Here is a 56,901-nt window from a genome sequence, read left to right on the forward strand (position 1 = left end):
GCGCGATGACGCCTTCGGCCAGCGTGCGGAATTTGGCGATGTACTGTTCGCGGGCGAACGGCCGCGCGCCGAGCGGATGCGCGTCGGCCACGGCGAGTTCGTCGACGATCACCTCGCCGCTCTTCAGCGTGACCTCGGCCCGCGCGCCGAATGCCCGCTCGCTCGGATCCGTCGAGTGGTAGCGGCGGGTCCACTCCGGATCCTCGGCGGTGGAGATCTTGCGCCACAGCTCGACGGTGTCGGGCCGCCGGGCGCGCTCGGGCGCGTATGAGCGTTCGTGATGCCAGACGCCGTCCTGCAGGGCGACGGCGAAGATGTACATGACCGAGTGGTCCAGGGTTTCCCGCGATGCGTGTGGATCGAACTTCTGCGGATCGCCCGAGCCGGTCCCGATCACCACGTGGGTGTGCTGGCTGGTATACAGCACGATCGACGCTATCTGGTCCAAATCGCCTATGCGCCCGCGCATTCGGCGCGCCAGATCGATCGGGGCCTGGCTCTGGTATTCGGCCGAATGCTCCTTGGTGTAGGAGTCCAGAATGGCGCGCTTGGGTTCGCCGGGGCCGGGCAGCGGCACGGTGTACTCCCGGTCCGGACCGCCGAGCAACCAGGCGATCACGCCGTCCTCGCCCTCCCAGATCGGCGACGGCGCGCCCTCGCCGCGCATCGCCCGATCGACGGCCTCGACCGCCATCTTCCCGGCGAACGCGGGCGCATATGCCTTCCAGCTGGAGATCTCGCCTTTGCGTGACTGACGGGTGGCGGTGGTGGTGTGCAGCGCCTGACCGATGGCCTGGTAGATGGTCTCGGTATCGAGGCCGAGCAGCGTGCCGATACCGGCCGCCGCCGACGGGCCGAGATGTGCGACGTGATCGATCTTGTACTCGTGCAAGCAGATTCCACGCACCAGGTCGATCTGGATTTCGTAACCCGTTGCCAGGCCGCGGATCAGGTCGCGACCCGAGCGGCCCGCGTGCTGGGCGACCGCCAGAATCGGCGGGATATTGTCGCCCGGATGCGAGTATTCCGCGGCCAGGAAGGTGTCGTGAAAGTCCAACTCGCGCACCGCGACTCCGTTGGCCCACGCGGCCCACTCCGGTGAATACCCGCCGCCGACGCCGAAGACGGCCGCACCCGGCTCATACGGATGGGCCAGTGCCTGGGCACGGGCATTGGCGACGGGACGGCGGGTGAGCGCGGCGGCGGCGACCGCGGCGTTATCGATGATCCGGTTGACGATCATCTCCTCGGTCTCCGGCGCCACCGCGACGGGATCGGCGGCGACCTCGGCGATCCGCCATGCGAGGTGCTCCTCGCGCGGGAATTCCGCGGCGGATCGATGGGTGCGGACGAGATGATCCTTCATGGGCGACGACCTTTCGACTTCGCATTTCCACCGGTACGTTTCGCACGCTACACAACTCGAATACCTGCGAAAATGGCTCGCAAATGCCTACTTTTGCGTAATGCGACCGGTGAAATTGTGAAAGTTGTGTAAATGGCCACTGCTAGATTTCCCACATGCAGAAGATGTATGCGGGCGGCAGGTTGCGTGCGCTGCGGGAGCAACGCGGGCTATCCCAATCCGCGCTCGCCAAGACGCTGGGAATCTCGGTCAGCTACGTCAACCAGTTGGAGCACGATCAGCGGCCGTTGACGGTGCAGGTGCTGTTGCGGCTCAATGCCGGATTCGATCTCGATATGGGCTTTTTCGCCGCCGACACCGACGCCAGGCTGATCGCCGACCTGCACGATGTATTCGCCGAGGAACCCGACGGCGCGGATATCACGACCGCCGAAATCGACGATCTGGTCGCCAGGGTGCCCGCCGCGGCCCGGATACTCGTCGGCCTGCATCGCCGGTTGCGCGGCGCCACCGAGCAACTCGAGCGGATGTCTGCCGGAATAGACAGCGGCGCAGCGGATTCCACGATCGCGCGACCGTATGAGGATGTGCAGGACTACTTCTACGACCGGCGCAACCACATCGCCCAGCTCGATACCGCCGCCGAGGAGCTGTTCGCCGGTAACGGCCTGACGCTCGGCGGCCTCGACCTGCAGCTCAGCCGAATCCTGCGGGAACAGCATCACATCGCGGTGGTGATCCGCACCGACGATCCGCACGCGCCCGGCCCGAAGCGGCTCTACGATCCCGAGGCCAGGGTGCTCACCCTCGCGCGCCGCCTCTCGCCGGGGCAGCGGGCCTTCCAATTGGCTACGCAGCTGGCATTTCTCACTCAGTCGGCAACCCTGGAGGAGCTGATAGCCGGCGCCGAATCGGTGCCGGAACGCTCCCGCGGCGTGCTCCGGATCGGGCTGGCGAACTATTTCGCGGGGGCACTCATCCTGCCCTACACGCAATTCCGTGCCGCCGCGGAGACGTTGCGCTACGACATCGAGCTGCTTGCCGCGAAATTCGAGGTCGGCTTCGAGACCGTGTGCCATCGTCTTTCGACGTTGCAGCGGCCGGGCGCGCGCGGAGTCCCGTTCTTCCTGGTGCGCACCGATCGGGCGGGGAACATTTCGAAACGTCAGTCCGCCACCGCATTTCACTTCTCCCGCGTCGGGGGAAGCTGTCCGCTGTGGGTGGTGTACGAGGCGTTCTCCACCCCGGGCCGCATCCGCACTCAGATCGCCAGAATGCCCGACGGCCGCAACTATCTGTGGCTGGCGCGCACCACTGGCGATAAGACGCCCGGATACCTTTCCCCCAAGCGGGATTTCGCGATCGGCCTAGGCTGCGACCTCGCCTATGCGGCCAAACTCGTTTATTCGCAAGGTTTGCCGATCGATGATCCCGGCACGGCCGTCCCGATCGGCGCGGGCTGCAAGGTTTGTGACCGACTCGATTGCGCCCAACGCGCCTTCCCGCAGCTCGGCAGGCGGATCGAGGTCGACGACAACCGGGCGCCTACCGTGCCGTACGCTCCGATGCCGCTGCGGTGACCGTGCGCCAGGCGAACCAGCCTGGAAATTCGGCGATTAGACCGGGATCGCCTGCGACACAGCACTTTCCGCTTCGAATGGCCGCGTCGATGGTCGAGGCCCCGGCCACCAACCGGTGCAGCTCGGCCGGTTCGATGGTGACCCAGATGTCGGTGTCGTAGCCGGGGTGCCGGTGGCAGGCGCTGGTCTCCTCGGGCGCGAGCACGAGCCACGCGAGTTCGTCGACCGCGTCGCGGATGATGAATTCGACGATCACCCGCCGGGCCGGCAGCCGGTCGCGGCGCACATACTGCCGCAACCGCCACAGCGCCAGCGCGGTATCGAATTGTTCGCGTTGCGGTTCGCCGAAGCACCAGCGGCGCGCCCAATTCCCGAGCTGCCACACTAGCGGTTCCAGCGCGGCGCCCGCGGGGGTGAGCCGATATTCGGGTCTGCCCTCGGTGTCGAGTTCGCGCGCGACCAGCCCGCCCGCGCACAGTCGGCGCAGCCGCCCGGACAGCAGGGTCCGGCTGATACCGGGTAGGCCGCGATGGATGTCGTTGAACCGGCGCGAGCCGAGCAACAGTTCGCGCACCAGCAGCAGGGTCCAGCGATCGCCGATCGCCTCGGCACCCATCGCGACCGGGCAGTATTCGATTCCTTGTGGCATGCGCACCCCAGTCCAGTTCTTGTACCGGCCATCGACGTTACTGCTTCGGCAGGCTGACCCGGACGATTCGGATCCGGCGAAGGATGTGCGAAACCATGACCGCAGCAGACCATTACGAGCGCCTGCTCGCCGAGCATTACACCTGGATGCTCGGCGGGGATGTCGAGGCCGTCGCGGCCGGGCAGGCCGAATTGCTCCGCGGTCTCGGACTCGGCGCCGAATCCGGCGCGACCGCTTTCGATCTCGGAAGTGGTTGCGGCCCACAGACTTTGGCACTGGCCGAGCTGGGTTACACGGTGACGGCGGTCGATACCAGCGCCGCGCTGCTCGATGAGCTCACCGAACTCGCCGAGCGGCGTGGGATCGCGGCCGATATCCGTCCGGTGCACCGGGATATCCGCGGCGCGCTGCCGGAGCTCGCGGCCGCGGGTTCGGTCGCGGCCGTCGTCTGCATGGGCGATACCCTGCCGCACCTGCCCGAACGTGCCGATGTGCCGGAATTGATCGCCAATGTGGCCGAGGCGCTGCGACCCGGCGGCAGCTTCGTGGTGACCTACCGCGACCTGACCGCCGAACTCGACGGCGCGAACCGATTCATTCCGGTCCGCGGCACCGCCGACCGGGTCCTGACCTGCTTCCTCGACTACGTCGACGAGGACACGGTCATGGTGCACGACCTGCTGCACACTCGCGACGGTGACGGCTGGCGGTTCGCGGCAGGCAGCTATCCCAAACTCCGGCTGTCGCCGCGCTGGTTGGCCGAGCAATGCCGGGAGGCCGGACTGGACATCCGGCACGACGAGGTCGGTCCCGGCGGCATGCGAATCCTGCATGCGGTGTGCCGCAGGCCACATTGATCCTAATTGAATTAGTTTTAACCTACTATCTATAGGAAGAAGGTCGTTCAGTAAGGAATAGCGATGAGATCCGAGACCCTGCCCGTACCCGGCGCGACCATCTATTACGAGGTGCGCGGCAGCGGCCCGCTGCTGCTGATGCTGCCCGGCGGTGGCGGCGATGCCGGAGTTTTCGACGGAATGGCCGAGGTGCTCGCGCGGCATTTCACCGTCGCGGCACTCGACCCGCGCGGCTATTCGCGCAGCGCCATCGACCCCGGCGAACCCGCCGCTCAGCACGTGGCCGTCCAGAGCGATGACGCCTACCGGCTGCTCGAACACCTGACCGATGAACCGGCCTTCGTCTTCGGTACCAGCAGCGGCGCCATCGTCGGACTCGACCTGCTGGCCCGCCACCCCGATCGGGTGCGGCTGCTCGTCGCGCACGAACCGCCGAGTTTCGCCGTGCTGCCCGATGCCGCCGAACATCGCGCGATGGTCGACGAGGTCTACGCGCTGCTGCGCAGCGAGGGTGTCGCCGCGGCGGGGGCGCGGTTCCTCGCCGGAATCGGGCCCGCCATGAAACCGGCGCCCGAGGTCGGGGAACTATCGCCGCGCGCCGCCGAGATGTGGGCCAGGCTGGCGGCCAACGGGCCGCTCATGATCGAGCACGAGTTGCGCGAATTCACCTCCTACATACCGGATTACCCGGCGCTGGCGGCCGTGCCGGGCCGGTTGGTGCTTGCCGTCGGCCGGGAGACCCGCGGCTGCCTGCCGTATCGCCCCGCCGCCGAAATCGCGCGCCGGACGGGTGCCGATCTCGTCGAGTTCCCCGGTGCGCACAACGGGATACGCACCGAGGCACCCGAATTCGCTCGGCAGCTGCTCCAGGTCCTGACGGTCGCCGCGGAGTGACCATCCTGGATCCGGTCAGCCCGCCGGGCAGGTGAGGTCATCGGCGGGCAGGGTGCCGTCGCGGAAGTATGCGTCCACTATCCGACGGGCGCATGAGCTCTTGGGCGATACGCCGTGCGTCACCACATCGGGCATGGTGATCAACCGAGAACCGGTCATCGCCCGGTGCAGGCCGATGCCCTCCTGATAGGCGGTGCGTGGGTCGCCGGTGGCCTGCAAGATCAGCGCCGGCACCGAATTATGCACGGCCGTAGGCGCTTCCACCGGCGGAAGCCAGAACGCGCACGGGGTGAGGTTGTTGGCGAACGCCCCGAACATCGGCTCGGTCGCCCGGCTGGCCTCGATATTGCGCCAGTACCAGGAAGGGTCGCGCGGTGCGGGTGCGTCGCCGCAGAGGATCATCGCCTGCGCGGGACCGGATTCGGGCGCATCCGGTCCCGGGCGGAAGTATTCGTCCAGCGCGCTTTTCAGCTCCTTGCCGGGTTGCACCGGCAGACCGGTTGCGGCATCGGCGATTTGGCGCAGCTCATCGGCCAGCACCGGATACATCTTGGCGTCGACGATCCCTTCGAATACCAGCATGGGTAGCACGTGGACGCTCACCGCGTCGCCGCCGATCCGGATCGGCTGACGCGCCGACCGCCCGATCAGCTCGGTGATCGTCGCGCGAACCGCGGAACCCGTTGTGCCGAAATGATATTGATCGTCGCGGTCGGCGGCCCATGCGGCCCAGGCGTCGAAGGCCGCCTCGTTCGGCGCACCCATATCCTGAATCATGGCGACGTGGTAGCGCTCGGGATCGACGGCGCTGTCCAGCACGACGCGCTCGACGCGTTCCGGGAACATCTGGGTGAATACCGAACCCAGATAGGTGCCATAGGAAAGTCCGAAGTAGTTGATCCGCTCCTCGCCGAGCGCCGCGCGGATCACATCCATATCCCGGGCGGTGTTGCGGGTGGTGATGTAGGAGACCTTGTCGCCTTGGGTGGCGAGGCAGCGTGCGGCCAGATCCGCCGCTGTCGCAACGGATTCGCCGAAGCTCAGCAGATCCGGTCCGGCCGATTGGAGCGGGGAGCCGATGGGCCAACCACACGAAACCGGCGTCGAGCGGCCGATGCCGCGCGGATCCATGCCGATCAGGTCGTAGCTGTCGCGCACATCCGGCGCGAGCACCTTTTCCCCGAGCCGCACGGTCACGTCGAGCCCCGAACCGCCGGGGCCACCCGGATTGGATAGCAGCACCCCGCGCCGATGGGCCGGGTCGGCGGCCGGTACCCGTGAGATCGCGACGGTGATCGTAGGGCCCTGCGGCTCACCGTAATTCAGCGGAACGGTGACATCGGCGCAGCGCGCACCGGCCCGATCCAACGCCTCGTCGTCGCATGCGCGCCAATCCAGCCGCTGCTGATAGAAACGGTCCATGCCGGAATCCGCATGGGAAATCCCGGCTCCCGCAAACGTTCCCGCGATGATCGCGGCACAGGCCGCCGCGACGCCGCGACCGCCGGTGCGAATCGCCGTCTTGCGTCGAAACAGGTTGATATACAAGGAACCCCCTCGCCGTCGCGCCACCGCACTCGTCGCGATCAGCGTAGAGATACGGCTCGTCGGGATCATCGGGAGCAACCCTGATTTCAACCCTGAGATCAAATTGGGACTTCGACTGTCTGGGAAGGCATCCGTCGACGCACCGGTACGTTTGATCTCGTAAACCGAGCAAGACGATGGGAAGGGAACGGCCGCATGGCATTACTATCGAGAACCTCGGCGGCTTAGTTGTTCACCTGGTGGGGTCGCATAGTCTATCGGTTGCGTTTCGGGGTGATCGGTGTCGCGGTGGCGGGTCTGCTCGCCTTGGGCGGCTACGGTTTCGGTCTGCAGGACCATCTGTCCTCCGGCGGGCTCTACGACCCCGGCTCGGAGTCGGCGCAGGCCTCGCGGCTGGCCGATGAGGCGTTCGGCCGCGATCACAGCGTCGATGTCGCGGTGCTGTATACCGCGCCCGATGGCAAAACGGTCGACGATCCCGAGTTCGCGGGCAAGATCATCGACAATCTCAAAAGCCTGCCGCGCGAGCATCCCGACCAGATCATCGGGATCAACGCCGCTTACTGGCCCGCCGCGGGCGGTATGGCCAGTGCCTCGGCGGCCGCGACGCCGGACAAGAAACATGCGATCGCGCTGATCGGGATCCGCGGCGATGACGACACCACGATGGTGCGCAACTATCGCAAGGTCAAGGACGTTTTCTTCATACCGGGCGTCGACGTCCAAGTCAGTGGGCTGCAACCGATTACCGGTACCCTCAACGACACCATGGACGAGGATCTGCACCGGGTGGAGATACTGGCCATCCCCGTGGTCGGGGTGCTGCTGTTCTTCATCTTCGGCGGAATCGTCGCCGCCGCACTGCCTTTGGTCATCGGCGGCCTGACCATGCTCGGCGCGCTCGGTATCGTGCGGGTGCTCACCAACTTCACCGAGGTGAATTCCTTCGTCTCCTCGGTGGTTACGATGATCGGGCTCGGGCTGGCGATCGACTACGGACTGTTCATCGTCAGCCGGTTCCGCGAGGAGATCGCCGAGGGTTACGACACCGCCGCCGCAGTGCGGCGCACGGTGATGACGGCTGGGCGCACCGTGGTGTTCTCGGCGACGATGATCATCGCCAGCCTCGGCGGGATGCTGCTCTTCCCGCAGGGTTTCCTCAAATCCATGGCATACGGCGCGATTACGACCGTCTCGCTGGCCGCACTCACCGCGATCACGATCCTGCCCGCCACGCTCGGCATCCTCGGCAAGCGCGTCGACGCGTTGGGGCTCAAAAGGTTTCGCACCACCAAAACCACGGAGCAGATCGAGAACGGCTTCTGGGGACGGATGACGGTGTGGGTGATGAAACACCCACTGAAGATCAGTGTTTCGCTGTGCATCGGGCTGCTGCTGTTGATCCTGCCAGTGCAGCACCTCGTCTTCGGCGGTTTCAGCGAAAAGTACCTACCGCCGGACAATCGGGTGCGGTTGGCGAAAGAGCAGATCGGCGCCTTATTTCCGGAACGCCGTTCCGATCCGATCGAGTTGGTCTTCGTCTCCGACGACTCGCTCGCGGTCGGTCAGGTGGTGAAGCAGGCCCAGCAGGCGCCCGGGTTGGTGAGCGCGTTCGAGGTGCCGAATTCCAGGAATCGCCCCGATGTCTTCCGCACCACGGCCAACGTCGCCGATATCAACAACGCGGGCGCGACGATCGAATACCTGCGCGCCATGGAACTTCCCGACGGCGTGACGATGCTGGTCGGCGGGATTCCGGCGCTGCAGAAGGACAGTATCGACGCCCTGCTGTTCCGGATCCCGATCATGGTGGTGCTGGTCCTGCTGCTAACCACGATCCTGATGTTCCTCACCTTCGGATCGCTGGTCCTGCCGATCAAGGCGGCGCTGATGAGCGCGCTCGGCCTCGGCTCCACGCTCGGCATCCTGACCTGGATCTTCATCGTCGGCCACGGTTCGGGGCTGCTGAATTTCACGCCGCAACCGATCGTGGCGCCGGTGCTGGTGTTGATAATCGCGATCATCTACGGCCTGTCCACCGACTACGAGGTCTTCCTGATATCCCGGATGGTCGAAGCGCGCGCGAAAGGGGCGTCGACCACCGAGGCCGTCCGGGTCGGCACCGCGCACACCGGTCGCATCATCACCGCCGCCGCCCTGATCCTGCTCGTGGTGACCGGTGCGTTCGCCTTCTCGAAACTGGTGATGATGCAGTACATCGCCTACGGCATGATCGCGGCGCTGTTCATCGATGCCACCGTGCTGCGCATGCTGCTGGTGCCCGCCACCATGCGGCTGCTCGGCGACGACTGCTGGTGGGCGCCGCAGTGGCTGAAGCGAATTCAGCGCCGGGCCGGGCTCGGCGAACCGGTCCTCGAACACGAGCATCCGGGCGGCGTCATCGATCTGGTGAAAACCACGCCCATCACCGATCCGGTGACCGAGCGGATGGCGGTCGTCACGGGTGTCGGGTCGCCGCGTCGCGGACGAGAAGTCCCGCGGCCGCGCACAATTCGCGACGTCGATGTCGAGGCCCCGACAACTCCCATCGAGCGTTAGGGCAGCACCCGCACGCCGAGGGCGGTGGCGAGGACGACCGCCTGATCCGGGTCGATGATGGCGCGGGCGATCGCGGTGATGAGTGGGTCGAGTGCGGTGAGATCGCTGCCGCGCAGGTCGGATTCGGTGAAATCGGCCTTGCTGAGCCAGGCGCCGGACAGGTCGACATCGCGGAAGGTGGCCTTCTGGCAGCGGGCGAAGGTGAGGTCGGCCTCGCGCATGCGCAGGTCGGTGAACGTGGTGCCGCGCAGGTCGGCGCCGGGCAGGCCGACGAAAGACCAATCCCCGCCGGTCGCTTCGAACAAGGTGAAGGTGCAGCGATCGAACATGCTGCCGGTGAGTTTGCAGGTGGTGAATTCGGTTTCGAAGAACTTGCATGCGGTGAAGGTGCAGTTCAGAAAGGCCGTGCTGTGGTGGGCGGATTGGGCGAAGCTCACGTTGCGGAAGGTGCATTCGGTGAAAACAGTGTTCCGCGTTGCGGTTTCGCTCATATCGACATCGAGGAACTCGACCCTGGTGTGCCGTTCGTCGACCAATTCCCTGCCGTACCAGTCCTCGCCGCGAATCGTGCGCTCGGTCGGCGGTGGTTGCTCGCCGTTTCTACGGTCTGCCAAGGGGTTTCCCGTCCATCGTGCGGTCCCCGTCGACCTTCATGAGCCCGGCCAGCAGCACCGAATGGGCCAGCCGACGCTGTTCGGGGGTTGGCGCCGAGAAGGCCATCCGCATGAATGCGGCGATGTCGTCGGCGGTGACGTCGGTGCGCAGCACACCGGCGCGCTGTGCCCGCTCGGTAACCGTCGCGATGAGATCCGCGGTGGCCCGATGACCCTGTTCGGCCGCTGCGGGACCGGTGCGGCACAGCGTGTCGAACAGGAGCACTTCGCCGGGCTCCAGCACGCAGCCCTCGGTGAAGACGATGGTGAATGCCTGCCAGTCGTCGGGTGTTTCGGCGGCCCGGACCACGACCTCGCGCGACCTGTCGATCAACTCGGTGAGCAACTGTTCGACGAGCGCCTCCTTGGTCGGGAAGTGCCGGTAGAAGGTCGTGGTCCCGACACCGGCCCGGCGGGCGATGGCATCGATGCCGATATCGGGGCCGTGCTCGGCGAAGGCGATGCGCGCGGCGTCGAGCAGTTTGCGGCGATTGCGCAGCTGATCCTTGCGCGGCGCGCGGTGGGCCTCGGTCATCACACCTCCGGTTTGAAACGGTAGCGGCACTACCGTTTTATGCTACGTTGATCCGGTAGTGATACTACCGTTTCATGGAGGACGCATGCGTGCGCTTGTTTCGGACGCCGATTCCGGCGAATTGACGATCGGTGAGGTCGATGCCCCGACGCCGCGCGCGGGTGAGGCCCTGGTCCGCGTCGCCGAATTCGGTTTGAATCGGGCGGATTACCTGTACCTGCGCAGCGGAGTCGCCGGATTCCGGCCCGGCGTCGACGCGGCGGGCGTGGTGCTGGCCGCCGCGGCCGACGGCAGCGGACCGGAGCCGGGCGCCGCGGTGGCATTCCACCTGCCGTCCGGAGGTGCGGCGGCGGAACTCGTCGCGGTGCCGTCGGAGCGGCTCGCGCGCGTTCCGGACGGGGTGCCTGCGGCGGTGGCTGCGGCATTGCCGTTGGCGGGTCTGGTCGCGGTGCGGCTGCTCGAACTGGCCGGTCCGCTCGCCGGTGCGACCATACTGGGGACCGGAATGGGCGGCGGCGTAGGACAACTCGTGATCCGGCTGGCCGTCGCGGGTGGCGCGCGGATGCTCGCGGTCGCCGAATCGGGGCAGCCGGTCGACCACCTCGTCGCGGCGGGCGCCGAGGTCGTGACCGATATCGCGGCGGTGCCGGACGGCTCGGTCGACGTGGTGCTGGAATCGGTCGGCGGAGCGCTGGGCTCGGCGGCCGCGCACAAGTTGCGCACCGCGGGTCTGCTGCTGTGGTTCGGGCAGGCGAGCGGCCAACCGCTGAGCCTGGATTTCTTCGACATCTTGCGCGCCGGGCAGTCGTTGACGCTGCGACAGTTCGTCTACGGCGACAACGGCAGACCCGATCGCGACGCGCGCGAGTTGGAGCGGCTGCTCGTCTTGGTCGCGGGCGGCGAATTGACGGTGCCGATAGGGCACCATCGAGACTGGAGTCATACCGCGCGGCTGCTCGACGACATGGCCGGGGGACGCCTGCGCGGCAAGGCCGTTCTGACGGTGTCCTAGACGTTGAATATCAGGTCACCACAATCGAATTCAGTGAGGAATCATGCGAACCTTCCACACCGTCGACGAACTGCGCGCCCACATCGGCCAGGTGCTCGGCGTCAGCGACTGGCTGATCGTCGACCAGGCCAGGATCGATGGATTCGCGGCGGCGAGCGAGGACCGGCAGTGGATCCATGTCGACCCCGCTCGCGCGGCGACCGGCCCGTTCGGCGCGACCATCGCGCATGGCTACCTGACCCTCTCGCTGCTGGCCCACTTCTCCTGGAACCAGTTCGCGATACCCGGCGCGACGGCCGCGGTGAACTACGGCCTCAACAAGGTTCGCTTTCCGGCGCCCGTTCCGGCCGGTTCGCGGTTGCGCGCCACCGGAACACTGGACGACGTACGCCAATTGTCAAGCGGCTGGACCGAATTGACGATCACTCAGACCGTCGAGATCGACGGCGGGACCAAACCAGCCTGTGTCGCCGAAACTCTCACCCGGGTGCTCTGGTCCTGATCGCGTGTCATTGCATGATGATTCCGCCCCGAACGCCCTGATGGTCGCTGTAGAGCGAGAAGGAGTGACCTTTGGAGCTGCAGCTCAGGCCGGGGCCGGAGTAGTGGCCGCCGGTCGACACGCAGGTCGCTCCGGCGTGGTCTACCCGAATGCTCGCGTAGCCCTCGCCGGTCTTGACATCGGACATGGCCGGGTTTCCGCCCGGCAGGGTGAAGGCGCCGGGCGCCTCGCCCGGATGGGCGGGCAGCCAGGGTTGGTCGATGACCACCTGGGCGACCGGAATGAATGGCAGTGGCAGGAAGGTGTTGCCGACCGGGACGCTCGGATACCTGCTCGGGGTCACGTCGCAGCCGACCGTGCCGTCGCCGGTGATGGCGCAATTGACCTCGGGGCCGTAGCTGAAATAGACGGTGTCGGGGGCCGCGTCGGCGGCGTTGGTGGCAATCGTGAACGCGATCGGAGCGGCGGCGACGATGGTCAGAACTCGTGCACACGCGCGGGTGGTGGTGCTCATCGGCTCTCCCTCTCACATAGTCGGGACTCCAACTGCTCGATGCATGGTTCGCCTGCATCTCGATATCGGCCTTATCGGTAGCTGAGTATTAGCCGTTACGAATACATAGCGCACGTGGTGTGTAACCTACATCACACATTGGGCGGCCGACGCGCCGATGATTCGGAAGTCTCCGACGCCGATAAGGCGGACGCCGGAGATTTGGTGCCCGCCTTGTGGTTTCGGAACGGTATGGATGAATCTCCAGTTCGCGGCGGCACTTTCGGACAGGTGCTCAGGCGGTCAAGGTGAACGCGGCGGTTCGCACCACGTCGCCGTGCCGGAAATCCAGGAACAGCCGGTAGGTTCCGGGGCCGGGTACGGCGGTGTGGAAGGTGATGTCCGGGCCCGCGGCAGTGATCCCGTCGCCGGGTTCGCCGTTCGGGTGGACATGGACGTAGGCCAGATCGCCCGCGCGCAGGACCACCAGATGTCCGTATGCGGCCAGATAGGGCTGTCGGTCGGTGACCGGCGCGCCGTCCTTGTGCACGGTCAGCGTGAGCATGCGGCCGGTGCCGGGTACGAGATCGCCGTCGAGGGTCACCTCGTAGCCGTCCACGGTCGCGGTGCGGGTGACCGTCGGAACCGGTTGTGGCGCATAGTCACCCGCGACGGCGAGGTCGGCGCCGAGGGTGATGGTCCGGCCGAGGGCGCGCGGGGCGATATCGGTGAAGACCCGGTAGGCGCCCGCATCGGGAAGATTCAGCCGGACGGCCCAGGTGCCGTCGGCGGTGAGTTCGGGATGGACGTGCCAGAACCCGGTCAGCTCGCGCCGCGCCACGATCAGATGCAGTTCGCGATCGTGCAGCGGTGCGTAATCGGTGACCGGCTCGCCGTCGGGTCCGAGAATCCGGAACCGGAAGTCGATCTCGCCGGGACGGGCGATGGGCTCCGCCAGCGCCAAAGTGTATCCGTCCTGGGTGATCTGGAGTCCGCCCGGCAGTGCGCCGCTGTGTGTCCCGGGTGCGCCATGGTGATTGGTGTGGGTCTGGGTGGTCATCACTGGGGCCTTTCCGATCTTGCGATGCTTCGACACACACGAAACTAATACCCCGTAGGGGTATGTACAAGTAGGTGGCCTATGAAGCGCGTCACGCGCTCGGAAGGGCCGGGACCTCCCGGCCCTTCGGTGCTCAGCGCACGTATGAGACGACGCTCATCATGCCCGCTTCGCCGTGATATGCGTTGTGGCAGTGCACCATCCATTGACCCGGATTGACGGCGTCGAAGTCGGCCTCCAGGGTCTGCATGGGTAGGACGATCGAGGTGTCCTTGCGGGGGCCGTCGCCGGTCGGGTTCACCACCTGGAAGGTGTGGCCGTGCAGGTGCATCGGGTGGAACATCATCGTGTTATTGCGCAAGCGCAGCCGGATTCGCTGTCCCGCAACCACATCCAACGGAGCGTGGTCAGGGTAGGCCTGTCCGTTGATGGTCCAGATGTATTTGGTCGAATCCGCGCCGAGGGCGATGTCCAGTGTCTTGTCGGGTTTGCGGCCGGGCAGGCGGACGGAGTCGGCGGCCCTGAGTCCGGCCCCGGTCAGCGGCGGCGCGGTGAGCTCGGCCGGTCGGATATCGGCGGGGGGAGTGGTGCCGCCGCCGGTTCGGATCAACGAGAAACCTTGTCCCGCTTTGCCTTCGGCCGATGCGACGAGGGGGAAGACGCCGTCGGCGAGCTCGACGATCGCGTCGTAGCGTTCGCCCATGGCGATCAACAGGCTCGATGTGGTGATGGGTTGGACGGGATAGCCGTCGCCGTGGGTCACGCGCAGCCGGTGGCCGCCGATGGCGACGCGGAAGACGGTGTCGGCGGCGGCGTTGATGATCCGCAGTCGCATGCGCTGGCCGGGCCGGGCGGTGAAAGTCGTTGGGTCGGTGCCGATTCGGCCGTTGATCAGGTAGTAGGGGTAGTCTCCGACATCGCCGGTGTCCGAGCCCAGCGGTGCGTCCGGGTCGGTGGGCATCGGCATTGTCATTGTGCCCATATTCATGCCCGACATACCCTTGGCGCGCAATAGCTCCAGCTGTTGGTCGGGATCGCGCCCGTTGACACCGTCGAGCCAATCATCCAGCACGACAACGGCTTCCAGATCGTAGTCGTTGCCATCCGCGGGGTCTTCGACGATCAGCGGCGCGTACAGACCTCGGTCGAGTTGAACCCCGACGTGGGGGTGAAAGAAATAGGTGCCCGCGTCGGGGACGGTGAATTCGTATCGGAAAGTGCCGCCGGGTGCGATCTCTGGTTGCGTGACGCCGGGCGCGCCGTCCATATCATTGCGCAGCGCGACCCCGTGCCAGTGGATGGTCGATGGCGCCGGCAGCGAATTGGTGAAGTCGGCGCGCAGCACCTCGCCGCGCGTCAGCCGAATTTCCCTGCCGGGCAACGCGCCATCGAACGTCCAGGTCGGCACCTGGACGCCGCCGAGGTCGACCGTGGTCGGTTGGGCCCGCAGCGCTACCGTACGGACCTTGGCGTCGGCGGCGCGGCGGGCCTGCTCGGCCGCGCGAACCGGGTCGGAGTCGGGTTGGACGAGCGTGCGGGTGGATTTGTCACCGCATGCGGTGAGACCGAGGGCCGCGGCGGATGCGCCGAGGGCGAGGAAGCCGCGGCGGGTGAGCTGGAATGGAAACTGGTTGGCGGACATGGGTTCTCCCTGGTCGATGCCGATTCTGGGTGTCGTGAAATGCCGCCGCCACAGCAGGTGGCGACGGGATCCGTCAGATCCGCAGAATCGACAATTCGGCGAGGGAAGGCGCGGTCCGGGGCGGTGGCCGTTCGGCGTGCGGCGACCAGCGGGGGATCGGTGGCAAATGGCCGTCGCCGACGGCGGTGAGCCGATAGAGCAGCATCAATCCGATCGCGAACACCAGCGCGGTGAGGATGAACACACACGGATGCGTCGCTTCGTGGTGCACGGTCTTGCCATCCGGCTGTGCGTGATCGCTGTGCTCGGGTACCGACGCGACCATGGCAGTGCCCCGATGCTCGGCCTGATTCGAGCCGGATCCGAGCGAGAGCAGGCCGATATGCATCACGGCCACCGCGCTCAACAGCACCAGCAAACCCAGCATCCGGATGGGTCCGGACACTCGATGGGGGCGATGCTGATCGACCACGCCGCCAGCATAGCCTAAAACCCCTAGGGGGTATGCAGTGCTTCGCTGAGCGGTTGCTCCATATGGAAACCTGCCGCGGGCACCGCCTCCTCGATGAGGTCGGCGGCGCGCCGGGTGCCGCCCTCGGCCAGTGCTTCGGCGCGCAGCAGGGCCGAGCGGCGGGCAACCTCCGGGTCCGTGGTGAGTTCGGTCAGCGCCGTCCGGAGGGCTGCGGCGGTGGCCGCCCCGGTATCGATTCGACGGGCCACGCCGAGCTCTACCAGGCGGTCGGCGTTGATGAACTGTTCGGCGGCCTGCGGCACGGCGATCATCGGGACGCCCGCGAGCAGGCCTTCGGCGCTGCCGCCCATGCCCGCGTGCGTGACGAAGGCATCGGCCACGGCCAGGATCGCCCGCTGCGGAACCCAGGAGTGCACTTCGACATTGGGCGGTATCGCGCCGAGTTCCGCAGGGTCGGTGTGCTTTCCGATCTGGAGGACGACGTGCCAGCCCGGCAGGTCGCCGTAGGCGCGCAGGCACTGGCGGTAGAACTCCGGTTGGCGGGTGTATGCCGAACCGAGCGAGATCAGCAGAACCTTTTCCGCGTCGGCGGGGCGGGTCCAAACTTGCGCGCCCGCACCGATTTCGAAGCACGGGCCGACGAATGTCACTGTGCCGGTGTCGACTTGATCGGCATGCGGTTGCATCGCTCGGGGAATCATGGCCAGTGCTCGGCCGGGTGGTCCGGAGAAGGCGTCCACATCGGTGGTGGACGTGCCGTTTTCGGTGAGCCATCGAGCGAACCTCGCCCGGTAGGCGTCGGCTCCCGGGAGCAGACGCAGCGGTGCCGCTACCTCCTCGTCATAACCCTTCCACGCCACGAAGGTCGGGGACAGCTGGATGAGCGGCCGGTCCTGAATTTCGGCGATGGCGCGGGCAGCACATGGCTGACGATCGGGATGCCGACCATCGCGATATGGATTGGGCGCGAGGGCATCAGTTCTCCACTCGATTCGTAAGGGGCGCGGTAACTTCGGGAGCGACGGCCGCCAGCTCGTCGATGCTGCCGGACATGATGATTCGGATGTGCTCGGTGATGTGTTCGAGCGGCCAATCCCACCAGGCCAGCGCCAGCAGCCGGGCGACGCCCTCGGCGGGATAGCGAGTCCGGATGAGGCGGGCCGGATTTCCGCCGACGATGCCGTAATCGGGTACATCGCCGGTGACCACCGAACCGGTGCTGACGATGGCGCCGTTGCCGATTCGCACACCGGGCATCACCGTCACGCCGTTGCCGAGCCAGACATCGTTGCCGACTACGGTGTCGCCGCGGTTCGGCAAGTCGGTGACCAGGTCGACGTGCCGTGACCACGAACCGCCCATGATCGGGAAAGGGAAGGTGGACGGGCCGTCCATGCGGTGATTGGCGCTGTTCATGATGAACCGCACGCCGGTGGCCAGCGCGCAGAACTTGCCGATGATCAGTTTCTCGGGACCGTAGTGGTACAGCACATTTCGGGTTTCGAACGCGGTCGGCTCGTCCGGGTCGTCGTAGTAGGAGAATTCGCCGACCTCGATCAGGGGCGAGGTGACAAGCGGTTTCAGCAGCACCACTCGCGGCTGGCCCGCCATGGGATGTAGCACGGTAGGGTCTGGCATCGCGAAACTCCTTGGGTGAGTTGATATTCGGACTGTCAGGCCGCGGCCCGGGCCGGTGCCCGCAAGGCGAGGTGCGCGCCTTGCCAGCGCTGCCGCAGCCGCCGGTCGTGGCTGACCACGATGAGCGCGCCCCGGTATTCGGCCAGGGCGGCCTCCAAATCCTCGACCAGGCCGGGTGAGAGGTGATTGGTCGGCTCGTCCAGCAGCAGGATCTCCGACGGCTCGGTGACCAGTCGCGCGAGCGCCAGCCGCTGCCGCTGACCCGTCGAGAGGTCGGCGACGAGCGTGGTGAGCTGGTCGCGGCGGAACAGGCCGAGCGAGAGCAACTGTTCGGCGGCGTCGCCCGAGCGTCCGCGGGCGAAGGCGGCCAGCAGCGTCTGTCCGGCCACGGCGGGCCCTGGCTCCTGCGCGAGATAGCCGATCCGGCCGCGGCGGGTGACCGTGCCGCCATCCGGTGCGAGTGCACCGGCGAGCACCCGCAGCATGGTGGACTTGCCCGCGCCGTTCGGACCGGTGAGCAGCAGGCGATCGCCCGCGGCGACCGTGATGCTCGTCCGGTCGAGCCGCCCGTGCACGGTGATGTCGGTGGCGTCGATGACGACACCGTCCGCCCGTTCTGCCCGAACCGCCGCGGTGAAACGCAACGGTTCCGGTGGCGGCGGCACCGGGTCGGCGAGCAGGCGGCGCAACCGCTCCTCGGCATTGCGGACCCGGCTGGCCAGCGACTGCTGCACCCGCCCGCCCGCGCGGTCGTAGGCCATCTTGTTGTTGTCCCGCATCGCACGTCCCGGGGCGACCTGACGCGCGGTGGTGGCGGCGGACTCCCGCAGTCGAGCGATATCGGCCTGCCACTGGGCATACGACTGCGCCCACCGCGCCCGTGCCGCCGCCTTCTCGCCGAGATAACCGCCATATCCGTTGCCGTAGCGGACAACTCGGTGGGTGTCCGCGTCGACCTCCAGCAGGCTGGTCGCGATCCGCTCCAGGAAAACCCGGTCGTGCGAGACCGTCACTGTGGTGCCGGGACGGGTGCGCAGGTGGTCTTCGAGCCAGGTCATGGCGTCGTCGTCGAGATGGTTGGTCGGCTCGTCGAGCAGCAGCACCTCGGTGCCCGCCGCGAGCAGGGCGGCCAGGCGCAGGCGAACCTGCTCGCCGCCGGACAGTCCGCCGACGGTGCGATCGCGGTCGACCAGGCCCAAACCCAGTCCGTGCAGGGCACGTTCGACGCGCGCGTCGGCGTCGTAGCCGCCGCGTAGTTCGAAAACCGTTGCGATCTCGCCATATTCGGCCATCGCGGATTGGTCGCCCTCGGTCATCGCCAGCTCGAGGCGGCGCATCCGGCGTTCGAGCGTGCGCAGCTCGCCGAGTGACCGGTCGATCACCTGCCGCACCGTCAAATGCGGTGCGAGCCGTTCATCCTGTGCGAGATATCCGATGCCGCCGTCGGTTTGGACGACGACCTCGCCCCGGTCGGGTCGCACCCGACCCGCGAGGATGCGTAGCAGGGTGGTCTTACCGGACCCGTTCTCGCCGATGATTCCGGTGCGCTCACCCGCGGCGAGCGAGCAGCTCACCTCGTCGAGGACGAGACGACCGTTGAAGGATTTGCCGACCGCGTGCGCGGTGATCTGTGTTGGCATGTGCACTCTCCGAAGCATTCGAATACGACGCGGCCGTCATGGACCGCATGGCCGGGCGAACACCTCGGAAGAACATCGGCAAACCTCACTAGTGCGACGACTGTTGCATTAAGATGGTGCCATATCCCTGTCCGATCAAGCAACCGGGAATATGGACTATGAGTTCTCCACCCAGTGAGTCACCCGCGCCGCGGCCCCGGCCGGGCGGCCGGACCGCTCGCATCCGCGCCCAGGTACTCGACGCCGTCAGCGCCGAATTGACCGAACACGGCTACGACGCGCTCACCATCGACGGCGTCGCCGCTCGCGCCGGAGTGCATCGCGCGACGGTGTATCGCCGCTGGCGCGATGTCGCCGGCCTGATCACCGACGTCTTCGCCGCCGCGAGCGACCTGGACTGGCATCCGCGCGATACCGGTTCCCTGCGTGGCGATCTGGCGGCGCTCAATCAGGAGATCCAGGATTCGCTGACCGAGAGGTCATCGATCGCGACGGCATTGATCGCGGTCTCGTTCCGTTCCGAGGAGGCCGCCCGCGCGCTGCGGCAATTGTGGGAGGACCGGTATACGCAGTGCGAGATCGTCGTCGAGCGAGCAGTGGAGCGCGGTGAAATCCCGGCCGGTACCGATGCGCGCGCCCTGTTGATAGCCGCTACCGCACCGCTTTATCACCGGCTGGTTCTGCTGCGGGACCCGGCGGATCCGCGCCTGCCCGACCATGCCGCGGCCAGCGCGACCCTCGCGGCACGGGCCGGTGCGTTCGGGTGATGTGAATCGTCCCGTTTCAACATATAGGGCACTGGTGGGCTTGCGGCAAGGCCCGGTACGTATTGCAGAATCGCTGGCCTGAGTCGGTGTGGAAGTAATGAGGTGTGCGTGGGTACCAGTGGGGAAGCGGTAAGCGGGGTATTCGAGGCCGACGTGATCATCGTGGGCGCGGGTCCGACCGGTTTGATGCTGGCGGCCGAGCTGCGTTCGGCCGGGGTGCGGCCGCTGGTGCTGGAGCGCCAGCCCCGGCCGCGCGACACCCCGAAGGCCGGTGGGCTCGGCGGCCAGATTCTGGAACTGTTGCGCTATCGAGGTTTACTCGATCGCTTCGCCGCGGCATGCACCGAACCCGTTCCGGCGCCGCGGTTTCCGTTCGGCGGCGTGCACGTCGACCTGACGTCGCTGACGGATTCGCCGTTGCACGCGTTGCCGCTGCCGCAGCAGTTGCTCGAACGACTGCTCGGTGAGCGTGCCGCCGAACTCGAGGTCGATATCCGCCGCGGGCACGAGGTGGTCGGCGTGCGTCAGGACGCCGATATGGTCACCGCTCAGGTGCGCGGGCCTGCGGGCGAATATCAAGTGACCGCACGCTATCTCGTCGGCTGCGACGGTGCGCGCAGCCGGATTCGCGATCTTGCCGCGATTCCGTTCCCCGGCAACACCTACCCTGAGGTCAACCGGCTGGCGCAGGTCACGCTGCCCGAATCGGTGACCCGGTTGGACAACGGCGATCTCGAGGTTCCCGGATTCGGAACTGTCCGTGCGGGTTTCACCCGCACCGAAAACGGCCTGTTCGGACTGGGCGGTTCGCCCGATTCGGCGGTGGTTTCGGTGTACACGACCGAGGAGGAGACCGCCGAATACGACGATGACATCCCGCTGACCATTGCCGAGTTGCAGGACAGTATCCGTCGGGTGCTCGGTGTGAATCTGCCTGTGGTGCAAGCGCTTCGCCTGTCACGCTTCACCTTCAAGGCGCGGCAGGCCGAACGTTACCGCGACGGTAGGATCCTGCTCGCCGGTGACGCGGCCCACCTGTTCCCGGCCACCGGCGTCGCGATCAACGCGGGCATGCTCGACGCGGTCAACCTGGCCTGGAAGCTGGCCGCCGAGGTGCAAGGCTGGGCACCCGAGGGCCTGCTGGACAGCTATCACGACGAACGCCATTACGCGGGCGAGCGCACCATGCTGCACACTCGGGCGCAGGTCGCGCTGCGGCGCGGCACCGATCCGGCCGCCGAGGCGCTGCGAGAAGTGTTCCAGGAACTGCTCATCGACGAACCAGCCCTGCGGCGGATGGGTGCGCTCATCGCGGGCGCCGATATCCGCTACCGGCTGCCGAACCCGAATGGGCACCCGTTGACCGGCACATTCGTACCCGATCTCGCCCTGCGCACGGAAGCGGGTGCGAGCAGCGTCGCCGAACTCATGCACAGCGCACGGCCCGTGCTGCTCGACCTCGCCGACCGCGCGGAACTGCGCGCCATCGCCCGGGATTGGCAGGATCGAGTCGAAATCCGCAGCGCAACAACAGAAAACCGACCGGCGGACGCTCTGCTGATCCGCCCCGACGGTCACATCGCTTGGGCCGCAACCATCGACGAACCCGGCGATACGGGTCTGCGGGAGGCGCTGACGACCTGGTTCGGAGTACCGGCCACGGCGTCGCTCGGCGCTCGGCAGTTCTGACCGCTCGGTAGCAAACCATTCGGAGCGTCGACACATGTCGTCGGCACGTGCGGCGTCGGATATCCGTTCGCAGCATCGGATTTCGTGGTTCGTCGATATCGTCGCGGCCGGATCGGCAGCAATCGATTTCGCAGTATCGACCGATGTCGAGGATCGGCCGCATGCCCATCCGGCGTATGGAACAACAGACAGGATTTTGATGAGACATCAAGTCATTCAGGAGTACTCGGTGTCCGCCACCGAGGCGGGACCCTATGGGATCACCGCGGGCGCCGATGGCGCGCTGTGGCTGACGTTGGTGCACAGCGGCGAGATCGCCCGGCTGTCCGTTGATGGTGCCGTGCAACGGTATTCGGCGGGAGACACAGGATCTCGGCCGAGTGTCATCGCCGCGGGTGCAGACGGCGCCCTGTGGTTCACCCGGTCCGGTGACGATCGCATCGCGCGCAGCACCACCGACGGCGACCTGACGGCGTTCGAATTACCCTCGGGCAGTGGACCGTTCGGGATATGCGCGGGTCCCGACGAGGCCATGTGGTTCACCGAGATGAACGCCGACCGCATCGGCCGGATCGCCGCCGACGGTGCGGTCACCCACTTCGATCTGCCGGTTCGGGGCGCGTTCGCGTCCATGATCACCGCGGGTCCGGATGATGCGCTGTGGTTCACGCTCAACCAGGCCAAGGCGATCGGACGCATCGACCTCGGCGGCGAGATCAGCATCTACCCACTGCCCGATCATGGTGCCCCGGTAGGTATTACCCGAGGTGCTGATGACGCGCTTTGGTTCGTCGACATCGCCGGGGGCCGGATCGGCCGCATCGACCGCAGTGGCGTTTTCCGCATGTTCCCGCTGCCCGATCCCGCGGCCAGACCGCATGCCATCGCGGCACTGCCGTCCGGCGACTGCTGGTTCACCGAGTGGGGCGCCAACCGGCTCGGGCGGATCGACTCCACCGGCGCCGTCACCGAATTCGACCTGCCGACACCGGCATCCGAGCCGCACGGCATCACGGTCGGCCCGGACGGCGCGGTGTGGGCGGCGTTGGAGATCGGTGCGGTCGCCCGCATAGTGCCTTGAATTGCGTTTGGCTGCAACGCATTACTTCCCGGCATGCGCGGACGATCGCGGTGGAATAGGCACCGGAATCGACCGCGCATGCCGGACGTGGGCTCACCCGAAGAACGACATCAGTTGCTCGACTACGAATTCGGGCTGCTCCTCGGCGATGTAGTGCCCGCTGCCGGGGACGGCGACGACCCGCACGTCGGTGCCCTTGTCGGCCATCTGTTCCCGCAGGGCTGGGTAGTTCTCCATACCGGCAAGGGCCAGGATCGGGGTGGTCACCGGCTCGTATGTCGCCAGGTCGGCGACGTCTTCGCGCATGGTCTGATACCAACGGTTACCCGCGCGGATGGCCTCGGGCGAGTCGTAGGCGGCGGCGTATACCCGCCGGGCTTGTTCGTCGACCGAGGCCTGATCAGCGAGCATGTGGCCGTACAGCCAATCGATCAACAGCCGGAATCGCCCGTCCAACAGTCGTTCCGGCAGTTCCCGAAGTTGATTGAGCGCGAACCACCACGGATATGCGCCGCGGCCCTCGGCGATCGCGGCGGCTTGTTCGTCGGAGGCCGGGAGCATCGGGATGGCCAGCCATGCCGCGTCGGCTATGCCCATGTCCATGGTGACCAACCGCCGCACGGCGGCCGGGACGTTGGCGGTCAGGTGATAGCCGACGCCGGCGCCGATATCGTGTCCGGCAACGAAGGCCGATTCGTAGCCGAGATGGCCGATCAGCGCATGGATGTCGACCGCCATGGATTTCTTGTCGTAGCCGGTCTCGGGTTTGGCCGATCCGCCCATTCCGCGCAGGTCGACCGCGATCACCCGGAAGCGCCGGGCCAACGCGGGCATGATCTTCCGGAACTGCCACCAGGTTTGCGGCCAGCCGCCGAGCAGGATCAGCGGGTCGCCTTCGCCGCCGCTCACATAGTGCAGCCGTATCCCGTTGACCTCGGCGTACGCACTGGTGAACGCGCCGTCCAGCGAGGCGGCCAGTTCGGCGTCGGTGGGGGTGGAAGCCATGATGATCAACCCTTTATTTGAATGTTCGGTCAAGAAAATGGGCATGAAGGAGCCCCTTCCGGGAAGGGGTTGAGTCAGGCGAGCAGTGCGAGGGCCTGTTCGACCGTGGCGTCGAGGAACCGTTGGCGCAGAGCGGTTTTGCCGACCACCCGCATGCCCTGTAGCAGGGTCACCAGGAAGCGCGCAAGCGCCACCGGGTCGCGATCGGCGGGTAGCTCGCCCTCGGAGCGCGCCCGCATCAGCGTGGCCGTGATGGCGGTCTCCATGATCTCCAACCCGGATGTCACGATGCGGCCCGCGCCCTCGTCGCCGGGCAATTCCACTGCGGTATTGGTCATCAGACACCCTTTGTGCTGGTCATCGGTCAGCGACATTTCCGCGTACCACCGCACCAAGTCGCGCACCGCGTCGAGCGAGGATCCGGGCGCGCTCAGCCGATCGAGCAGTCCGGCGCGCGAATCATCGACATACCGTTCGACCGCGGCCAGGAACAGATCCCGTTTACCGCCGAACGCCAGATAGATGCTCCCGCGCCCTAAGCCCAAGTGCGACACCAGATCCTGCATGGAGGTCGCCTCATATCCCTGACGCCAGAACAGCTCCATCGCCGCCCGCAATGCCGTGTCCTGATCGAACTCCTTTACCCTGCCCACGGAGTAGACCCTACATTTACTGGACCAAACGTTCAAATAAATTTCGGCCATGGCACCGGTGGTCGGCATCTTCATCTCGGCTTCATGAACGGCCGATATACCTTGCCCCGCAGCCCGTCTCGCCTCGGTCGGGCCGCCTACTCCGACGACAAGGAATCCTCATGCGCGTTTCAGCCGGTCGATCCGTCCGACGTGTGGCGATCCTGACCGCACTGCTCGCCGTCACGGTGGCGGCGGGGTGCTCCAGCAATAGCGGCACCTCCAGCACTTCGACCACGGATATGCCGATGGGCGGCTCGCACAAGCCGGTCGCCACCACCGGCGCCGATTGGCAACCGGTCACCGACGCGCTCGGGCGGACCGGGAAATTCGGCGACAACAACACCGTCTACCGGATCCCGCTGGTCCGTTCGGACCTGCACGTGCAGTCCCAGGGCGTGGACATCAAACCGGGCCTGTCGCTCGGCGGCTACGCCGCGTTCGGCAAATACGACGACGGCGCCATGGTGATGGGCGATCTGGTTGTCACCGAGGAGGAATTGCCGAAGGTCACCGATGCGCTGCATGCCAACGGCCTGCGGCAGACCGCCCTGCACAAGCATCTGCTCGGACACTCCCCACAGGTCTGGTGGACCCATATCGAGGGCATGGGCGACCCGGCGCAACTGGGCAAGGCCATGAAGGCCGTCCTCGACGCCACCTCCATCGCCCCCGCCGCCGCACCGCCCGCCCAGCAGCCGCCGGTCGATATCGACACCGCCGGTGTGGACGCGGCGTTGGGCCGCAAGGGAACCGCCGACGGCGGCCTGTTCAAATACAACCTCGCCCGCGCCGAAACCATCAGCGACAGCGGACATGTGCTGCCCCCGACCTTCGGCGTCACCACCGTGATCAACTTCCAGCCGACCGGTGCCGGAAAGGCCGCCGTCAACGGCGATTTCGCGCTCATCGCAACGGAAGTCGACAAGGTGATCGAAGCACTGCGCAGGGGCGGCATCGATGTCGTGGAACTGCACAACCACATGCTCACCGACGACCCGCACATCTTCTTCCTGCACTACTGGGCCGTCGACGACGCGGTCACCATCGCCAAGACCCTCCGCGCGGCTCTGGACGCGACAAACCTCGCGAAATAGCTAGATTTCCAACAGGTTTCGACGATTCAGAAATTATGAGCAGGTGACCACCGGGATGGTTGACGTCATCATCCGAGTCGGCCGCTACGGCGGCGCCGACAGCGTCACGGTGACCAGGAACCCGCCGCCGGGGTGGTTGGCGGCGGTAATGGTCGCCGCATTGCGCTGTGCGAGCGCGGCGACGATGGCCAAACCGAGCCCACTGCCACCCCGGGTTCGCGCGGCGTCCGCCCGAGCGAACCGCTCGAACGCATGCGGCAGAAACTCCGCATCGATGCCGGGGCCGTGGTCGCGGACGGTGACGATCACCGCCGCGCCGCCGGTGTCCACCCGGATGTCGACCGGCGGGCCGCCGTGCTCGATGGCATTGTCGACCAGGTTGGTCATGATGCGATCCAGATCCGCCGAGTCCGCGGCGGCCCGCGCCCCGGGTGGACAATCGACGGTGATATCGCGAGCCGCCATGCCGTGCCGCGCCACCACCGCGTCCAGCAGCGGCGGCAGATCGATCACCGGCAGCGGTGATCCGGGATCGCGAGGCTGGTCCGCGGTGGCCGACAACATATTTCGGGCCAGCCGTGACAGCCGTTCGGTCTCCTCCAGCGCCGAGCGCAAGGCCTCGGTGAGTTCGGCATTGCCGCGCGGCCTGCGCAGCGCGAGTTCGAGTTCGGTGGTGAGCAGCCCGAGCGGAGTGCGCAATTCGTGACCGGCGTCGGCGACGAATCGTCGCTCCCGGTCGACCGCCTCATACAACCGTGCCAGCAGTTCGTTGAAAGTGGTTCCGAGCCGGGAGATTTCATCGTTCGCCGCCGGAATCGGCAGGCGCGCGGCCGGATCGGTATGCGTGATACCCGCGGCTCGCGCCCGCATCCGTTCCACCGGACGCAGGGCCGCCACCGCCAGCGCATACGCCCCCACCGCCGCCGCCACGAGCACCAGCGGAAATGCGATGACGAGTTCCCGTGCCAGATCCGCGACCGCCGCGTCACGATCGGCGAGGCTGACCACGACCACCACGATCCGATCCTGGGGCGCGCTCGTTGCGGCCAATCGAACCGGCCCCGACAGGTCTCCGGCGGACGGGTGATCGGCGATCACGGTGCCACGCCGAGCGGCGGCCAACTCGGCGTCCGAAAGAACCGACGGCCCAGGAAGTTCCGCCGTCGCCGCGACCACATGTCCATCGGCCGTGAGGACCTGCGCCGCGGTGTCCTGACTCGGCCCCGGCAGTGTCGGCTCCACGGCCGCGGCGACCGGCCGGAGCTCGGTGAGTTGGTAGATCAGCGACTCGGTGACCGACGTGTCCAGGAATGAGCGCATGTGCGCGACGGTCGCGTAGCCGATCACGGTCAACACCGCGGCCATCATGATCGTGAACGCGGCGGTGAGGCGGATCCGGATCGGCCAGCGGCGGATCATCGTGCTCGCCCGCCGTCCTTACGCAACCGATATCCGACACCGCGCACCGTCTCCAGCGACGTCACCCCGTACGGCCGGTCGATCTTGTCCCGCAACCCCCGCATATGCACGTCGACGACATTGGACCTCGACTCGAATGCGAAATCCCAGCAGTGCTCGGTCAGCGCCTCCCGCGTCAACACCGTTCCCGGCTGCGTCAGGAACATCTCGAGCAGGGCGTATTCCTTTGCAGTCAAAAGAATTTCGTCATCGCCACGCCAGCAGCGCCGCTCGGTGGTGTCCATCCGCAGATCCCCGGCCGCCAGCATCGTCGGCCGCGGCACCGGGCCACGCCGGATCAGTGCGCGCAGCCGGGCGAACAACTCGTCCAGATGGAACGGCTTGGTCAGATAGTCGTCCGCCCCGCCATCCAACCCGCTCACCCGGTCGCGCACCGCGCCGCGCGCCGTCAACAACAGCACGGGCACCCAAATCCCTTCCGCCCGTAGCTGTTCGCATATCTCGAACCCGCTTCGGCCGGGCAGCATCACATCCAACACGATCGCGTCGTACAGGCGGCTGGCCGCCACCCCGTACCCGTCGAGCCCATCGACCGCCACATCGACGGCATACCCCTCTTCGGCCAAGCTCCGCCGCAGCAACTCGGCCATCTTGGGCTCATCCTCGACAACCAGCACACGCATGGGCGGCACGCTCCCATCTTCATCTCGGCTTCATCGCCAGACCGATACACCAGGTGCGTGCGGACGCGTCCTCGTCTCGGATACAACTAGACCACAAGATGTCAGCCGAGTGCCCAACGTCTCGGTCGTGTAACAGCCTTGTCGCGGCGAAAGACATAGCAGCTTGGGGGATGTGGCGGTCCGCAGGCCGGAATCACCCCGACGACAAGCGACTGCGACCTACGGATCGGAACCGACTGCTCGATGAAACTCTCAGCTCTACGGAGTGTTGCCCTTGCCGTAACACTCACTGCCGCACTGTCTTTGGTAACGCTCGGTGCCACCGCGTCGGCAGGTCCGGAGAAGCCCTCCGCGGTCACCTCCGTCATCAAGGACGGTCGAACCTGGCATTTGAAGGTGTACTCGGCGGCGATGGGCAAAGATATCTCCGTCGATGTCCAGCGTCCGGCCGACGAATCCACACCCGCCCCGAACCTGTACATGCTCAATGGTCTCGACGGCGGTGAGGGCACCGCGAACTGGAAGGCGCGAACCGATGCGTTCGCCTGGCTGGCCGATAAGCAGGTCAACGTGATTCAGCCGATCGGTGGTTTCGGCAGCTACTACGCCGACTGGCTGCGACCCGATCCCCAACTGGGCGTGAACAAGTGGAAGACGTTCTTCACCGAGGAACTGCCCCCGCTGTTGGACGCGACCCTGCACTCGACGGGCCGCAACGCCATGACCGGTCTGTCGACCTCCGGCACATCGGTGCTGGCGTTGGCCGAGGCCAAACCGGGCCTGTGGAAGAGTGTCGCCGCCTATAGCGGGTGCGCGCAGATCGCCGACCCGATGGGACAGCAGTTCGTCAAACTCTCCGTTGAAACCTGGGGCGGCGGCAACACTCTGAATATGTTCGGCCCGGCCGACAGCCCGTTGTGGGCCGCCAACGACCCGGTCGTCAACGCCGAGAAACTGCGCGGCACCCAGCTCTACATCTCCAGTGGCAGCGGCATCCCGATGGCCGACGACGTCAACTACTACCTGAACAATGGCGGCCCGACGACCCTCGCACTCGGCGTGATCATCGAAGGCGCCGTGAACGGCTGCACTCACAATTTGAAGACCCGCCTCGACGCGTTGAACATCCCGGCCACCTATCAATTCGACCCGGTCGGAACGCATTACTGGCCGTACTGGGAAAAGGCGCTGCACGATTCGTGGCCGATGCTGGCACAGGGCATGGGCCTGACGATCTGAACGACGCAGGACAGATGCGAGTGCCCGGAACGGGCTTGCTGATTCGAGCGTGATGCCGCTGCGGCGAGCAGAAATCTAGCAACGCTAGACAAGTTAGCGGAGCAATGTTACCGTTGCTCCAGCTTCTAGCGATGCTAGATTTTGGGAAGGGAAGCCGAAATGCTCATTGTCACCGGCCAGATCATCGCCGCCGTCGCCGTTCTCGCCAATGCGGTGGTCTATGGCACCGATGCGTCCGTGGCCCTGATCACCCGGTCGGTATACCGCAAGCTCGATGACGCGACCGTGACCATCAGCGCGGGATGGGGTCACTACTACGGCGATAAGCGCATGCCGGTGTTCGGTGCGGGCGGTGCGGTCGCCGCGGTGCTCACGCTGCTGATCGCGTTGTGGGCCGGGCAGATCGGAGCCGCTGTCGCGGCGGGGATCACGGTGGCGGCGCTGTTCACCTGGCTCGCCTTCTACGTCCGCGTCGCGAAACCGATCAATACTCAGCAGACCGCCGCCGCGCAAAGCGGCATCATTCCGCCCAATGCCCGTGCGCTGCAGGACAAGTGGGACAGCATCCTGAAGTACCGGGTCACCCTGCAGTTCATCGCCATCGCCGGACTGTGTGCCGCGCTCATCCTGTTCTGATCTCGAAGCGCCCGAATCGAATTCACCGAGGAGTACCGATATGACCTTCACCAGCAACGAACAGCGGTTCCTGTCCGAGGCCGGGATCGGCCGGCTGGCAACGGTATCGCCCGACGGCGTCGTGCAGAACAACCCGACCGGCTATCGAGTGAACGCCGACGGCACGATCGACATCGGTGGCATGCGGATGCGTACCAGCCGGAAGTACCGCAACGTCGAGGCGGGCAGCCGGGTGTCGTTCGTCGTCGACCAACAGGTTTCGTTGGAGCCGTACGTGATTCGCGGCATCGAGGTACGCGGCACGGCCGAGGCGCTCGATGACGAGGAGCCGCCGTTCCCGCCCCAGGAACGCGCGGTCATCCGGATTCACCCCGAACGAATCATCTCCTGGGGCATCGACGGCGGACCATTCGAATTCACCAGCCGCGTCATCGAACCATGAGACCTGCCTGACCGCAGCCGGTTTCACCGCGAAAGGGGAGTCCTCGGCAGCACGGCGGGCTCAGTCGGCCACCCAGCTGCCGTGGAATCCCAGCGATACCGGTTTCGGAAGGTGGATGCGGGCCAAGGGATTTCCGGTGAAGTCCTGTGCGGAGAGGATCACCAGGTCCGAGGCATTGCGCTCCGGATTGTTCACGTAGGCGAGTGCGTAGCCGTCGTCCTCGGTCTTGCTCTGCGCCGCCGGCACGAACACCGCTTCACTGGCGGCCGCGTTCGGGCCGAACCGGTGAACTTGCGAATTCCCTTCGGACAAGTCGTGTTTGATCAATGCGTTGCCGAAGGAGTTGGCCGGCTTGTCGAGGTAGGTGTCGAACAGGTCACCGGGCGAGGCCGAGTAGCCGTACCGGTGCCTGCGTGACACCAGACTTTCCTTGACGCGCGGGAACTCCTGCGGCCGATCGTCCAGCACGCGCCGCCGCGCCTGGCCGAGCGCCAAATCGATTGTCCAGCGCTCCAATACGGGCGTGCCCGAGGCCGACGGTCCGCCGAAGCCCTGCTTGCCCGCTACCTCGAAAGGCGCCGGGAACGTTGTCAAATCCACTGTCACCGTGGAGCCTTCGTCGTAGGCGTTGAGCGTGTGGGAGTAGAACACCGGATCCACGGCGAACCAGTTGACCGGGCCGCCTGCCCGATCCATGACGCCCACCCTGGCCGCGTGGTCGACGTTCCATTTGTAGGGCACCACCTTGCCCGGTTGGGGGTCGAATGTGACCGGTACATCGAAGATCACCACATAACGCTCGGTGAGCGCGAAGTCGTGCATCATCGGATGGTCGGCGACCTCGATCCGGGTGGTCCGCACCACGCGGCCGGTCCGGTCGACGACCAGGTGCCGCACGTGATCCCAGGTCGGGTGGTAGGTCACCGCGTGCAGTTCATCGGCCTGCTCATCGAATTTGGTGTGCGCGGTGTAGGAACCCGTCAGCGATCCGCCGAAATCATAGGGCCCCAACGTATTCAACTCTCTGTCGAGTTCGTACGGCGGCGGCCCGCTCTCCTGCAGCGTGAGTATCCGGCCATGATGGTCGATGACGTGCGTGTTGGGCGCGAAGTCTTCCGCGGGCACCGGCCACCGGTACGGCTCACCCAGCTTTGCCGCGACCCCGGACGAACGCACCCAACGGTTGCGGTACCACTCGGCCCGGCCGTCACGCAGCCGGACGCCGTGCACCATGCCCTCGCCCGACATCCAGTGGTGCGCGCGCGGATCCTCCAGGCCGAGCACGTTGGGCCCGGTGCGTAGATAACACCCGTTGAGCTCGCTCGGGATGCGGCCGGTGACCGGCAGCGCGAACGCGGTCACTTCCTCTCGCGCCGGCGCGAAGGCGCCCTCGAGGAATGGGTACCGCTCTTGGCCGGCGCCGGCGGGCGGCGCGTCGAGGTTGGCCGCGGTCACTCCGAGAACGGTCAACGCGGCCGCGCCCCGAAGGATGTCGCGCCTGCTCGATTCCGCCATGGTCGATCCTCCGAATCAATTTTAATAGTGTGTGCCATGAACAGTTTATGGCTTTACCTGTTTTGGATGCAAGGATGTCCAGGTGGACGAGGACAGGATCGAGTTGCTGCCGCCCGGCACCGCATTGGCCTGGGGGCATGCCACGACGCCACGGCGGGGGCCGAAACCGGCTTACAGCGTCGCGCAGATCGTCGCGGCGGCCCTCGCTCAGGCCGACGCCGAGGGCTATGCGGCGCTGTCCATGCCGTCGATCGCCATGCGTCTCGGCATCACGGCCAATGCGCTCTATCGGTACTTGCGCTCCAAGGAGGAACTTCTCGTCCTGACCGCGGACGCCGGTTGGGGCCTGCCGCCGGAACCGCTGCCCGAAGGCTGGCGTACCGCGGTCACCGCCTGGGCGCGCGCTCAGCTCGAGCGCATCCGCGTACACCCCTGGCTGATCGAACTCCCGGTGCGCGGCGGACCCACCACACCCAACCAACTGCGCTGGCTGGAAGTCTTTCTGGACGCGATGGCCGACACCGGGCTGGACAACGAGGACCTGCTGGGCTGCGCCGTGCTGGTCGACGGCTGGGTGCGCAGCACCGCATCCCTACTTCGCGACGTGCGCGCGAGCGTGCCCGACGAAAACACCCGTGCGCTGGCCGAATTCCTGCGGCCACGACTGCTCGAACGCGGCTACCCGCGGGTCGCGGCCATCCTCACCGACAGCCGCTACCGCAAAGGCGGTATGGACGACACCGATGTGGAATTCGGCCTCGGGCGGATCCTGGACGGCATCGAGGCGCTCATCAATCGCCGCGGCGGGCACTGAGCCCGAAGCAACGTGCCGCACCCCAGCCGTCAGGTGCTCGAAAGGCGTTGATCTCCCATACGTTGTCGATACCGCTTAACCTCGCTGGTGCACAACCGTTTGACTGAGAAGGTGGCACGAGGCGTGATCGGTACGCGGGCGAAGCTCGATGAATTGGCAAAGATCCTGGAGATCGCCGCGGAACCGGCGGGTGAGGCCGGTGCGGCCAAGCGGGCGAAGAAGGGCGTTCCAAGCGTTCGGGAGCGGGTGAACATGCTGCTCGACCCCGGAACGTTCATCGAGACAGGTGCGCTGGCCCGGCAACCCGGTCAATCGGATGCGCTCTACGGCGATGGACTGGTTACCGGTCGCGGGTCGATCGGGGGACGTCCGGTGGTGGTGATCTCACACGATCAGACCGTGTACGGCGGGTCGGTCGGCGTCACCTCCGCCCAAAAGTTCATGCGGGCACTGCAATTCGCGTTCGACAATGCATGCCCGGTGGTGACGATCAACGATTCGGGCGGTGCGCGCATCCAGGACGCGGTGGGTTCCATCGCCTCGTTCGGTGACATTTCGCGGGTGCTGGAGAAATTGTCCGGCTACGTGCCGCAGGTGTCGATCATTCTCGGCAAATGTGCCGCGGGTTCGGTGTACGGGCCGATCAACACCGACGTGCTCATCGGCACCAAGGACTCCTACATGTTCGTCACCGGGCCGGAGGTGATCAAGGCCGTCAACGGTGAGGAGGTGACCGCCGAGGAGCTCGGCGGCGCCCAGGTACAGGCCGAACGCGGGACGTTGCACCATGTGGCCGACACCGAGCAGGAGGCCTACGCCTGGGCCCGCGATTACCTGAGCTACATGCCGACCAGCTGCCTCGAGCAGCCGCCGATCGTGAATCCCGGCCTGGAACCGGAGATCACGGCTTCCGACCGGGAGCTCGACACGATCATCCCGGATTCCGATCGCGCCGGTTACGACATGCACGAGATCCTGCTGCGGATCTTCGACGACGGCGGATTCCACGAGATCCGCGCCGCGTTCGCGCCGAATCTGATCACCGGATTCGCCAGGGTGGACGGATATCCGGTCGGTGTCATCGCCAACCAGCCGCTGGTGCTCGGCGGTTCCATCGACGCCGCCTGCTCGGACAAGTCGACCTATTTCATCCGGCTGTGCGATGCGTTCAACATTCCGCTGGTGTTCGTCGCCGACACCCCGGGCGTGCTGCCCGGCCTCGCGGAGGAAGCCAGCGGTGTGATCATCCGCGGCGGCCGTGTCCCGCGCGCGATCATCGAGGCGACGGTGCCGATCATCAACCTGGTGGTGCGCAAGTCCTACGGCGGTGCGTACGGCATGATGGCCGCCCGGCAGGTCGGCGCGGATATCAGTTTCGCGTGGCCGACCGCCCGAATCGCGGTGATCGGCGCGGAAAGCGCGGTCGACCTACTCGGTAAACGCCAGTTGGCGGCGATGCCGGAGGAACAACGCAGCGCGGCACGCGAATTCATGATCAACCATTACAACGAGACGATCGCCACCCCGTGGGTGGCCGCCGAACGCGGCTACATCGACGCGGTCATCGAACCGTCACGGACCCGCCTGGAAATACGCCACGCCCTACGCCTGTTGCGCGACAAGCCGACGGTCAAACCGGAATTCAATCCGCGCAAGCATCCGGTGTACCCGATGTGAGTCGCGAAAGGCGTTGCGCCCTCGGCGGGATTCGCGCTTAGAGGTTACGCGTCAGATAGCGGGCGACCAGCCGTCCGAGCCCCCACAGGGCAGCGCTGACGCTCAGCAGGATCAGCAGCCAGGTGAGGTATGGCTCCGGGCGATGGCCGTAGCCGAGCGGATGCGGATCTCCGGACTGCCGACTGTGGGTATCCGGTGCCGACGGTTGCTCGGCCATATTCGAAACCTGTATCGGCGCAGGCTGTTCCGGTGTGGCGACGGGGTCGGGAGTGGGCGGGTTCGGCGCGGTTGGCGCGAGGCCGACCGGTGTGGGTGCGGCGCGGGGGATCCGGTGCCCGGCCAGGTCACGGGCCACCGCGGTGAACCAGTCGGTGACGAACCGGACGGCGGGATCGCCACCGGTGGTGAAGGCCGCGACCGCGTAGGCGCCATGCCTGCGGACGGTGTCGAGGTATTTTGACCAGATCTCCGGATCGAGCAGTTGGCCGCCCTCGGCGATCACTTGACCCACCGCGTCGAAGATCTCGCTGAGCAACCGATGGGCAGCCGGGCGGGGCGGCGGATTATGCGCTGCCGCAAGGATTTTCTGGGCCAGGCAAGCCAGGCCCGCCAGCGGGTCCGTCGCGCCGACGGTCATGACCTCGGCGAGATCACCCATCGGCAATGCGGTGCCGGTAAGGGCGAGGGTGACCGAATTGAACGCGCTCGCAGCGATTTTCGATAACGCCTGTCGGACGTCCGGGGTTTCCCTGGGATCGGAGGCCTCGGCCAGCCGCCTGCTCAACGGCAGGCCGGGAGCCAGTGCGAGGGTGCCGAGGGAATAGCCGAGGACATCCTGATTCACCACGGCGGTCGCGGTTTTGGCCGCGGTTTCCCGCGCGACCTCGGCGATCGAGGCCAGCGCCGCGAGCGGATCGGCCGGATCCAGCTCGGACTGCCCGGCGATATTGACCAGCATCCGCAACAGCGGTATACCGGTCGGCGCGTCGCAGGACAGATCGCCGGGGATGCAGAACGAGGCCACCCGGCCGGTGAGCGCGCCGAAATCAGTGGCGATATCGCGCTCGGGTCCGATACCGCCGCCCGACGCGGTCTCCTGCGCGGCCACCGACAACCCGGATACATTCGCCCCCGTGGTTCCCGGCGCCGGATCCGGGCCGGAACTGCCTGGCGCGCCGGGGAACAGCGGTGCGGCGGGCCCCCGCGTCGGATCAGCCAACAACGCCACCGCGGCCACCCGATCCGCGGGCACCACACCGGCGCCCTGGCCCACCTCCTGGGCGAACATCGAAACGATATGCGCCCCTTGGGAATAACCCACCATACCGAGTTCGGTCGCCGGACAGTGCCGCACCACCTCGGCGGCCATCTCCCGCAGCTTGTCCAGTCCACCGGACACCGATGCCGAATACGGCAACGGCCCACCCGGTACCGCGCCCCCGAATCCCGCCGCATAGGGCACGTAGGCGCGGGCGACCAACGCGTGCCCCATTCCGGTCAACGGCCCCAAAATCGTTGCCAGCAGTCCTGAATCGCTTGTGAGATCGGCATCCGGGGCGGACTGGCCGGTGCCCTGCACCCCGAGCACGTACAGCGGTGGACAACCCTGGTCGGGTACCGCGGACGGGTCCTCCGATTCCGCTCGCGCGGTGCCCGCGCCCATCACGGCAAGGCAGACCACTAACGCCGCGCCCGCTGCCCGGCACCGGACCGAAGGCAATAATCTTCCGTACAACATCCCACCTTGTCGACAGGAAAATCTCAGTGGCACAGCACAATTCGGTCGGACCGTGGCTCGCGGTCTCGGGTGAGACCGGGAAGGCCGGTCTCACCCGAGACCGGTGTGCTAGGGAGCGAGCAGAACGCGAACCACGTCGAGCAAACCGACGATCAGATGGCCGACTATTCCGAGGATCATATGTCTCCTAAATTCGTGTGAACTGGGCATTTGACGCTTCTCTGCACGGATGTCGAATGGCGCTGTTCCGTGCTGCAGGCACATCCTCGGCCAACGCGTAGCTACCAGGAAGGGCTAGTGCCGCAACGTCATTCGGTACGGCCCAGCCGCCGGATGGGTGCCACCGCGAAAGTTGTTCCGGGACATCAGTTCGGATCGGTGTCGGCATCGGACCTGGCCGGATGGCCATGCCGGAGCTTTGATATCCCTTGTCGCCCAGCCGATGTCGGAGATCGCCGTCGAGCGCGCCTGCCATCCGCGTCGTCCGTGGCAACGAAGATATGTCGGTGCCTGCTTCGGCCTGATTGCGTGTAGAAGACCGGGCGGCAGAGCTGCTGATCCTGGACAGCAATACGGGCTGGGGACTTACCGGAAATTCTTTTCTTTAACCGAGATATGGAGGTTGTGGCAATGATCGAGAAAGTGTTGGGGCCGGGCATTCGTGCGAACCGCGGTATCGGTGCATTTCTCCGGGTGCCGGTTATCGTAGCAGGATTTATTGCGGTGATGTTGTCCGCGGTGCCCGCTCACGGTCAGATCGACGAAGATACCGAGGACGAGAATATTATGAAGATCGCCTACGACATGGGCCTTTGTGAGGGGGTGCATGAGAATCGGTGGTACAAAGAGATGGCTGTATGGCTCGACCTGGAACCGTACGAAACCGTGGGCAACCAAGGTATTCAATCGGAGGCCCGCAACAGTCTGTACGGTGACGATGGCTTCAACAAGAATACGCGCGAGAAAATGTGCACTAATAGGAAAATTTACAACGATAAGGTCAAGGAAAAGGCGTCCAACCTCAAGCTGGAACTCAAACCTGGCTGTGAAATAGCGACAAATCTCCAGAAATTCTACGACGAAAAGGAGCACTTGTTGGCGTGGATCATGGATGGCGAGAAGCTGAATTGGCCGGAGGCTTCGAGGCCACAGATGCCCTCCTGTGAGCACTGATGTCACCGGGCAATCCACAGGTCGCCGAAGGCCGGACTGATGACCTCCTGCGCCAGCTGATCGCCTGTCTGACAAGGTAACTCGATCATCGGTTGGACGTCGGATAGTGCCGATTCCGGGCGTACCAACGGGTGCGGTCGTTGGCGCACAGTCGATCTCGTGCGTCCGGTGCGCCGGGAGTCGGTCCCTTACCTCAGCGTCGAGCGGCGCGCAGGTCGATGAGCCATGCTCACTGCGCTGGCCTTCGGGCTGGTCGACGCGGGCACGGGAGGGTGGCTGCGCCCGGGCCCCGCAGTCGTATTGCTGGTGGCCGTGCTGGCCGGTGGCGTGCTGGCGGCGGTGGAACGGCGCGCTCTGGTGCCGGTGCTACCTCCGAAACTGTTGCGGCTGAGTCGGATTCGAGTGGACCTGACGGTCGCGGTGCTGGCCCAGCTCATCTACTACGGTCTGCTCTTCGCGCTGTCCCAATGGATGGTGTCCGGGCACGACATGACACCACTGCAAGCCGGTATGGCCTTTCTACCGATGACAGTCCCAATCGTGGTGGTGCCCATGCTCACCGGACGGCTGCTGCCCCGCCTCGGCACCCGGCCGCTGATGGGCGCCGTCGCCCAGATAGATTGGCCAACAAGGGTTTTGACCTAGCGATTTGCCGCTAGACGGTGCTACCGGATGGGACGGCGTGTCACCGGTTCACTCCCCGCTCACTCCCCGCGCCTCTGACTGTCCATACTTGCCGCCCTTCGGTCGGGCGGGGAGTCGGGCCCTTCCGGGCGTACCATCCGATCGTATGGGTGAGCCCACCGATGAACTGACGTTGGAGATCATGCGATCGCTTGAGATGAATCTCGAATGGCGAAGATCCTTTGATCCGACCGACGTTGACGGCATCGCCGAGGCGCGCAGATCATGCCGACGAGCCGGTCGTGCCCTCGGCTTCAGGATTGCAACGCACCAAAGCGACCCTGCGCTGCGGGAGGACGGTCGGGTCGTTGTGTCCGTCGTCGTGACTCAGGGGATGGACCCGGAGACTATGGCGCGGTTGGAGAAGCGGGCGCTCTTGCTGATGAATGACTTTCATCGCCGTCACTTTGAGCAGCCCCACGATCCGGGTTCGTGACCGCTGATTGCGGGGTACCGCTGTCGGCGTGTCGGGACTGGTTGTCCGGCAGGGGGTTTGGGTTCACCATCCAGAGATGAGTGAATCCCGTCAGCAGCGTCGTGCTCGTGAGCGTGCCGAGCAGAAGGCCGCTTCCCGTCCTGGGCCGAATGTTCCTCCGTCTTCACCACCGCGGGCACGTGGCTCCGAGGTTGTCGAAGTTGAGTTGACAAGGCATTACGAACCGCACGACCCGGATATCAACTTCTGGGCGGCGACGTGGGGTCTACGCGACTCGGACTTCGGCATCAACGAGCAGTTGGACGGTGCGCGGGAGTTGGTGGAGCTCATCGTTGACGATATTCGTGATCGTTGGGGTAATGATTACGACCTGACCATCGAGTGGACGGTCGACGGATGGCATGCGGATGAGGAACTGGCAGCACAGGGGATTGTGCTACCTGAGCGGGCCTGATCGGTAGGCATCCGCCCAATCGTCCGATACGACTCGTATATGCGTGACCAGCAGATGTGGGCATCGGCTGCGAAGGTGAGCTGATGGGATCTCGTCGGCGAGCTGGCGTGGGCTGCGACGGCCGACGCTCCGGTGAGGGGCGGAGCGCAGCGGAGCCCCGTCTCGCCGCTGTGGGTCGCAGCGCGCCGCTCTTGAAGGCGCTGGTGGCCGAAACCGGCGAGATCGGCGACGTGAAGACACATCAGGCGCGGACGGTGCCGCTCCCGGAATTCCTCGTAGAAGATCTCGGCCGGTACCTCGATGGAAAGAAGGCGGACGAGCTGGCTTTCCCGTCACAGCGAAATACGCCGCTGCGGAATCGCAATTTTCGGCGTGACGTGCTCGATGATGTGGTTGAACGGCTGGCGCTGGACATCGCGCCGCAGAACCTGCGCGATATGGCGGCCAGTCTCGCGATCCAGGCTGGCGCGTCGGTGGTGGCGGTTTCTTGGATGCTTGGCCACGAATCACCGTCGACGACGCTGAAGCACTACGCGGCGTTTTTCCCGAGTGACCTGCTCGAAGTGGCGTCGAAGCTGGATGTGCAGGCGCGGGCGGCACGGGACCGGCTCGGCGGTGACGCTCCCCACACACTCCCCACGGATTCGGAGTGAATCGCGAAAGTTGTTGTGCCCTCGGCAGGATTCGAACCTGCGACACCGGCTTTAGGAGAGCCGTGCTCTATCCCCTGAGCTACGAGGGCGGGTGGATGGTGATCCACCGGGACGATGGGAGTCTACCGGGTGTGGGCGGGTTGGGTCGCATCGCTGGGGTGTGACGGTGGTCGGGCCGGGGTTAGAAGTCGCCGCCGGAGTCGAAGCCGCCATCGAAACCGCCGCCGCTGTCGAAGAAGTCGCCGCTGTCGTAGCCGCTCGAGTCGTAGCCGCTGTTGTCGTAGTTGCCGGAGTCGTAGCTTGCGTCGTTGTAACCACTGCCGTCGTAGCCGCTGTCCGCGGCGGCCAGTCCGTCTTGGTAGCCGTCGCCGTAGCCGCTTTCGAAGCCTTGGGCGTCGTAGTGCACGCCATCCATACCGGAGAACAGGGTGGTGAACAGGAGTGCGGAGCCGAGGCCCCAGGCGCCGCCGATCAGCGCGGGTTTCCACCACGGCTCGGAGTACCAGCCCGCGGGGACGGGGCGTCCGGCGACGCGGCCGCCGGGATAGTAGTTGGGTGTGCTGGCCGACGGGTTCGGGGATGCGGTGATCTGCCTGCCGTCGTAGTCGATGGTCCGGTTCTCGGTGACTCGACCCGCGGTGTTCTGGCCGTCGAGCGCGGGCACTTCGGGGCCGGGGTCCATATTCATGGCGGTGCGTGCGGCGCGGATGTAGTAGAGCCCTTCCAGCGCGGTCTGTTTGGCGAGGCGCGCCTGTGCGGGTGTACGGGCCTGCTCGAGCTGCGAGCCGGCGGCGATATGCCGCTCGGACGCGTCGGCCAGCGCCTGTTTGGCCGCCTCGTTGCTGCCGGTGAGGCTGTATACCTGGCCGCCGAGCCGCTCGTTCACCTGGCGGGCGTCGGCGAGCGCATCGGCCAGTTGCAGTTCCGCGAGCTGTTTGGTTCGGCGGGACTGCACGATGACGAATGCGGCGACGGCGACGACGATCACGATGATCAGCAGCAGGATGGTCACTGTTCGCACCTCTTCCGTCCGGTGTGTCGAACAGTGCCCAAGCCTAGTGGGTCGGGCATAGTGCCTGGTCAGCCGACCGCGCCGAGTGGCAGCGCCGCCTGTCGTTCGGTGTAGTCGGCCGGGTCGAATGTCCTTGTTTTCCACCGGTAGAGCACCGTCGCGCCGGGCCAGTTGTTGGTGATCCGGCCCGCCGCGTTGCGGTACCAGCTGGAGCAGAAGTTCCACGGCGTGTCTTCGAGCCTGCGCTGCAGCCAGTCGTCCCAGCGCTGTTCGGCGTCGGCCCTGGCGGCCAGCGAGCGACCGGGCCGATCGGTGAGATATTCGACGACCTGGCGGATATAGCGCGCCTGCGATTCCAGCATGTAGACGATCGAACCGGAACCGACGTTCGTATTCGGTCCGTACATGATGAACATATTGGGAAAGCCGGGAACGGATAGTCCCAGGTAGGCGCGGGCGCCCGCATCGCCCCAGACATCGGCCAGCTTGCGTCCGCCCGCACCGTAGATATTCATCGGCGCGAGGAATTCCGTACCTTTGAAGCCGGTGCCGTAGATGATGACGTCCACCTCGTGTTCGACGCCGTCCGCGGTGCGGATGCCCGATGGGGTGATCGCCTCGATCGCCGAGGTTTCCACGGTGACGTTGGGTTGGGTCAGTGCCGGGAAGTAGTCGTTGGAGAAGAGTCCGCGTTTACAGCCGGCCGCGTAATCGGGTGTCAGCTTGGCCCGCAGCTCCGGATCGGTGACCTGTCTGGTGCGGTGCCGGTCGGCGAGCGCGATCACCGGGGTTTTGATGGCGGGAATGTCGGTGAGCGCCAACGCCATAACCTCGAAGAAGGACCATACGGCGAACCGCTCGGCCAGCCTGCTCGGCGGGAAGTACTTGAACAGCGCGTGATGCAGCGCGCTGTATTCGGTATCCGGTTTGGGCAGCACCCAGGCGGCCGAACGCTGAAACAGGGTGAGGTGGGCCGCTTTCGGCTGAATGCGCGGAATGTATTGGATCGCACTGGCTCCGGTGCCGATGCAGGCCACCCGCTTACCGGTGAGGTCGACGCGATGGTCCCATTCGGCAGAGTGGAAGGCCGGGCCGGTGAACGCGTCGATGCCCGGCAGATTCGGCATGGCGGGCCGGGACAGCTGGCCGACCGCCGGGATCAGCAGGTCGGCAACGAGATTCGCGCCGTCGGCGGTGGTGACGGTCCAGCGGCCCGCGCGCTCGTCGAATTCGGCGTCGGTGACCTCGGTGCCGAACCGGATGTAGCGCGCCAGTCCGTACTTCTCGACCACCGTGCGCATATACGCGTGGATGTCGGCCTGTTCCGAAAACCGCCGTGGCCAATCGGATTTCGGCTCGAACGACCACGAGTACAGCGGGGACGGTACATCGCATGCGGCGCCGGGGTAGGTGTTCTCCCGCCAGACGCCGCCGAGGTCGGCGGCGCGTTCCAGGATGAGGAAGTTGTCCAGGCCGTTGCGGCGCAGGTCCAGTGCCAGGCCGAGTCCGGCGAAGCCCGCGCCGATGATGATGATGGACGGCGATGTCATGATCTCAGCGTACGGGCGGGTACCCGCAGGTCAGGAGAGATCGCCGGACAGTGAATCCATATTTTCGGCCATCAGTTGGCGGCGAGCTGACGCGCGATCACAAGCCGCTGGATCTGGTTGGTGCCCTCGAAGATCTGCATCACCTTGGCCTCGCGCATATACCGCTCCACCGGGAAATCCTGGGTGTAGCCGTAGCCGCCGAAAACCTGGACCGCGTCGGTGGTGACCTTCATGGCGGCGTCCGTCGCGATCAGTTTGGCCACGCTGGCCTGGCGTGAGTAGGGGAGTCCGGCATCGCGGCGGCGGGCGGCGTCGAGGTAGGTGGCGCGGGCCGAATCCACCGCCGCGGCCATATCGGCGAGCAGGAAGCCGAGGCCCTGATGGTCGATGATGTGGCGGCCGAACGCTTCTCGCTCCTTGGCGTAGGCGACCGCGTCGTCGAGTGCGCGCTGTGCCAGGCCGGTGGCCACCGCGGCGATGCCGAGACGTCCCGAATCGAGGGCGCTGAATGCTATCGAAAGCCCTTGTCCCTCTTCGCCGATCAGCCGCTCTTCGGGCACGAACGCAGCGTCGTAGGCGGCCGTTGTCGTCGGGATGCCGCGCAGGCCCATCTTCTCCTCGGGCTTGCCGAAGCTCAGCCCCGCCGTGTCGCGCGGCACCAGGAAGCAGGAAATGCCGCGGGAGCCATCGCCGGTCCTGGCGAACAGCGTGTAGAAATCGGCCTTGCCGCCGTTGGTGATCCACGCCTTCGATCCGGTGATCCGATATCCGCCATCGACTTTCGTGGCCCGGCAGCGCAGCGCGGCGGCATCCGATCCGGCCTGCGGCTCCGAAAGGCTGTACGCGCCAACGGTTTCGCCGGACAGCATATCGCCGAGCCAACGCTTTTTCTGCGCATCGGAGCCGAAGGTGAACAGCGGATGGCAGGACAGGCCGTGCACGCTCACCGCCACCGCGACCGCCGCCCAGCGGCTCGCCAACTCCTCCAGCACCTGCAGGTAGACCTCGTACGGTTGACCACCGCCGCCGAACTCCTCGGGATACGGCAGGCTCAGCAGCCCGGCCGCGCCGAGCGCGGGAAATACGCCATCCGGGAACGTCGCGGACTTCTCGCATTCGACGACCCGCGGCTCCAGCACCTTGTCCGCGATATCCCGGGTCAACTCGAGCAGGTCCCTGGCCTCCTGTGTCGGCAGCATCCGCTCAACCGCCATCTCGGCTACCCCGCAATCTCGTGACGAACGACACCTGATTGCATGCAATGTAGCACGCATTTATGGCCGTCTACACTGGGCGAATGGTTTCGCCGCTACCGCCGAACAAACATCAGGAGAAGAGCCTGCGCACGCGGGCGACGCTGCTGGACGCGGCCGTGGATAGCCTGGCCGAGGTCGGCTACGGCGGTGCGTCGATCGCCGATATCACCGCGCGCGCCGGGGTGACGCGCGGCGCTCAGCTGCACCACTTCCACACTCGGGAACAGCTTTTCGCGCAGACCATCGGGCATCTGACGCAGCGGCAGCGGGAGGCTCTGCAGCGGCGGCTGCGTACGCTACCCGTGGCGTGCACCGGTGGCGCGGTGCTCGTCGAGTTGGTGACGGCCACCTTCGCGGGCAAGCTCGGCAAGGCATCGGTGGAGCTCTACGTCGGCATAGCCAACGACCGCGTGCTACGCCGCGAGATGCTGCGCGCCCAACACGATCTCACCCTCGAACTGCTCGCCGCGTGCACCGACCGCATCGATCCCGGAATCGACAGCGCGCGAATCGAATCCGCCTTCTGGTTGACCATCAACCTGGTCCGCGGCACCACCCTCGACGAAATGGTCGGCCGAGACCGCCTACGCCGCAAGCAGGTCCTGGCCGACTGGACCGAACTCGCGGAGCTAGCCCTGCGCCGCGACCCCGAACCGCGTGACTAGTCCGCGCCGCGGCGTCTGATGTCGCTCTTCCTGATCGGACCACCTAAGTCGAAACTCTCCTCGGCGGTGAACATCGGCGTGCACCAGCGTCGGTGACGCATGAGGTAGTCGCGCAGAGCCGCGCGGACGATTTCCTGCCTCGATCGGCCCTCGGCGGCGGCGAAGTCGTCGAGCGCCGCTTCTTCCTCCGCCGAGAGGTGTATCGACCATGTCATGCGTCAATTGTGCCGCCGTGCCTCTGGCTGCCGAGCGGATACGGCGACCCTGGTCACCGACTGGAACGGACTGCGGTGAGGGCGGCGGGCGTGGTGCCGAGCCACCACTGCGGATCCGCCGTGCCGTCGGTGGTGCGGCCATCGCGGTGGACGTAGTGGCGCACATCGCGATTCGGTTCGGCGAATTCGCCGTCGAGCGCGCGTTCCAACCATTCGGCGCCGAAGCGGAAGACCTCCGCGGCGACACCGCCGAGCGGGTGGAATTCGCCCTCGTAGACGCGAATCTCCTTGGGCGCCTGGACCAGTTCGTAGTTTGCCAGGGCCTGCTCCAGCGGGGTGAGCTCGTCGAATTCGCCGATGCCGTACAGCACCGGGCAGGTGATGTCGGCGACGAGGTCGCCAATTGGCATGTGCGCGGCCAAGTCTCGGTCGAAAGCGGACTCGTCGGTGTAGCCCGACATGTACATGTAGTTGTTCTTGAAGCTGGGTTGCGCACTCTCGAAGATGGTGCGGAAGTCACCCGTCGGCGCCTCGAAGGCGGCGAGCGCGGCCAGCCGCCGATCGGTGGCGGCGGCACGGGAGCCCCAGTAGCCGCTCATGCTGATGCCGAACATGCCGATGCGGTGCGGGTCGACCTCGGGTAGCTCGGTGAGGTAGTCGAGGAAACGGCCAACGGCGCGTTCATAATTGGTGAGGTCGACGGTCAGTCCATTGGCCCGGCTCTCGCCTTGGCCGGGGCCCTCGATGGAGAGTGCGACGATGCCGCGCGCTGTGTAATACCGCTCGGCGGTGTGGATGTAGTCCTCTTTGATCATGTCCATGCCGGGGCCGAGGATGACGGCGGGCGCGTTGCGCACCGGTCCCGCGGGCAGGTGTAGCAGTCCGAAGATCCGCTTGCCGTCGAAGTCCAGTTCGACGCGCCGGACCAGTCCGCCGCGCAGTGCGCCCAATCGTTCGACGCAGTGGTTGGTGCGTGCGCGGAAGGCAAGTTTGCGCGGATCGGCCGCATCGAAGATCGAGTACTGCGCCCGGCCCCACATCACCGCGGCCCTCGTGTAAAGGTCGGCGGCGGTGCGGGCGAAGCCATTGCGCTCGTGATGAGCGGCGCGCTCCTCGGCCTGCTCGGCGATGGTCGCCCAGGCTTTCGGCAGCATGGCACCGCTCTTGACCATGGCGAAGACCTTGTCGAAATCGGTGTGGTCGCAGCCGAGCTCTTCCAAAGTGCCCCTGGCCTCCGGGTGTAGTGCGTCGAAACCGCCCTGCGCCAAAGCGATATCGAGGGTCCAGCTCTGTCCGACGGAACGTGCGGTCATCGGGTGATCCTTTCCAGTAAGCTAAGTACTTATCTATTAAGTACTTAAGATATGCTGGCTGTCAACCGTCAGCTCGAGATGGAGAATCGGCGTCATGTCAGGATCGGAATCGGCCGACCGCGCGGCGGCCCTGGACCGGCTGGGTCGCGCGGCCTACCGGCTCAGCGCCGCGGATTCGCGGCTGCGTGGCCGCGCGACCCGCGCACCGGATGCCCTCTCGCTGACCCACGCGCGCGCCCTTCGAGTGCTCTACGAGCAAGGGCCTATGTCGATCGGGCAGCTGGCGCTCGGCACGGAAACCACGGGGCCCGCGACGACGCAGTTGGTCAACGGTTTGGTCGCGGCCGGATACGTCACGCGCGAGCGCTCGGCGCAGAGCAAACGCTCGGTGGTGGTCGCGCTCACCGATGCGGGGCGGGTGCGGTGCCGCGAACGCTTGGATGCGATGGCCGAGGCGTTGCGCGCGGAACTGGAGGACTACGACATCGCCGCGCTCGACTTCGCCACCGAGATGCTGCAGCGGATGATCGCTATATACGACCGGCTCTGAGCCCGGATTCCATTGCCACGCAAGGAATCCGGGCTACCCGCCGATCAGGCCAGCTCGGTGACGGTCAATTCGCCATCGGCGAACTGGGCACGCAGCCGCTTCTTGTCGAATTTGCCGACGCTGGTCTTCGGGACCTCGGTGATGAACGTCCAGCGTTCCGGCAGTTGCCATTTGGCGAACTTGTCGGACAAAAACTCGCGCAGCTCTTCGGGTTTGGCGGCGGCGCCCTCGGCGAGTACCACCGCGACCAGCGGGCGCTCGTCCCACTTCTCGTCCGGCACACCGATCACCGCGGCCTCGGCGACGGCCGGATGGCCCATTACCGCATTCTCCAGATCGACCGAGGAGATCCATTCGCCGCCGGACTTGATCACATCCTTGGAGCGATCGACCAGCGTCAGGAAGCCGTCGGGGCTGATCTTGCCGACGTCGCCGGTGCGCAGCCAGCCGTCGTCGAATTTCTCCGGATCGACCGGCACACCGTCGGGCGAGTAGTAGGAGGCGGTGATCCACGGACCGCGAACCTCCAACTCGCCCCAGGCTTGTCCGTCGTTCGGCAGTACGGTGCCGTCGTCGGCGACGAGCCGTGCCTGCACGCCGGCCGGGAATCGGCCCTGGGTGATCCGGTACGCCCACTCCTCTTCCTCGCTCAGCCCGGCGGGCGGATGGCAGACGCTGCCGAGCGGCGACATCTCGGTCATACCCCATGCGTGCACGACGCGGACGTTGTGCCGGTCCTGGAAGGCGCGCATCATCGAGGGCGGCACGGCCGAACCGCCGACCACCACCGCGCGCAGATGGGTGATGTCCTGCGGTTTGGCCGCCAGCGCCGCGAGCACCCCGCCCCAGATCGTCGGCACCGCGGCGGCGAAACTCGGCCGCTGATCGGCCATGCACTCCAGCAGCGGCCCCGGCTGCAAGAAGCGGTCCGGCATAAGGAGATTCGCGCCCGCCATGAGGGCGGCGTACGGCAGGCCCCAGGCATTGGCGTGGAACAGCGGGACAATGGCCAGGATCTGATCGGTCGGGTACAGGCCCATCCCGTTGGGCGAGACCACCTGCATCGCGTGCAGCCAGTTGGACCGGTGCGAGTACACGACGCCCTTCGGGTCGCCGGTGGTTCCCGAGGTGTAACACATTGCGGCGGCGGACTTTTCGTCGATCACCGGAAAGTCGTAGGTATCCGGCTGTGCGGCGAGGAGTTCGGTATACGCGTGCACCTGGACGCCGTCGGGCGCGGTGAGCGTGCCCGCGTCGCCGTTCACCACGATGACGTGGCGCACCGTCTTCATCTTCGGCAGCAATTGGTTGAACATCGGCACCAGCGAACCGTCGACGAGCACCACCTGATCCTCGGCGTGATTGGCCACGTAGATCAGCTGATCGGGGAACAGCCGGATGTTCAGCGCGTGCAGTACCGCGCCCATGGCGGGGACCGCGATATAGGCGCACAGATGCTCGGTGTTGTTCCACATGAACGTGCCGACCCGGTCACCGATGCCGATACCGAGGCCGCGCAACGCATTCGCCAACCGGGCCGCGTCGACGCCCAGCTCGCGATAGGTCTTGATGCGCACGCCGCTGCCGGTCCAGGTCGATACGGTGGAATCGCCGACGAACGTCGATGCGTAGCGCAGCAACGTGGCGAGCGAGAGTTGCTCGTCCTGCATGGTGCTCAACATCGCCAAACTCCTTTTTCTACAGTGGCTTTCGCTCAGAAGGCCATGTCGGACGCGCGCACCTTCGGGGTGGCCGCGGTGATTGTGTACAGCAACCCCACCCAGCGGATGAGCTCCGGATACAGGATCGGCTTGCCGCTGGTGAGCACCGCGCAGGACAGCGCCCGCTCGGGATCCGTCCACGCGGCATTGTTCGTGAAACCGAGATGCCCGAAGGCGCGCCTGGTGTCCGGGCCGTACAGGCTCACCACCCGGCCGCCGAGCATATGGCCGTAGCCGAAGCCGAAGTTCATCCCGAGCGAGAAATCGGGTTCGATGCGTGACTGCGGAACAAGCGCTGCCGCAATGGTTTCCGGTCGCATCACCCGATGACCGTCGAGTTCGCCGCCCCTGCGGAAGATTTCGTAGAACCGGGAGAATTCGTTCGCGGTGCTGACCACGTTCGCCGCGGGCGCGATGATGCCGAGATAGGCCGGATCGTTACCGGTTTCGACGGCCTCCGCGTACGGCACCCCGAGTAGTCGTTCGATGGCGGTGGACAGTGGCGGCAGTACCGGCGCCCCAGTTACGTAATTGCGCGCGAGGAGCGGGATATACCGCTGCGCCACACCGTAATTGGTCCAGCGGAAGCCGAGCGGCCGCAGTATTTCGGTGTCGAGGACGGTGCGGATGTCGCGCCCGGTGACCCGGTGCACCACTTCGCCGAGGATGAAACCGCCGGACAGCGCGTGATACGACTGGAACCGGCCCGGCGGCATCGATGGGTGCACCGCGCACAAATTCCGTACCAGCACTTCACGATTCGCGATGGCCTCGGGTACGAGGGCGGCGCGCGGTAGCCCGGCCACCCCGGAGCGGTGCGCCAGCACCTGCCCGATGGTGATGGATTCCTTTCCGTGGCAACCGTATTCGGGAATGTAGCGGCAGACCGGGGCATCCAGTTCGAGCAGGCCGCGATCCACGAGCAGGTGCACGACGAACGCGGTGACGCCCTTGGACGCGGAATAGGTGACGAACGGGGTGCGCGGCGTCGCAAGCACTTTCGGGGCATCCGGTGCATCATCGGGTCCGTTGCCGCGGGCATGCCCGAGCGCGCGATCGAACACCACCTTGCCGTGCCTGCGGATGCACACCTGCACGGCTGGATGCGCCCCGCTGCGATAGACCAGCCGCATGCGCCGCCAGATCTGCTCCGGGTAGTCGGGCGGCAGTCCGGCCTCCGCCGGATCCACCTCCGGCCCGATGCTCGCGACGGACTCCAATTCGTCCGGGATCCGGCTCCGGCGGAGCAGGGCCGGCGGGATCGGCAGGTTCCGTGCGCGCGTCAGCATCATGTGGCAGAACCAGCCATGATCCACATCACATCGGGGATGCTACCCAAGGGTAGCCGTCGCGGGTATCCGGACCGGGAATCCGTCGCCACACCGATAGCGCGCCGGGCAGTCGGGGTCGGGTGGTCAGCCTGCGTGTGCCGGGTAGGCGTGCACCAGGGCCGTATCGAGCCGGGGGACCGCGTGCGTCAGCGTATGTTCGGCCTCGTGCGCGACGTGGTGCGCGTCGGCGAGCGAAATCGTCGGCGGCACATCGAGTTCCACATCGGCGTGCAGGCGGTGCCCGATCCAGCGCATGCGCAGGCTGCGCACCCCGAGCACACCGGGTTCGGCCGCGAGCGCGCGCTCGGCGGTATCCACCAACTCCGGGTCGACGGCGTCCATCAGCCTGCGCACCACATCGCGCACCGCCGTGCGCAGCACCGCCAGGATGGCGACCGTGATCACCAGTCCGACTATCGGGTCGGCGAGCGGGAATCCGAGCGCGACACCGCCCGCGCCGACCAGCACCGCCAGCGAGGTGAAACCGTCGGTCCTGGCGTGCAGTCCATCGGCCACCAGCGCCGCCGATCCGATCCGCCTGCCGACCCGGATCCGGTAGAGCGCCACCGTCTCGTTGCCGAGGAATCCGATCAGACCGGCGGCCGCGACCCAACCCAGATGGTCGATGGACACCGGATGGATCAGGCGACGCGCCGCCTCGTACGCGGCCAGCAGCGCCGATATCGCGATCATCGCGACGACGAACAAGCCGGCCAGATCCTCGGATCTGCCGAAGCCGTAGGTGTAGCGCCGGGTCGCGGCCCTGGTGCCGAGCGCGAACGCGATCCACAGCGGCACCGCGGTCAGCGCGTCGGAGAAATTGTGAATTGTGTCCGCCGCCAAGGCGATCGAGCCCGAGACGAGGAATACCGCGAGCTGTAGTGCCGCGGTGATGGCGAGCACCGCCAGGCTGATCTTGACCGCGCGGATGCCGATCGCGCTGGCCGCCAAGGCATCATCGACGCTGTCGGCCGAATCATGGCTGTGCGGAACGAATATCTCGCGGAGGATGCCGCGGATCCCGCCGGGATGCTCGTGCTCGTGCGGATGCCCATGGCTGTGCCCGTCCGGATGGCTGTGTGCATGCGCGGACGTGTGCTCATGCTCGTGGCTGTGCGTGTGCTCGCCCGAATGTGTGTGCCCGTGCGCGTAGCGATCACTGTGATCATGAATTCGGCTGGCGTCGTGCGTGTGATCCCCGCCGTGCCCGCGCTTCAAGTGGCTCATGCGCCCGCCTCCGCTCGTCGATGCCGGGCCAGCTCGCGCACCCCGGCCGTGCCCTGGTGATGTGCGGGCACTCCGGGTCCGGCGTGTTCGGCGTTGTACACCGCGTCCAGCACCAGCTGCCGGATGTGTTCGTTCTCCAGGCTGTAGAAGATGGTGGTGCCGGACCGGCGGGTGCGCACCAGCCGCGCCATGCGCAGCTTCGCCAGATGCTGGGATACCGAGGCGGCCGGTTTGCCGACGCATCCGGCCAGGTCGTTCACCGACAGTTCGCGGTCGACCAAGGCCCACAGCACCTGTACCCGGGTGGCATCGGCCAACATCCGGAATACCTCGACGACCAGGGCCGCCTGGTCCTCGTCGAGCGGGGGCCGCCCTCCCTGGCTATCTGCATTCATACGTAGATAATAGGGCATGGGGTGGCGATGTCGCATGAAAAACCCCGGCGCGGCTCTAATTCGTTGCCGCGCCGGGGTTTACCCGATTTTTCAGCAGTTACGCAGTTCCGGGCTCTGATTCAGCAGCTGGGCCCGGGTGCCGATGAATTCGGTGTAGGTCTGACCGCCGACCGCGGCCAGCGGGAAGGCTGCCACTCGGTGGCAATTCTGGAAGGCGAGCTTCACTCCGAAGTGGCGCTCCAATCCGCCGCGGATCGCGTCGGACGCCATGGCGCGCAGCAGCTGGCCGCGGGCCGTCTCATCCGGCGGTGGAACCACGTTGTCGGCGAATTCTGCTGTACCGGAACGCAATTCACCGGCCACCCGGCTGACTACCTCCCAGGCGTACGGCAGCGAATTGCGTACACATTCGACGAAATCGGCGTCGTCGACCTCGCCGCGCTCGGCGCGTTCGAGTAGTGCGGCAGGAACATCGAGGGACATGTGCGCTCTCCTCCTGAATGGAGTGGAATACTGCGATGCCCAATGATTCTAAACGAAAGTCGTTGTCAACAACCCTGAATCCGTTCCGAAAGTGCAGTGGTCAGTGCGGTTTTCGTCTCGGCGGCCAGCTGTCGGACGAGTTCGCCGGCCGGTAGCTCGGCCGCGAGCTCATGGGTCTGGCCGGCCCACAGGTTGACCGCATCCGGATTGCCCGCGGCGCGGGCGGCGGCGCGCAATGGCGCTGTCGCGTAATGGATCTCGGGGTAGGCCACCGGGGCGTCCGCGCTGTAGTCGGTCATGAACCGGTTGCGCAGGCCGCGGGCGCGCCGACCGGTGAAGGCGCGGGTGAGCATGGTCGGGGTCGCGGTGCCGATGGCGGCGCGGTGCACCGGATTGGTGCCCGCCTCCGGGCTGCGCAGGAAGACGGTGCCGAGCTGCGCGGCCGCCGCGCCCGCGGCCAGCGCCGCCGCGATGCCCGCGCCGGTGCTCAGACCACCCGCGGCGACCACCGGCAGATCGACGGCCGCCCGCAGCAGTTGCAGCAGCGCGAGCAGGGTGAGCGGATCGGTGTCATCGGCCGCCACCGAATCGGTGAAGGTGCCACGGTGCCCACCGGCCTCGGCTCCCTGGGCGACAAGGACATTCGCGCCGGCCTCGGCCGCGGTCCGCGCCTCGGCCACCGAGGTGACGGTCACCCAGACCTCGGAGCCGACGGCGCGCAGCCGCGCGATCTCGGCCGCGGATGGACAGCCGAACGTGCACGACACCACCGCAACCGGTTCCGCGACAAGCAGATCCAGTTTCGCCGTCCAGTCGTCGGTGTCGAATTTCGGTGTGCCGAGCTCGAATTCGCCGCGGAGGCGGTCGAGGAACGCGGCGTATTCGGTCTGCGGCGTCGGTGGGCCCGGCACGAACAGGTTGACGCCGAACGGTGCGCTCGTCAGCGCTCGGGTGGCCTTGATCCGGGCCGCGGTGTCCGCGGCGGTGAGGTATCCGGCGGCGACGAAGCCGAGGCCGCCCGCCTCGGTGACCGCCGCGGCCAATTCGGGTGTCGAAGGTCCGCCCGCCATGGGGGCGAGAACGATCGGGACGCGTATTTCGTCGAGGATCACTGCTCCAGTGTCACCTAGTTGAAGCTGTGACCCCGCTCTCACCAGCGGTGATAAATCGGAAGGTTGCGGAATGGTCACGACGGGGTAGAGTTCCCGTCACAACGGATGCCGAATCGTTACATCGACCGACACCCAGCAGAGTGTTACCGACGCTAGGACAGAGCTTTGCCGCACCATCGAGTTGGTCCCAGTTCCGTTACCGTCATGAGCCTGGTTGGCGACGGCGTTTCGGTTCGCCCGAAGCGGCACCGCGCCGAACCGGCCACCAGCGATCGGGTGAAGGTCGCCGCGGGTGTCGCGGTTGCCACCGGTGCGTTGATCGGCACCGCCACCCAACTTCTGCCCGCCGTCGCGGGTGCGACCCCGATGCTCCCCGGCTCGCATCACCACGGTGACCAGTCCGGCAGCATCAAGTTGCAGACCAAGACCGAGCCGGTGGCCGAGACCACCCAGGTCGCCACCCCGGTCGCCGATGCCGCCCCCGCGCCCGAGGCGCCCGCCCCCGCTCCGGCCGCTCCGGTCGCCGCACCCTTCGGTCTGCAGAATCTGCCGCCGGAGGTCGCCGGTCCGCTGGCGCAGGCCGAGCAGGTGATCAAGGGACTGCAGCAGCAGATGACCCCGGCGCCGCCGCAGCAGGCGGTCCGCCCGGTGGGTGGCGAGATCAGCTCCGGATTCGGCTCTCGCTGGGGCGAATTCCACTACGGCCTCGATTTCGCCGATCAGCTCGGCGCGCCGATCCACTCGGTGAGCAGCGGCACCGTCATCGACGCGGGCCCGGCCTCCGGCTTCGGTCTGTGGGTGCGGGTGAAGCAGGACGACGGCTCCACCGCGGTCTACGGTCACGTCAACGAGTTCTTCGTGCATCCGGGTCAGCGGGTGAATACCGGCGATGTCATTGCGACAGTTGGCAATCGGGGTAACTCGACCGGTCCGCATCTGCACCTGGAGATTTGGGATCCGTCGGGCACGAAGATCGACCCGTATCCGTGGCTGGCCGCGAAGGGTGTTCCGATGCAGTGGGGCCCCACGCCGCACTGATCGGCTCACGTAAGGACCTATCGGTCATTAGGCTCGGGCAGGTGACCGAGCTGGGCGACATTTTCGAAGCGGGATCACCACACGGGCGGGCATACGCGGTGCTGGTGCATCATCCTCGATCGAGTTTGGCCGAAATCGCGCAGTACTTGGGCGTTTCCACCGAGACCGCCGCCGTGAGCCTGGACGTGCTCGCCGAATTGCAGGCCGCCGTCCGCATCATCACCCCGGAAGGGGGTGTGGTGTGGGACGCGCACGCACCGGAGTCGCTGTCCGAGGCCGAGGCCCGGCGCAGGCAGCACGAGATCAACCAGATGCACACGGCCGCAGCGCGTCTCAGCGAGACCTTCCGTTCGGTGCGGCGCTCGCCGCGCAGCAACGGCGCCGTGGTCCCGGTATTCGAACGCCTGGAGATGCTGGCCGATTTCGAGGAGATGCAAACGGCGGCGCGCAAGTGCGTCAAGGTGATCGAGCGCGGCCCGTACCTGAGTGATCTGGAGCGGGAACGACAGTTGTTCCTGCTCAAGCGATCTCGGCTCGGTGACGGCATCCGCTACCAAACCCTCTATCAGGACACGATTTACCAGGACGCGGAACGTCTGCGTCATGCGCTGTCCACGAATGCCAGTGGCGCGCAAGCCCGTACGTTGCCCGAACCGCCCTTCAAGTTGATCATCAGTGATGACGAGCGGGCCAGCCTGGTGCTGCACGTCGACGAGCGCCGCCCCGATCCGATGGGCCTGCGCATCACCGGCTCACCCGCGCTGGACATGCTGGTGAAGACCTTCGATGTGCTGTGGTCGCTGGCCGCGCCGATTTCGGTGAATCCGACCGCGGAGGCGCTCGACGAACGCGACCGCGCCATTCTCACGCTGATGGGACTCGGCGCCACCGACGACACCATCGCCAGGCGGCTCGGCATGTCTCGCCGCACGGTGGTGCGGCGCACCGCCCGGCTGCTGGAACGACTCGGCGCGAGCACCCGCTTCCAAGCGGGTGTGCAGGCGACCAGGCGCGGCTGGCTCTGACGAGCCGCATCGAAACAGGCTCCGACACTTGGTAATTCCGGCACAGATAGCCGGGGCCCTGGTTGTCGGGGCTTTCGGGCCGCACTCCGTGCTGGTTATCTCTCCGCCGTAGCCCTGCGGTTGGAGTTTCGGCCGGGCCGGTGAGGGCCCAAGCCCTGGTACGCAATTCCCGACGATCGCGTTGTCCGGCCATGAATCCCCGTTTCACGCACTCGATGTGCCGATCGATCGACTTCCCGCCGCTGGGAACAGGTTTGGATCGAAGTCCGAGGAGTTCGGCGCAATGTGGTTGACCGGCAGTGGTTTTCTGCCGCAGCGGAGTTTGGGAGACAGGTGTGGGGTACCAGTTCGGCAGCGCGCCGGTCGCGATCCTGCCGCAGGTGCCCAGCGTCGCCTGTCCGGAGGGAGGCCTAGATGAGCGCGGTCCGTCGTACCGTTCGGGGGAGAAATCGCCGCCGTGCCGGCAGCGTCCTGTTCGGTCAGTTGCTCACCGCGGCAGTGGAATCCGCCGCGACCACGGTCGCGATACGGTTCAACCCCACCGGTGACGCCGCGGATCAGCAGGAACTCACCTATCGCGAGCTCGATGAGGCCTCCTCGCGGTTGGCTCGCTATCTCATCGAATTCGGCGCGGGCCCAGGAGAATTCGTCGCGGTGGGGATCACCCGCTCGATCGAGTCGGTTATCGCAGTATGGGCGGTGGCGAAGACGGGCGCCGCCTACGTGCCGATCGATCCGGGCTATCCATTGGACCGGATCGACTACATAGCCGCCGATTCCGGTGCACTGCTGGGCATTACCACCGCGGCCCATCGGCCGAGGCTCGGCACGGCGTTGACCTGGATCGAGCTGGACGACCCGGCGAACCAGGCAGGCATCGAGGCGAAGTCGGGACATCCGATCTCCTACACCGACAGGTTGCGACAACTGTCCGACCAGCACCCCGCCTACGTGATCTACACCTCGGGCTCGACCGGCCGGCCGAAGGGAGTCGCGGTATCGCATGCGGGCCTCGCCGATCTCGTCGGTGAACTGCGTGAGCGCGGCGTCGGCCAGGACGCGCGAGTCACGCACCTGTCCTCACCGAGCTTCGACTTCTCCATCATCGAAATGCTGCTGGCCTTCGCCGCGGGCGCGACGCTCGTGGTGGTGCCGCCGGCCGTATTCGGCGGCACGGAACTGGCGGAACTGCTTCGGCGGGAGCGGGTTACGCACCTCTGTATCACCCCGCCCGCGCTCGAATCGCTGGATCCGGACGGCCTGGACCAGCTCAGGGTGATCTACGCGGGCGGTGACCGGCTCGGCGCCGAACTGGTTGAGCGCTGGGCCGCTGCGGACCGCGCCTTCTACAACGCGTACGGCCCCACCGAGGCCACCGTCGCCGCGACCATCACCGGTGCGCTACAGCCCGGTGCGGCGGTGAATATCGGCAGCCCGGTGGCCGGAATGCGGACGCTGGTCCTCGATTCGCAGCTGCGGCTGGTGCCACCGGGTGTGATCGGCGAGCTGTACTTGGCCGGGCCCGCATTGGCCCAGGGCTATGTCGGCCGCCCCGGGCTCACCGCGGAGCGGTTCGTGGCCAACCCCTTCGGCAACGACGAAACGGGCGAACGGCTGTACCGCACCGGAGATCTGGTACGACGCACCGAATCCGGCGAATTCGAATTCCATGGCCGGGCCGACTTCCAGGTGAAAATCCGCGGTCTGCGCATCGAACTCGGTGAGATCGACAATGCGCTGACCCGCCACCCCGACGTGGATTTCGCGGTGACGCTCGGAACCACGCTGCCCACCGGAGCGGCGGCGCTGGTGTCCTATGTGTTACCGGGACCCGGCAGCACGGTGTGCACGAGCGAGCTCGCGTCGTTCGCCGGAGAATCCTTGCCCGCGTACATGATTCCGGCATCGATCATGGTGTTGGACGAGATTCCGGTGACCCCGGTCGGCAAGCTGGACCGGGCCGCGCTGCCAGCTCCGGTATTCGCGGGGCGGGAGTTCCGCGCGCCGTCGACGCCAACCGAACTGGTTGTCGCCGAGGTATTCGGCGCGCTGCTGCTGCCCGACGCCGAGCAGAACCGGGTCGGGGCCGATGACGACTTCTTCGAGCTGGGCGGTAATTCCCTGCTGGCCGCCCAGGCGGTCGCACGAATCGGGAACGCGCTGGATATCGCGGTTCCGGTGCGGTTGCTGTTCGACGCGCCCAGCGTCGCCGGGCTGGCCGAGCGGATTGCCGGGATCGCCGGGTCGGGCGGGCGCGCACCGCTGGTCGCAGGCCGACGACCGGATTCGATTCCGCTTTCCCTTGCCCAGCAACGGATGTGGTTTCTGAACCGGTTCGACACCGAATCGGCCGCGTACAACATCTCGGTGGCGGTGCGGCTTTCCGGCGCGCTGGATATCGCGGCGCTGCAGGCGGCTGTCGCCGATGTCGTCGACCGGCACGAGATTCTGCGCACGGTGTATCCGGATATGAACGGCACTGCGGCACAGGTGATTCTGCCGCCCGGCCAGGCGGTGCCCGACCTCGCTCCGATCGCGGTCGCGGCCGACGAACTCCTCGAGCGGGTCATCGGTCTGGTGTCGGCCGGATTCGATGTGACGGCCGAGGTTCCGTTGCGGGCGTGGCTGTTCCGGATCGGCGACGACGAGCACGCGCTGGTATTCGTCGTGCATCACATCAGCGGTGACGGCTGGTCGATGGGACCGCTCACCAGGGATGTGATGACCGCGTATGTGGCGCGCAGCGCGGGCGCGGCACCCGCGTGGGCGCCGCTGCCGGTGCAATACGCGGATTTCAGCATCTGGCAGCGCGAGGTGCTCGGCTCCGAGGCCGATCCGGACAGCCTGATTTCCGAGCAGGCCGGGTACTGGCGGGCCGCACTGGCCGGGCTGCCCGATGAACTGAATCTGCCGACCGACCGCCCGCGTCCGGCCGTTCAGTCGTTCTCCGGTGGGGCGGTTGCGTTTACGGTGGACGCCGCGGTGCATCGTCGGCTGCGGCGAATCGCCAAGGA

General features: G+C 66.4%; 54 protein-coding genes and 1 tRNA gene (2 of these 55 only partly in view). 25 read left to right on the forward strand and 30 right to left on the reverse strand.

From position 1 onward, the window contains the following. Positions 1-1,366, reverse strand: partial view of a 2-methylcitrate dehydratase PrpD gene (gene prpD, locus LGY53_RS18615; RefSeq protein WP_225727915.1) — the 5' portion only. 140 nt of this gene lie to the left of the window's left edge; the window shows 1,366 of its 1,506 coding nt (coding positions 1-1,366); the start codon lies at positions 1,364-1,366; the stop codon falls past the left edge of the window. Positions 1,367-1,521: 155 nt separating this feature from the next. On the opposite strand from prpD, the gene LGY53_RS18620 reads away from it, so the two are divergent. Then, the gene (locus LGY53_RS18620) at positions 1,522-2,946 is read left to right on the forward strand and encodes a short-chain fatty acyl-CoA regulator family protein (RefSeq protein WP_225727916.1); all 1,425 of its coding nucleotides are present in this window, start codon (positions 1,522-1,524) and stop codon (positions 2,944-2,946) included. On the opposite strand, the gene LGY53_RS18625 is transcribed toward LGY53_RS18620, so the two are convergent. Further along, positions 2,912-3,595 carry a winged helix-turn-helix transcriptional regulator gene (locus LGY53_RS18625; protein WP_225727917.1) on the reverse strand — a complete coding sequence of 228 codons (684 nt, stop codon included), beginning with the start codon at positions 3,593-3,595 and terminating at the stop codon, positions 2,912-2,914. The two genes, LGY53_RS18620 and LGY53_RS18625, sit on opposite strands and share 35 nt — an antisense overlap. Before the next feature lie 95 nt (positions 3,596-3,690). On the opposite strand from LGY53_RS18625, the gene LGY53_RS18630 reads away from it, so the two are divergent. Further along, positions 3,691-4,452 (forward strand): bifunctional 2-polyprenyl-6-hydroxyphenol methylase/3-demethylubiquinol 3-O-methyltransferase UbiG, encoded by a 762-nt coding sequence (locus LGY53_RS18630; RefSeq protein ID WP_225727918.1) that lies wholly within the window; start codon positions 3,691-3,693, stop codon positions 4,450-4,452. Positions 4,453-4,515: 63 nt separating this feature from the next. Then, complete coding sequence (locus LGY53_RS18635) at positions 4,516-5,346, forward strand: alpha/beta fold hydrolase (protein ID WP_225727919.1); 831 nt, start codon at positions 4,516-4,518, stop codon at positions 5,344-5,346. 15 nt (positions 5,347-5,361) lie between these two features. Here the strand turns inward: LGY53_RS18635 and LGY53_RS18640 are convergent, their stop codons facing one another. Then, on the reverse strand, positions 5,362-6,894 hold the full coding sequence (locus tag LGY53_RS18640) for an alpha/beta hydrolase (RefSeq protein WP_225727920.1): 1,533 nt from the start codon (positions 6,892-6,894) through the stop codon (positions 5,362-5,364). A gap of 228 nt (positions 6,895-7,122) precedes the next feature. Between LGY53_RS18640 and LGY53_RS18645 the strand changes: the two genes are divergently transcribed. Beyond that, positions 7,123-9,453, forward strand: coding sequence for an MMPL family transporter (locus LGY53_RS18645; RefSeq protein ID WP_225727921.1), 2,331 nt, complete (start codon positions 7,123-7,125; stop codon positions 9,451-9,453). On the opposite strand, the gene LGY53_RS18650 is transcribed toward LGY53_RS18645, so the two are convergent. Then, entirely contained in the window at positions 9,450-10,067 is a 618-nt protein-coding gene (locus LGY53_RS18650) for a pentapeptide repeat-containing protein (RefSeq protein WP_225727922.1), read from the reverse strand. The genes LGY53_RS18645 and LGY53_RS18650 overlap by 4 nt on opposite strands. Then, positions 10,054-10,641: a TetR/AcrR family transcriptional regulator gene (locus LGY53_RS18655; protein WP_225727923.1), complete on the reverse strand. Its 588-nt coding sequence runs from the start codon at positions 10,639-10,641 to the stop codon at positions 10,054-10,056. The genes LGY53_RS18650 and LGY53_RS18655 overlap by 14 nt, the downstream gene beginning before the upstream one ends. Positions 10,642-10,726: 85 nt before the next feature. Here LGY53_RS18655 and LGY53_RS18660 point away from each other — a divergent pair, with 85 nt between their 5' ends. Both LGY53_RS18660 and LGY53_RS18665 read left to right on the forward strand, forming a co-directional pair. Then, positions 10,727-11,653, forward strand: coding sequence for a zinc-binding dehydrogenase (locus tag LGY53_RS18660; protein ID WP_225727924.1), 927 nt, complete (start codon positions 10,727-10,729; stop codon positions 11,651-11,653). Positions 11,654-11,696: 43 nt separating this feature from the next. After that, the gene (locus LGY53_RS18665; RefSeq protein ID WP_225727925.1) at positions 11,697-12,155 is read left to right on the forward strand and encodes a MaoC family dehydratase; all 459 of its coding nucleotides are present in this window, start codon (positions 11,697-11,699) and stop codon (positions 12,153-12,155) included. A 7-nt stretch (positions 12,156-12,162) separates the two neighbouring features. Here LGY53_RS18665 and LGY53_RS18670 read toward each other — a convergent pair whose 3' ends face one another. The 7 genes from LGY53_RS18670 to abc-f form a co-directional block, all read right to left on the reverse strand. Beyond that, positions 12,163-12,669 carry a hypothetical protein gene (locus LGY53_RS18670; protein WP_225727926.1) on the reverse strand — a complete coding sequence of 169 codons (507 nt, stop codon included), beginning with the start codon at positions 12,667-12,669 and terminating at the stop codon, positions 12,163-12,165. Positions 12,670-12,943: 274 nt separating this feature from the next. Further along, positions 12,944-13,708 (reverse strand): hypothetical protein, encoded by a 765-nt coding sequence (locus LGY53_RS18675; RefSeq protein ID WP_225727927.1) that lies wholly within the window; start codon positions 13,706-13,708, stop codon positions 12,944-12,946. A 133-nt stretch (positions 13,709-13,841) separates the two neighbouring features. After that, positions 13,842-15,350, reverse strand: coding sequence for a multicopper oxidase family protein (locus LGY53_RS18680; protein ID WP_225727928.1), 1,509 nt, complete (start codon positions 15,348-15,350; stop codon positions 13,842-13,844). Positions 15,351-15,423: 73 nt separating this feature from the next. Further along, positions 15,424-15,822, reverse strand: a complete 399-nt coding sequence (locus tag LGY53_RS18685) for a DUF6153 family protein (RefSeq protein ID WP_225727929.1) — start codon at positions 15,820-15,822, stop codon at positions 15,424-15,426. 23 nt (positions 15,823-15,845) lie between these two features. Continuing rightward, positions 15,846-16,916 carry a macrolide family glycosyltransferase gene (locus tag LGY53_RS18690; RefSeq protein WP_225727992.1) on the reverse strand — a complete coding sequence of 357 codons (1,071 nt, stop codon included), beginning with the start codon at positions 16,914-16,916 and terminating at the stop codon, positions 15,846-15,848. Further along, on the reverse strand, positions 16,798-17,460 hold the full coding sequence (locus LGY53_RS18695) for a CatB-related O-acetyltransferase (protein ID WP_225727930.1): 663 nt from the start codon (positions 17,458-17,460) through the stop codon (positions 16,798-16,800). The genes LGY53_RS18690 and LGY53_RS18695 overlap by 119 nt, the downstream gene beginning before the upstream one ends. 35 nt (positions 17,461-17,495) lie before the next feature. After that, positions 17,496-19,100, reverse strand: coding sequence for a ribosomal protection-like ABC-F family protein (abc-f, locus tag LGY53_RS18700; RefSeq protein ID WP_225727931.1), 1,605 nt, complete (start codon positions 19,098-19,100; stop codon positions 17,496-17,498). 158 nt (positions 19,101-19,258) lie between these two features. On the opposite strand from abc-f, the gene LGY53_RS18705 reads away from it, so the two are divergent. The 3 genes from LGY53_RS18705 (at position 19,259) to LGY53_RS18715 (ending at position 22,637) form a co-directional block, all read left to right on the forward strand. After that, on the forward strand, positions 19,259-19,867 hold the full coding sequence (locus LGY53_RS18705) for a TetR/AcrR family transcriptional regulator (protein WP_225727932.1): 609 nt from the start codon (positions 19,259-19,261) through the stop codon (positions 19,865-19,867). 108 nt (positions 19,868-19,975) lie between these two features. Next, positions 19,976-21,556, forward strand: a complete 1,581-nt coding sequence (locus LGY53_RS18710) for an FAD-dependent monooxygenase (RefSeq protein WP_225727933.1) — start codon at positions 19,976-19,978, stop codon at positions 21,554-21,556. Positions 21,557-21,755: 199 nt separating this feature from the next. After that, positions 21,756-22,637: a virginiamycin B lyase gene (locus tag LGY53_RS18715; RefSeq protein ID WP_225727934.1), complete on the forward strand. Its 882-nt coding sequence runs from the start codon at positions 21,756-21,758 to the stop codon at positions 22,635-22,637. Between the two features lie 93 nt (positions 22,638-22,730). Here LGY53_RS18715 and LGY53_RS18720 read toward each other — a convergent pair whose 3' ends face one another. Beyond that, a complete protein-coding gene (locus tag LGY53_RS18720; RefSeq protein WP_225727935.1) occupies positions 22,731-23,642 on the reverse strand; it encodes an alpha/beta fold hydrolase in 912 nt (303 codons plus the stop codon). Positions 23,643-23,716: 74 nt separating this feature from the next. Further along, positions 23,717-24,295: a TetR/AcrR family transcriptional regulator gene (locus LGY53_RS18725; RefSeq protein ID WP_225727936.1), complete on the reverse strand. Its 579-nt coding sequence runs from the start codon at positions 24,293-24,295 to the stop codon at positions 23,717-23,719. 161 nt (positions 24,296-24,456) lie between these two features. Between LGY53_RS18725 and LGY53_RS18730 the strand changes: the two genes are divergently transcribed. Continuing rightward, on the forward strand, positions 24,457-25,431 hold the full coding sequence (locus LGY53_RS18730) for a DUF1259 domain-containing protein (protein WP_225727937.1): 975 nt from the start codon (positions 24,457-24,459) through the stop codon (positions 25,429-25,431). Positions 25,432-25,515: 84 nt separating this feature from the next. Here LGY53_RS18730 and LGY53_RS43965 read toward each other — a convergent pair whose 3' ends face one another. Both LGY53_RS43965 and LGY53_RS18745 read right to left on the reverse strand, forming a co-directional pair. Then, entirely contained in the window at positions 25,516-26,850 is a 1,335-nt protein-coding gene (locus LGY53_RS43965) for a cell wall metabolism sensor histidine kinase WalK (protein ID WP_305082734.1), read from the reverse strand. Next, a complete protein-coding gene (locus LGY53_RS18745; protein ID WP_225727938.1) occupies positions 26,847-27,533 on the reverse strand; it encodes a response regulator transcription factor in 687 nt (228 codons plus the stop codon). The genes LGY53_RS43965 and LGY53_RS18745 overlap by 4 nt, the downstream gene beginning before the upstream one ends. Positions 27,534-27,776: 243 nt before the next feature. On the opposite strand from LGY53_RS18745, the gene LGY53_RS18750 reads away from it, so the two are divergent. The 3 genes from LGY53_RS18750 (at position 27,777) to LGY53_RS18760 (ending at position 29,850) form a co-directional block, all read left to right on the forward strand. Then, on the forward strand, positions 27,777-28,772 hold the full coding sequence (locus LGY53_RS18750) for an alpha/beta hydrolase family protein (protein ID WP_225727939.1): 996 nt from the start codon (positions 27,777-27,779) through the stop codon (positions 28,770-28,772). Between the two features lie 159 nt (positions 28,773-28,931). Then, a complete protein-coding gene (locus LGY53_RS18755; protein ID WP_225727940.1) occupies positions 28,932-29,408 on the forward strand; it encodes a DUF1772 domain-containing protein in 477 nt (158 codons plus the stop codon). Between the two features lie 40 nt (positions 29,409-29,448). After that, on the forward strand, positions 29,449-29,850 hold the full coding sequence (locus tag LGY53_RS18760) for a PPOX class F420-dependent oxidoreductase (RefSeq protein ID WP_225727941.1): 402 nt from the start codon (positions 29,449-29,451) through the stop codon (positions 29,848-29,850). Positions 29,851-29,910: 60 nt separating this feature from the next. Here LGY53_RS18760 and LGY53_RS18765 read toward each other — a convergent pair whose 3' ends face one another. Beyond that, entirely contained in the window at positions 29,911-31,365 is a 1,455-nt protein-coding gene (locus LGY53_RS18765) for a carotenoid oxygenase family protein (RefSeq protein WP_225727942.1), read from the reverse strand. Between the two features lie 82 nt (positions 31,366-31,447). Here LGY53_RS18765 and LGY53_RS18770 point away from each other — a divergent pair, with 82 nt between their 5' ends. Both LGY53_RS18770 and LGY53_RS18775 read left to right on the forward strand, forming a co-directional pair. Next, positions 31,448-32,179 carry a TetR/AcrR family transcriptional regulator gene (locus LGY53_RS18770; RefSeq protein WP_225727943.1) on the forward strand — a complete coding sequence of 244 codons (732 nt, stop codon included), beginning with the start codon at positions 31,448-31,450 and terminating at the stop codon, positions 32,177-32,179. A gap of 123 nt (positions 32,180-32,302) precedes the next feature. After that, on the forward strand, positions 32,303-33,856 hold the full coding sequence (locus LGY53_RS18775) for an acyl-CoA carboxylase subunit beta (RefSeq protein ID WP_225727944.1): 1,554 nt from the start codon (positions 32,303-32,305) through the stop codon (positions 33,854-33,856). Positions 33,857-33,893: 37 nt separating this feature from the next. Here LGY53_RS18775 and LGY53_RS18780 read toward each other — a convergent pair whose 3' ends face one another. Beyond that, on the reverse strand, positions 33,894-35,594 hold the full coding sequence (locus tag LGY53_RS18780) for a cutinase family protein (RefSeq protein WP_225727945.1): 1,701 nt from the start codon (positions 35,592-35,594) through the stop codon (positions 33,894-33,896). Positions 35,595-36,224: 630 nt separating this feature from the next. On the opposite strand from LGY53_RS18780, the gene LGY53_RS18785 reads away from it, so the two are divergent. The 5 genes from LGY53_RS18785 (at position 36,225) to LGY53_RS18805 (ending at position 38,994) form a co-directional block, all read left to right on the forward strand. Then, complete coding sequence (locus LGY53_RS18785; RefSeq protein ID WP_225727946.1) at positions 36,225-36,767, forward strand: hypothetical protein; 543 nt, start codon at positions 36,225-36,227, stop codon at positions 36,765-36,767. Positions 36,768-36,992: 225 nt separating this feature from the next. Beyond that, positions 36,993-37,412, forward strand: a complete 420-nt coding sequence (locus LGY53_RS18790) for a hypothetical protein (protein WP_225727947.1) — start codon at positions 36,993-36,995, stop codon at positions 37,410-37,412. 145 nt (positions 37,413-37,557) lie between these two features. After that, complete coding sequence (locus LGY53_RS18795) at positions 37,558-37,887, forward strand: hypothetical protein (RefSeq protein WP_225727948.1); 330 nt, start codon at positions 37,558-37,560, stop codon at positions 37,885-37,887. A gap of 205 nt (positions 37,888-38,092) precedes the next feature. Further along, entirely contained in the window at positions 38,093-38,341 is a 249-nt protein-coding gene (locus tag LGY53_RS18800) for a hypothetical protein (protein ID WP_225727949.1), read from the forward strand. Between the two features lie 191 nt (positions 38,342-38,532). Then, positions 38,533-38,994 carry a site-specific integrase gene (locus LGY53_RS18805; protein WP_225727950.1) on the forward strand — a complete coding sequence of 154 codons (462 nt, stop codon included), beginning with the start codon at positions 38,533-38,535 and terminating at the stop codon, positions 38,992-38,994. A gap of 16 nt (positions 38,995-39,010) precedes the next feature. Here LGY53_RS18805 and LGY53_RS18810 read toward each other — a convergent pair. The 4 genes from LGY53_RS18810 to LGY53_RS18825 all read right to left on the reverse strand — a co-directional run bounded on the left by LGY53_RS18810 (position 39,011) and on the right by LGY53_RS18825 (position 42,770). After that, positions 39,011-39,083, reverse strand: a tRNA-Arg gene (locus tag LGY53_RS18810). A gap of 92 nt (positions 39,084-39,175) precedes the next feature. Beyond that, the gene (locus tag LGY53_RS18815; protein WP_225727994.1) at positions 39,176-40,000 is read right to left on the reverse strand and encodes a DUF1542 domain-containing protein; all 825 of its coding nucleotides are present in this window, start codon (positions 39,998-40,000) and stop codon (positions 39,176-39,178) included. A gap of 74 nt (positions 40,001-40,074) precedes the next feature. After that, the gene (locus LGY53_RS18820) at positions 40,075-41,556 is read right to left on the reverse strand and encodes an NAD(P)/FAD-dependent oxidoreductase (RefSeq protein WP_225727951.1); all 1,482 of its coding nucleotides are present in this window, start codon (positions 41,554-41,556) and stop codon (positions 40,075-40,077) included. A 71-nt stretch (positions 41,557-41,627) separates the two neighbouring features. Further along, entirely contained in the window at positions 41,628-42,770 is a 1,143-nt protein-coding gene (locus tag LGY53_RS18825; protein WP_225727952.1) for an acyl-CoA dehydrogenase family protein, read from the reverse strand. 83 nt (positions 42,771-42,853) lie between these two features. Here LGY53_RS18825 and LGY53_RS18830 point away from each other — a divergent pair, with 83 nt between their 5' ends. Then, positions 42,854-43,477: a TetR/AcrR family transcriptional regulator gene (locus LGY53_RS18830; protein ID WP_225727953.1), complete on the forward strand. Its 624-nt coding sequence runs from the start codon at positions 42,854-42,856 to the stop codon at positions 43,475-43,477. Here the strand turns inward: LGY53_RS18830 and LGY53_RS18835 are convergent. Together LGY53_RS18835 and LGY53_RS18840 are read right to left on the reverse strand one after the other, a co-directional pair. Beyond that, positions 43,474-43,692 (reverse strand): CopG family transcriptional regulator, encoded by a 219-nt coding sequence (locus LGY53_RS18835; protein WP_225727954.1) that lies wholly within the window; start codon positions 43,690-43,692, stop codon positions 43,474-43,476. The two genes, LGY53_RS18830 and LGY53_RS18835, sit on opposite strands and share 4 nt — an antisense overlap. Before the next feature lie 53 nt (positions 43,693-43,745). After that, positions 43,746-45,005, reverse strand: a complete 1,260-nt coding sequence (locus LGY53_RS18840) for an alpha/beta hydrolase (RefSeq protein WP_225727955.1) — start codon at positions 45,003-45,005, stop codon at positions 43,746-43,748. A gap of 94 nt (positions 45,006-45,099) precedes the next feature. On the opposite strand from LGY53_RS18840, the gene LGY53_RS18845 reads away from it, so the two are divergent. Continuing rightward, complete coding sequence (locus LGY53_RS18845) at positions 45,100-45,555, forward strand: MarR family winged helix-turn-helix transcriptional regulator (protein WP_167472033.1); 456 nt, start codon at positions 45,100-45,102, stop codon at positions 45,553-45,555. Positions 45,556-45,599: 44 nt separating this feature from the next. On the opposite strand, the gene LGY53_RS18850 is transcribed toward LGY53_RS18845, so the two are convergent. From LGY53_RS18850 to LGY53_RS18875, 6 genes are all read right to left on the reverse strand, one after another. Beyond that, on the reverse strand, positions 45,600-47,237 hold the full coding sequence (locus LGY53_RS18850) for a long-chain fatty acid--CoA ligase (protein ID WP_225727956.1): 1,638 nt from the start codon (positions 47,235-47,237) through the stop codon (positions 45,600-45,602). Positions 47,238-47,269: 32 nt separating this feature from the next. Then, a complete protein-coding gene (locus LGY53_RS18855) occupies positions 47,270-48,568 on the reverse strand; it encodes a serine hydrolase (protein ID WP_225727957.1) in 1,299 nt (432 codons plus the stop codon). A gap of 123 nt (positions 48,569-48,691) precedes the next feature. Then, positions 48,692-49,834 (reverse strand): cation diffusion facilitator family transporter, encoded by a 1,143-nt coding sequence (locus LGY53_RS18860; protein ID WP_225727958.1) that lies wholly within the window; start codon positions 49,832-49,834, stop codon positions 48,692-48,694. Further along, on the reverse strand, positions 49,831-50,229 hold the full coding sequence (locus LGY53_RS18865; protein WP_225727959.1) for a metalloregulator ArsR/SmtB family transcription factor: 399 nt from the start codon (positions 50,227-50,229) through the stop codon (positions 49,831-49,833). Before LGY53_RS18865 ends, LGY53_RS18860 begins: the two co-directional genes overlap by 4 nt. Positions 50,230-50,319: 90 nt before the next feature. Further along, positions 50,320-50,712 (reverse strand): SCO5389 family protein, encoded by a 393-nt coding sequence (locus LGY53_RS18870; protein ID WP_167472037.1) that lies wholly within the window; start codon positions 50,710-50,712, stop codon positions 50,320-50,322. A 65-nt stretch (positions 50,713-50,777) separates the two neighbouring features. Then, positions 50,778-51,824 carry a nitronate monooxygenase family protein gene (locus tag LGY53_RS18875; RefSeq protein WP_225727960.1) on the reverse strand — a complete coding sequence of 349 codons (1,047 nt, stop codon included), beginning with the start codon at positions 51,822-51,824 and terminating at the stop codon, positions 50,778-50,780. A 204-nt stretch (positions 51,825-52,028) separates the two neighbouring features. On the opposite strand from LGY53_RS18875, the gene LGY53_RS18880 reads away from it, so the two are divergent. The 3 genes from LGY53_RS18880 to LGY53_RS18890 form a co-directional block, all read left to right on the forward strand. After that, complete coding sequence (locus tag LGY53_RS18880; protein WP_225727961.1) at positions 52,029-52,862, forward strand: M23 family metallopeptidase; 834 nt, start codon at positions 52,029-52,031, stop codon at positions 52,860-52,862. Between the two features lie 41 nt (positions 52,863-52,903). Further along, positions 52,904-53,887: a LuxR C-terminal-related transcriptional regulator gene (locus LGY53_RS18885; protein ID WP_225727962.1), complete on the forward strand. Its 984-nt coding sequence runs from the start codon at positions 52,904-52,906 to the stop codon at positions 53,885-53,887. Positions 53,888-54,301: 414 nt separating this feature from the next. Continuing rightward, positions 54,302-56,901 carry the beginning of a non-ribosomal peptide synthase/polyketide synthase gene (locus LGY53_RS18890; protein WP_225727963.1) on the forward strand. Its footprint extends 14,074 nt past the window's final position, so 2,600 of the gene's 16,674 nt are visible here — the first part of the coding sequence; its start codon is at positions 54,302-54,304; its stop codon lies off the right edge, out of view.

The sequence above is a fragment of the Nocardia sp. JCM 34519.1 genome (genome assembly GCF_020361265.1).
GTDB lineage: Bacteria > Actinomycetota > Actinomycetes > Mycobacteriales > Mycobacteriaceae > Nocardia > Nocardia arthritidis_A.

Bases quoted from the DNA above. Each gene is read 5' to 3' on its own strand.
- LGY53_RS18870 (WP_167472037.1), bottom strand. From the start codon at position 50,712: ATGTCCCTCGATGTTCCTGCCGCACTACTCGAACGCGCCGAGCGCGGC.
- abc-f (WP_225727931.1), bottom strand. From the start codon at position 19,100: ATGCCAACACAGATCACCGCGCACGCGGTCGGCAAATCCTTCAACGGT.
- LGY53_RS18790 (WP_225727947.1), top strand. From the start codon at position 36,993: ATGCTCACTGCGCTGGCCTTCGGGCTGGTCGACGCGGGCACGGGAGGG.
- LGY53_RS43965 (WP_305082734.1), bottom strand. From the start codon at position 26,850: ATGATCCGCCGCTGGCCGATCCGGATCCGCCTCACCGCCGCGTTCACG.
- LGY53_RS18765 (WP_225727942.1), bottom strand. From the start codon at position 31,365: ATGGCGGAATCGAGCAGGCGCGACATCCTTCGGGGCGCGGCCGCGTTG.
- LGY53_RS18630 (WP_225727918.1), top strand. From the start codon at position 3,691: ATGACCGCAGCAGACCATTACGAGCGCCTGCTCGCCGAGCATTACACC.
- LGY53_RS18880 (WP_225727961.1), top strand. From the start codon at position 52,029: ATGAGCCTGGTTGGCGACGGCGTTTCGGTTCGCCCGAAGCGGCACCGC.
- LGY53_RS18745 (WP_225727938.1), bottom strand. From the start codon at position 27,533: ATGCGTGTGCTGGTTGTCGAGGATGAGCCCAAGATGGCCGAGTTGCTG.
- LGY53_RS18750 (WP_225727939.1), top strand. From the start codon at position 27,777: ATGAAACTCTCAGCTCTACGGAGTGTTGCCCTTGCCGTAACACTCACT.
- LGY53_RS18850 (WP_225727956.1), bottom strand. From the start codon at position 47,237: ATGTTGAGCACCATGCAGGACGAGCAACTCTCGCTCGCCACGTTGCTG.
- LGY53_RS18705 (WP_225727932.1), top strand. From the start codon at position 19,259: ATGAGTTCTCCACCCAGTGAGTCACCCGCGCCGCGGCCCCGGCCGGGC.
- LGY53_RS18860 (WP_225727958.1), bottom strand. From the start codon at position 49,834: ATGAGCCACTTGAAGCGCGGGCACGGCGGGGATCACACGCACGACGCC.
- LGY53_RS18825 (WP_225727952.1), bottom strand. From the start codon at position 42,770: ATGGCGGTTGAGCGGATGCTGCCGACACAGGAGGCCAGGGACCTGCTC.
- LGY53_RS18730 (WP_225727937.1), top strand. From the start codon at position 24,457: ATGCGCGTTTCAGCCGGTCGATCCGTCCGACGTGTGGCGATCCTGACC.
- LGY53_RS18680 (WP_225727928.1), bottom strand. From the start codon at position 15,350: ATGTCCGCCAACCAGTTTCCATTCCAGCTCACCCGCCGCGGCTTCCTC.
- LGY53_RS18720 (WP_225727935.1), bottom strand. From the start codon at position 23,642: ATGGCTTCCACCCCCACCGACGCCGAACTGGCCGCCTCGCTGGACGGC.
- LGY53_RS18760 (WP_225727941.1), top strand. From the start codon at position 29,449: ATGACCTTCACCAGCAACGAACAGCGGTTCCTGTCCGAGGCCGGGATC.
- LGY53_RS18695 (WP_225727930.1), bottom strand. From the start codon at position 17,460: ATGCCAGACCCTACCGTGCTACATCCCATGGCGGGCCAGCCGCGAGTG.
- LGY53_RS18660 (WP_225727924.1), top strand. From the start codon at position 10,727: ATGCGTGCGCTTGTTTCGGACGCCGATTCCGGCGAATTGACGATCGGT.
- LGY53_RS18625 (WP_225727917.1), bottom strand. From the start codon at position 3,595: ATGCCACAAGGAATCGAATACTGCCCGGTCGCGATGGGTGCCGAGGCG.
- LGY53_RS18785 (WP_225727946.1), top strand. From the start codon at position 36,225: ATGATCGAGAAAGTGTTGGGGCCGGGCATTCGTGCGAACCGCGGTATC.
- LGY53_RS18675 (WP_225727927.1), bottom strand. From the start codon at position 13,708: ATGACCACCCAGACCCACACCAATCACCATGGCGCACCCGGGACACAC.
- LGY53_RS18655 (WP_225727923.1), bottom strand. From the start codon at position 10,641: ATGACCGAGGCCCACCGCGCGCCGCGCAAGGATCAGCTGCGCAATCGC.
- LGY53_RS18820 (WP_225727951.1), bottom strand. From the start codon at position 41,556: ATGACATCGCCGTCCATCATCATCATCGGCGCGGGCTTCGCCGGACTC.
- LGY53_RS18795 (WP_225727948.1), top strand. From the start codon at position 37,558: ATGGGTGAGCCCACCGATGAACTGACGTTGGAGATCATGCGATCGCTT.
- LGY53_RS18755 (WP_225727940.1), top strand. From the start codon at position 28,932: ATGCTCATTGTCACCGGCCAGATCATCGCCGCCGTCGCCGTTCTCGCC.
- LGY53_RS18780 (WP_225727945.1), bottom strand. From the start codon at position 35,594: ATGTTGTACGGAAGATTATTGCCTTCGGTCCGGTGCCGGGCAGCGGGC.
- LGY53_RS18635 (WP_225727919.1), top strand. From the start codon at position 4,516: ATGAGATCCGAGACCCTGCCCGTACCCGGCGCGACCATCTATTACGAG.
- LGY53_RS18845 (WP_167472033.1), top strand. From the start codon at position 45,100: ATGTCAGGATCGGAATCGGCCGACCGCGCGGCGGCCCTGGACCGGCTG.
- LGY53_RS18830 (WP_225727953.1), top strand. From the start codon at position 42,854: ATGGTTTCGCCGCTACCGCCGAACAAACATCAGGAGAAGAGCCTGCGC.
- LGY53_RS18835 (WP_225727954.1), bottom strand. From the start codon at position 43,692: ATGACATGGTCGATACACCTCTCGGCGGAGGAAGAAGCGGCGCTCGAC.
- LGY53_RS18665 (WP_225727925.1), top strand. From the start codon at position 11,697: ATGCGAACCTTCCACACCGTCGACGAACTGCGCGCCCACATCGGCCAG.
- LGY53_RS18855 (WP_225727957.1), bottom strand. From the start codon at position 48,568: ATGATGCTGACGCGCGCACGGAACCTGCCGATCCCGCCGGCCCTGCTC.
- LGY53_RS18620 (WP_225727916.1), top strand. From the start codon at position 1,522: ATGCAGAAGATGTATGCGGGCGGCAGGTTGCGTGCGCTGCGGGAGCAA.
- LGY53_RS18840 (WP_225727955.1), bottom strand. From the start codon at position 45,005: ATGACCGCACGTTCCGTCGGACAGAGCTGGACCCTCGATATCGCTTTG.
- LGY53_RS18865 (WP_225727959.1), bottom strand. From the start codon at position 50,229: ATGAATGCAGATAGCCAGGGAGGGCGGCCCCCGCTCGACGAGGACCAG.
- LGY53_RS18670 (WP_225727926.1), bottom strand. From the start codon at position 12,669: ATGAGCACCACCACCCGCGCGTGTGCACGAGTTCTGACCATCGTCGCC.
- LGY53_RS18715 (WP_225727934.1), top strand. From the start codon at position 21,756: ATGAGACATCAAGTCATTCAGGAGTACTCGGTGTCCGCCACCGAGGCG.